This window comes from Blautia faecis, from assembly GCF_027662325.1.
GTDB lineage: Bacteria > Bacillota > Clostridia > Lachnospirales > Lachnospiraceae > Blautia_A > Blautia_A faecis.
Genome location: NZ_JAQDKY010000033.1, coordinates 1 through 52,795, shown reverse-complemented (window position 1 = coordinate 52,795; position 52,795 = coordinate 1). Strand labels below are relative to the sequence as shown.

Sequence of the window (52,795 nt, the reverse complement as noted above, 5' to 3'; positions counted from 1 at the left end):
CAAATTATAACATTTATGAAGAAATGGGATTTAACAGGGAATAGGTGCGAAAGGAAGATGAAATGAAAAGAAAATGCCCGAAATGTGGAAAGAGTGACATGAGAGTTTGGGATGAAATGAATGGGAAAATGTTTCTTGAATGCAAATCGTGTCATTGGACAAGTAAGGATTTGCCCTGGACCAAGAAAGCAAAGAAAGAATGGAATCGTTTAAACCCAGGATGGGAGAGACCACCGAAAAAGCCAATACCGGATAGCAGTACAGGAACAACTGATATATACCGTTGTCCATCCTGTGGGCAGCTTTTTACTGGAAAAGAGATTACAAAGTATTGCTTCAGCTGTGGACAGAAGTTCGACTGGGAAGAAAAGATAGAAGACAAGAGAGACTTGTAGGAGGTGAAAGAGTGTAATGAACAATGAAAAATATAAAGATCCTACAGCTGAATATGCAATAGCAGAAGCGGAAAAGTGGGAGAAACGGCAGCAGGAGTTAGAAGAGAAACATGGAATCAAAAGAGGGGATGTTATTCAAATCATACAAACCAGCTATGCTTCTGGTGACGGGAAGATCATCACCAAAAAGGTGAAAGCCAGAGTAAAAGCATTATATCCACATGTGATAGAGCTACAGTTATCAAATGGATTAACCAGATCACCTACATATTGGGAACTGGAACGACTGAAAGCAGGAGGTGGTACCGATGGACAAGGACATTCTGGAACAATACCTGGAGATAAAAGGGGAAATCCGTGATCTGAAAGAACGGATAGACCGGGATCAGCACAGGCTGGAAAGAATCAAAGCAGAAGGTGTTGTATCAGACACCGTCAGAGGTACAAGAAAAGATGGAACCATAGGGCCAATTAAGATAACCGGTTATCCCCTTCCGGAAGCAGACCAGGTGAAGAACATGATAAAAAAGAGGGTGTTAAAGTTACATATCCTGGAAGATGAGCTGCAGGAAGCCGTAAATGCAGTGGATGATTTTATTGAGAAAATTCCAAAGAGTGATTTAAGAATGATGTTTCGCTTTTACTATCTGGATGATATGACCTGGGCAGCAGTAGCCATTAATATGAATTACCGTTTTCCGAAGCGGCGGATCAAATATACAGAAGATAATTGCAGAATCCGTCATGACAGATATTTGAAAGATAATTTAGGAAAATTATAAAATGTTCGGTCATGTTCGCTTTTTCCATGGTAGTATATAAACTGGGTTTGGTGAAAAGATTTCATAATAGCTCCTTATTAAATGATTGACAAGTGCCGCAACGCTGTCTGTGTACTTCGAGGGTAGGAAAACAGAAAAATGTTGCAGACGTAAATAAAAATGTGGTTCAGAGAAAAGAACACAGAAACCTCCAAGTGATTGATACAGCGGCACGTATGGATCACAAATTCGGAACACCTCCCCGATCGGGAGGGAGCATGAGCCGTTAAGCCGAGCCGTAGGTTCGAGTCCTGGTGTTCCGATTGGCTTCGCGAGAAGCTATCCAAACTACATACATTTTTTGCAAACGTCCTGTAGAAATACGGGGCGTTTTGTAGTATGATGAAAGAAAATGTATGTGGGAGGTTGACGTGTTATGGCTTATGAGAATGGAAGTAATATATTTAATTACAGTCCAGAAATATTTTTGAGATATCGGAAGGACAAAATGATATTTGCGAAAGCACTTCAGATTATTCAGATATTTCAGACTAGAGTAGATTATCCGTTTTGTTTTGATGAAATGGATCAAGCAATAAGCTTAATCTTAGGAGCTCCTTTTCAGTCCTTTTTCTTTTGCGGATATGTATACATTAATGCGGTAAACGAGGATGATTATGATCCAACCCAAGTATTTGATCCGGAAAGTGAAAAGAATGTAAATCTTGTAGAGGGATTAAGTGAGGATGAAATTAAAAATATTGCTGAGGAATATCGGGATGCAATAAAGAGTTTTACTATTTCTATACAGCATTTATCGGCGGATGTTTTTCCACCAGAAAATGGCGGTCTAGGATTGAAATCTGTAGCGTATAATAGAACTAATGATCAATACAAAAAAATCCGAGTGATACGTAACGACAATGAATCATTAGATCTGTCATTGAGTAAAGATGAATTAGAATTTTTGATAAGACAATTATCTGAAATTTACAGTGACGGAGAGCAAAGCGATGAGAAATAGTACAGTGACGAATTTTCGTGATCGTGTAAGAGAAAATAGTTCTGACAAAATTTTATCCGGAAAAATCGGAGAATATAAAAAGCCGGAGGATGATTCTATGGACGATTTGTTGCAGAAATATATTGAAAAAGTTGATCGTGATCAATCTGATTTAAGGAAAGATATAAAAGATTCTGAAGATAGAGTAAACAGAGTAGTTGAAAACTCGGAACAGCGCATGGATAAGCGGCTAGATCGTATCGAGCAGATGATTAATGACCAGAACAATAGAATTGATGCTTTGTCAGAAAAGATAACAACTAAGCTTGAAGAAGATAGGAAGTATAGACATACAAATAATATTGCTATTGTTTTGGGAGTGATTGCAACGGTAGCGGCTATGGTTGGCATTTATTATGCAACAGTATCGACAATAGCTTCGATTGTTCACTAAAGAAAATTTGGAGGTATGTAGAATGGGATTTAATTTGGAAAATAATGAGTGTACTGAATGTATTTTAATGAGAGAAAAGCATATTATACAAATAAAAAGTATAGAGTTTACTGCGGCGACATTAAACAGTATTGTTGAAATAATGAATAAGGGACCATTAAAAGGTCAAAAAGAACTTGCGATAACAAAAATAAAATTGTCCCTTGATCAATTTAAAAATTTGAAACAGGGAAATTACAAAGTTTTGCAGGCTAAAGCATACTGGGAGAAAGAGAAAGAAATAATTCTAGGAACACTTACATTTGAGGATGTTATAATAGAATTAGGCAATAATGTAAATATGAATTGTGATAATGACGTAGAAATATATGGGTCTAAGATCATTATTTATAAGGGAGGTAAGTGTACATGGAATTAATTAAATAATTATTAATTTAATATTGTACACTACCAACAGGGCAGCTCTCCGGGGCTGCTTTTTCTATGCCAATTTTCGTACAGCGTGCACAGCACCAGCCGTTATTTCTTGCATACGGTCACCTCCTTTCATGATTGACGGCGGCAATCGGTTGTCGTGGATGGTGCTGGCAGGACTGTATTTTATTATATTTTTGAAAGAAGGTGAGCCTGAGTGACAAAAAAACAGAAGAGATTTGTGGAAGAGTATCTGATTGACCTGAATGCTACCCAGGCCGCCATAAGAGCCGGATACAAGGCGAAAAATGGTCAGAGAGCCTCTGAAATCGGACATGAGTTACTCCAGAAAACCCAAGTTTCAGAAGCAATTTCAGAGGCAATCGCAGAAAGATCCAAAAGAACCGGAATCAATGCTGACCGTGTTCTTCTGGAACTGGCCAGAATTGCATTTGTAAATGCAGATGATGTGATCAATGCAAAAGACGCAACGTTAAAAGAAGATGCCTCCAGGGACGATCTGGCAGCTATACAGTCCGTGAAAGTAAAATCATTTGGAGAAGATGGCGTGGAAAGAGAAATCAAGCTTGCAGACAAACTGAAAGCCCTGGATATGCTTGGACGCCATCTGGCAATGTGGAATGACAAGCTTCAGCTCAGCGGTATGGAAGAAGAAAAATCAAAACTGGACAGCTTGATCAAGCAGATCAGCGGAGGCGGATAATGAGCAGCATGGATCTTGTGCTGTCTGAAAAATACAAAGCATTTTTGAAATGCCAGACACCGGTGGAGTTCCTGGAAGGTACCACGGCAGCAGGAAAGACTACAGTAGGAATTTTTAAGTTTATGCTGAAGGTAGCCCAGAGCCCGAAAAAACTTCATATCCTGGCAGCAGACGACACTGGAACAGCAGAGAAAAACATTATTAACAAAGACCTTGGAATCCTGGACGATTTCGGAAGCCTGGTAGAGTACAACGGATCCGGCACCAAGGATGACAAGATCCCGCATATTCTTTTTCATACTTCATCCGGGGACAAAACCATATACGTTTTGGGATATGGAAACAAGAAGAAATGGAAGAAAGCCCTTGGCGGTCAGTATGGATGCCTGTATATCGATGAGATCAACACAGCAGATATTGACTTTGTCCGTGAGGCTTCCATGCGCTGTGATTACCTCATGGCAACCTTAAACCCGGATGATCCGAGCCTGGATGTGTATAAAGAGTATATCAACTGCAGCCGCCCGCTTCCTGAATGGGAAGAGGACACGCCACAGGAGATCAAAGACGAATTAAAAGAAGAACCAAAGCCCGGCTGGGTTCACTGGTTCTTTTCTTTTGACGATAATGCAGGGCTTCCGGAAGAAAAGAAAGACCAGATCATCCGGAACACCCCGAAAGGAACAAAGATCTATAAGAACAAGATCTTAGGCCTCAGAGGAAAAGCAACCGGACTGATCTTCCCGAACTTCAGCCGAAAGAAACATGTAGTATCTGAGAAATGGGTAAAAGCCCAGATGGCAGCAGGCAAAATAAAATTCAAAAAATTTACCTGCGGTCTGGATACTTCGTACTCTTCAAAATCCCCGGATACAATTGCAATGATATTTCAGGGCATTACGACAGATAGAAGGCTGATCACCCTGGCTGAGAAAGTTTACAGTAACAAAGATCTGGATCAGCCTCTTGCTCCATCCGATACAGCAGTAAAATTTGTTGAATTCTTGGAAAAATGCCGTAAGGACTGGGGCTTTGCAAGGGAAACCTTTATTGACTGCGCAGATGCGGCTACGATCACAGAACTGCGGAAATACAAGCGCCTGAACGGATGCCTGTACAACTTTGTGGAATCCTACAAAAAAGTAGAAATTCTGGACAGAATCAAGCTTCAACTTGGCTGGATCCAGCAGGGCTGCTATCTGGTAGTGGATACCTGTACAAATCATATTTCAGAGATGGAGAAATATTCCTGGGATGAAGATAAAGACATTCCGGAAGATAGAAATGACCATACGATCAACTCCCAGCAGTACGGATGGATTCCATACCGTGACTTGATTGGATTTGAGGAGGAACAGAAAAGGTGAAATGGATGGAAAGATTAAATGAAAACATAAAAAAGACGGTCCGGAGCTGGCTGAATGTTCTTCCGGCGAACCCTTTTAACTTTCAGATCAATGAGATGATGGATTTCGAAGGACACGCAATTCTGAACCGTATCTGGTACAGGGGTGACGGAAACGAGCTGGAACAGATCTATCAGCAGAATGCAGAATTTGCAGACAGACACAAGTTCTGGGCAAGCAGATCAACCCCTGGAATGGACATGCGGAAGATTCATACTGGTCTCCCGGGGCTGACTGTTAAAGTTCTTTCTTTCACTGTTCTGCCGGACATGAACGAATTTGAATTTGAACAGCCGGCGCAGGAACAGCTGTGGAAAGAAATTGAGAAAGATAATAAATTTTATAAAAAGATTGAAAGCGCCCTCAAAGAAACACTGTTTATCGGAGATGGCGCTTTTAAAGTGGCAATAGATACAACAATCAGTGATTATCCGATACTGGAGTGGTATCCGGGGGAAAGGGTTGAATTTGTCTACCAGAGAGACCGAATCAGGGAAATCGTATTCAAGACACCATACAAAGAAAAAGGAAAAGTGTATGTCCTGAATGAGCGTTATGGCTATGGCTATATTATCAATGAGCTGTATCTTGACGGCAGACTGGTCGATATTAAATCTATAAAAGCCACTGAGAATCTGACAGACATTAAATTTGATGATTCGGTCATGCTGGCTGAACCATTTATGATTTATGAGTCTACCAGATATGAAGGCAGAGGCGGCAGCATATTCGATGGAAAGCTCGACAGCTATGATTCACTGGATGAGACATGGTCCCAGTGGATGGATGCCCTGCGGGCAGGAAGGGCAAAAACCTATGTTCCAGACTGCCTGGTTCCACATGATCCTGAAACAGGGATGCTGATAAAACCGAATCCGTTCGACAACCGCTATTTTGCAGCAGAAGGAGATATGCGAGAAAGTCAGAAGAATCAGGTCGTTACGGACCAGCCGGTTATTCCTCATGACAGTTATATGGCATCATACATTACAGCCCTAGATCTGTGCCTGCAGGGAGTGATCAGTCCATCTACACTGGGGATTGACACAAAGAAGCTGGATAATGCAGAAGCACAGAGGGAAAAAGAAAAGACAACCCTGTACACCAGGAACGCAATTGTAAAGGCATTGCAGGAAGTTCTTCCGGGAGTTGTTTCAATGTGTATCAATGCAGACAATATCCTGCATAACAAGAGCATTGAAGAAGTAAAGGTCAACATTCCGTTTGGAGAATATGCAAACCCGTCATTCGAAAGCCAGGTAGAGACAGTTGCCAAAGCGAAACAGGGTGGCATTATGAGCATTGAACGATGTGTTGAAGAACTGTATGGAGATACACTGGACGATCACTGCAAAGAAGAAGAAATAGCCAGATTGAAGGCAGAGCAGGGCATCCAGGACGTGGATGAACCAGGAGTGAACCTGGAGGCTGGAAGCTGGAAGCTTTAAGATTGACCTGGAAGGCGGTGGAGATAATGAAAGTAAAGGTGGCAAACAGAATATACCGGATGAACCGAAAGGAGTACCAGGGGCTTCTGGAAGTGGCAAAGGAGCAGGTGCCGATGGGCGTGTACGCTCTGGAAAAGAATGATTATGCTGAGCTTAGAAATGATGCCTGTACCAGCAAAACAAAGCTGAAAGACATGATCCGAATATTCAAAAGCCAGGGCTTTAGGGTATATGCAAACGGGAGGTAACCGCAGATGCCGAAGCTTAACACCGTCTACGACATTGGAGCTGCCTTTGAAGCCATAGAAAATGAGCTTATATCTTCCATGATCCGTAATATGCGCCGGCACAAGCTGGAAGAGATCGATGAAGATAAACAATGGGCTATGTGGCAGGCACTGCAGCTGAAATCCCTGGAAAAGTACAAGAAGGACAACCGGAAGAAGTATGGCAAGCAGTTTAAGGATATCAATGCACAGATCAAAACACTGATATCCCTGTCCAGATCTGAAGGCGAGATGGCACAGGAGATTGCAATCCTGGAAGCTATCAGAAATGGATTTCCTGCTAAACGTATTTCCAAAGGGGCAACAGCTGAGTTCTTCAAGGTGAATGACAGAAAGCTGGAAACCTTGATTAACGCTACCATGAACGATATGCAGAAGGCTGAGATTGCTGTCCTTCGAATGGCAAATGACCAGTACCGCAAAGTGATTTACAATGCTCAGGTATATGCAAACACAGGAGCTGGTACCTATGAGAAAGCTGTGGATATGGCTACAGAGGATTTTGTAAAGGCTGGCTTGAATTGCGTGCAGTATGCCAACGGTGCAAGACACACGCTTGCTGATTATGCGGATATGGCAATCAGAACAGCCAGCAAGAGGGCATACCTGCAGGGAGAAGGCCAGAAGCGCCAGGAATGGGGGATATCTACAGTGATTATGAATAAGCGCGGGAATCCCTGTCTGAAATGCTTGCCTTTTGTGGGAAAGGTGCTGGTTGATGATGTGTGGAGCAATGGTCCGAAAGACGGAAGGTCCCCAGTTACCGGAATCAAGTATCCACTCATGAGCAGTGCCATAGCTGCAGGCCTGTACCATCCGCGCTGCAAGGATAGCCACACTACATACTTTGAAGGTATCAGCACCCCGCCAGAGAAGAGCAGGTATACCAAAGCGGAGTTAAATGAACTGGTACGGAAGCAGGAACAGGAAAGCCGGCAGCAGTACGCAAAGAGGCAGGAAAAGAAGTTTGGTAGGCTGGCAGATTTTTCCCTGGATCCGGAGAACAAAAAGAAGTATGAGCAGAAACAAAATGAGTGGAAATCCGTTGCAAATGATGCGGACTCTGCTATAATGATATCAGGAGCCAGAATCACAGATATATTCAGTGAAGAGGCAGAAAACTTTGCAGAGATGTACTACAAAGAGGTCAGGAGTTTTTCTACTGATGCAAAGAAGATTGCTGAAAATCTAGGAAAAGAAAAATCTGATATAGTAAAGATAAAGGCATATCTGTTTGAAGATGAATCGTTGTTTGATTCGGATTTAAAGACATACCGCAGATTTGATCCCGATTGCGCCATAGCTCAGAGCTGGCAACGGCTTATGACAGGGAAAGACATTAAACAGCATGACCGCACTTTGATAGAGCATGAGCTTCTTGAAATGAAAATAAAAAGAGAAAATCCTGATATGGAGCACTGGAAAGCACATGAGCTTGCCACTGAAAAATTTGATTACCCGAAGGAGGCGTTAGAATATTATGGTAATCTTGAAAAACATAAAAAAGACAAATAATATGATTTCTGCCGACTATTACCCAGAGGGGAAAGAACCCAAAGGTTTTATGAGAATTGAGGATGGAAAAGTTACAGAACATGAAAATGCAAGCTCTTTTGCGGCACCGCATGTTCGGAATGAACTGAAACGTTTGGCAAAAATGGAGAACCCACCAACAGAGAAAACGGTTTTATGGTACTAAATACCACCAGTCAGAAACGGCTAGTGGTATTTTTATACTCAAAAATATCAATACAGTTATAAAAACAATGATAGCACGCCGAAAGACGTGTTATTTTTGTGCTTATTTTTAAGAAAGAGAGGATAAAGAACATGAAATTTTCAGAAGCATTCAAAATGATGAAGCAAGGTATAGGAATGAAGCTTCCATCATGGGGGGGATATTGGTGGTGGGATGAGGAGTCAAAAACAATTCTCATGTACACAAAAGACGGAAATTGTATGGATATCCGGGAAACCCAGGTTGTTGAGTATACGCTTCAAAACATCATGTCAGATGAATGGATTCCAGCGAATGGGCAGAATTGTCCAATTCTGGGAGGAAAGGCAACCTTTAGTTTTAGTGAAGCTATCAAGTACCTGAAACGTGGCATGAAAGTAGCACGTGAAGGGTGGAACGGAAAGAAACAGTACATTCAGCTTGCAACCAGAATTTCTTATATGACAGCAGATGACAAAGTCGTGAACTGCGAGCATGATGCAATTGGAAATAAAGCAGTAGCTTTTGTCGGAACATCTGGTGTACAGATGGGATGGCTTGCATCACAGGCGGATATGCTGGCAGATGATTGGATAATTGTGGAGGAATAACAACATGGAGAATGAAGAATTTCTGAGATTATGTAAAGCAAAAGTTGCGGAGTACACCAATAGTCACATGGATGTCACAGATCGGCAGCAGGTGACTGTACATGATGTGTATGTGGTATGGAGCTGTAAGACCTTGCAGAACAACAAGGCACTGCTTAGCACTACGGTACCAGATGGCATGTACTATGAGCTGACATATAACGGTGATAAGAACGAACTGTATATGGATGCCTATAAGAAGTTTGAAAACAGATGCTTCAAAATGTAGGAGGAAGAAAATGAAAAGAAGAGCAACCAAAAGAATTGCAGTATTAATGGCACTGGTAATCCTGGTGTGTTTTGTAGCTACGGGTTGCACAGAAGCTGATCAGGTGAGTGCGAATATTTCACAGGAGGCAGATAACTTCAATGTAACCAGAAAACTTACTGTTTTGAATGCCAGAACAGATACAATCCTGTTGGAATTGACTGGAACATTTGCACTGAAGAATAACTCTTCAAATGAACTGGAAGTAATTATTGAGACCGCAGAAGGGAAGTACCAGAAAGACTATGTTTATTTGAATGACTATACCATGTATGTAGTTGAAGACATTTCTGGATCAGATGTGGACAAGTACCATTATGAGATTAATTTTCTTCCACAGTGGGGATTTAAAGTCACACATAATGATTAAATTTGCGCCGGCGCAAGAGGAGGTAAAGACAATGAAAACTGTAGTAATTGAAGGTAAGGATCTGTTGTTCACACTTTTTAAACTTGCATTTTATATTTGGATAGGGATGTGGAATGTGAGGATTTTGCTGGTAGCAGTTAAGATGGTGATTGCGGTAGGTGTATATTCAACTTACTTTGCGGTAATTTTAGTTTCGGTTTATGGGATTTATTCTGCTTTCAGAGGGCTTAAGAAGACAGTTGCCAAAACAATAAGGAGGTGGTTATTTGAAGGTGATAGTGCAGCACAACTTCCGTGACAAAGAAAATGACTTGGTTCTTCGTACAGTCGGGGAAGAACTGGAAGTGTCACGGAAAAGAGCAGAGTATCTAGTAAATCTGCAGCTGGTAAAGACCGTTGAAGATCAGAAAGGCGGTGATCCAAAATCTCCCATTGAGGCGCAGGGTTAAGCGTCTTATTTTTACGTCCAAACACGATATGACGCAAAAAGGTGCGTGACCAGTGACACTGATGACAATGGAAGACATAAGAGCGACACTCTCAAAACGGAAAGGAGTCCAGAAATGGAAAATAACAATACAGCAACTCAGACCCCTGATACTCAGCAGACTGCGGCTCAGAGTAATCAGCAGGCAGCTCCAGCTATTGACTACGGAAAAATCCAGCAGATGCTGGATGGAACCCTTGCGGCAAAAGAAGATACTGCCCTGAAAGCTTATTTTAAACAGCAGGGCTTATCACAGCAGGAAGTGGAGCAAGCAATCACAGCATTCAAGGAACAGAAAGCAGCAAATCAGCCAGACGTTGTCGGAATGCAGAACCAGATCACGGAGACACAGGCGCAGCTTGCAGCATCTCAGAAAGCTGTTCAGGCAGCACAGGTAGAAAATGCAGCAACAATGATGGCTGTATCTCTGGGAATCGAAGCAAAGACAATTCCATATATCCTTAAAATGGCTGATTTAAGCCAGGTTGTGGGAGAAGATGGAAACATCAATGAGGAAACATTGAAAACAGCTGTAAACAAGGTGCTGGAAGACGTTCCGGCACTGAAACCACAGGCTGATGGAAAGACCGGATTTACCCAGGTAGGAACCGGCGGTAATCCGGCACAGCATCCGCAGCAGACTACTACAAACCAGACAGCAGTGCCAACAAAGCGTTGGAACCGTTGGAACTAAAAAAGAAAGAAGGTATAAGATATGGCATTGAATTATGCAGAACAGTGGAGCCCGGAACTTCTTGAAATCCTGATGCAGGGAACCCTGACCTCTCCATTTGTAACCAGTAATGTTAGATGGCTTGACGCCAAAACTTTTCATTTTACCCAGATGAGTACATCCGGATATAAAAACCACAACAGAAAAGGCGGTTGGAATGTCGGTTCTTATGAACAGAAAGACGTACCGTACACACTGACACATGACCGTGATGTTGAGTTCATGGTAGATAAGGCAGATGTTGATGAGACAAATGCTACAGCTTCTATCCAGAACATTTCCAGAGTGTTCGAACAGACATGGGTGGTTCCGGAAACAGATGCACTGTTTTTCTCCAAAGTTGCCCAGGCAGCCCAGAAGACAGAAGGCTATCACGGATCCACAGCAATTTCCACATATACTAAGGCAAAAGTCTTTGGAATGCTGAAAGATATCCTTGCAAAAGGAAAACTCAGAAGATACAAAGCGAACGGATCTCTGCTCATGTATGTTCGCAGTGAGATCATGGATGCCCTGGAGCAGTCCACAGAGTTCACTCGTAAGATCGAAATGACTCAGATCGCAGAAGGCGGTCTTGGCATTGAGACCAGAGTAACAGACATTGATGGGGTGCCGATCATGGAAGTAATCGATGATGAGCGATTCTATGATGCATTTAACTGGGAGCCGGAAAACGGTGGATTTGAACCGCAGAAAAAGGTAACTGCTGGAAGCGGTGTTGAAGCAGTGACAGGTGCGCACAAGATCAACGTACTTGTTGCTTGTGGACAGACCTGTAAGACTGTACCGAAGATCAGCAGCATCTATTACTTTGCACCTGGCGCACATACAAAAGGCGATGGATATCTGTATCAGAACAGATCTTTCTCCGATGTATTTGTATTTCCGAATGGCCGTGATGGCAAAATCGACAGCATTTATGTGGATGTTGATACTGCAGAGGTTGGTGCCTGATAAGGGGTGAAAAAATGTCTTATGAACCATATGCAACCCCAGAATACTATACGGATACTTACGGCGGAACCCTGATTTTAGAAAATGACATTGGGAGAGCTCTGCAGATTGCGTCTCGGCACATTGATTCCCTGACCTACAACCGGATTGTAGGCCGGGGATTTTCCAACCTGACACGATTCCAACAGGATATCATTCAGGATGTTGTCTGCCAGCAGGCAGATTTTGAAACCGAGAATGCAGATGAGATCAATTCGATACTTTCAAGCTACAGCATTAACGGTGTATCAGCCCAGTTCGGCAGCAGCTGGAACATATTCACAGACAAAGGCGTGGCAATGAAAAGAGATCTGTATGCACTGCTGTGCCAGACTGGGCTGTGCTGCAGATTAGCGAGGTGAGCTATGAAATATCCATGTTTAGTACCCAAAAGGCTTTGCAGGACGGATATCAGCTTAGTGATGGAACAGGAAGGGCGGGATAAATACGGGGAGCCTCTTCCGTGTTTTGAATATTCCGGGAAATGCAATTACCAGGACAAAGCAAAGACGATCTTCACAGCTGACAAGAAAATGGTTCAGATTACTGGATCCGCATTATTTCCGGGAGATATCTGCCCAGAGCTTCCGGTAATATCTGGCGGTACAGCAACCATATTTGGTGGTAAGAGAAAGATCCAGGAAGCCAGGAAAGCCAGAAATCCGGACGGTACCGTAAATTACACGGAGGTGCTTCTGATATGATCAAGGTCAATTCGACTGTTAAACTTAACTTTCCGAAGATCAATCAGCTGACACAGGCACAGGTGGCAGCCCTGGAGCAGACTGCAGAAGATTTACATGAAGAAGTTAAGCAGGCACAGGTGTTTCCAAGAGATACCGGTGTTTTACAGAATGAGAGTACTTTTGTAGATACATCTGAAAGCAGTCATGGAAAAGTAAGCATTATATCCAGTACACCTTATGTCAGACGATTGTATTTCCATCCGGAATTTCATTTTAAGAAGGATGAAAACCCGAATGCAAAAGGCAAATGGTACGAGGACTGGCTTCCAGGTGGAAAAAATGCTGATGTTGCAGTGGAAGCATTTAAAGAAAACTACAGGAGGCTGACAGGGTTATGATGTTATCAGATATCAGGGATTATATTGAGACGCTCACACAGGGGACTGTGTATGTGGGACCAATTCCGGACAAACCGGAAAAAATGGTTGGAGTTTATAACAGTAAACACCAGCATGAATATAAGGTGGCAATCGGTGGACCTCAGCTGGAGTCCTATGGCACGAAATACGTCACTTTACTGGTACACTGGAATAAATCCCAGCGCGAGACCGAAAAAGCCGGAAAAGCCTTATTTGAAGCTGTCAGAGCCACCAGAAATGCAACTGTAAACAATGAAACTATTAAATTTATCCTGCCAGTCTATGATCTTCAGGATATCGGCGTAGATGATTCCGGTATCTATGAGATGGTTATAGAGCTGGCTGTGATTTTTGAAAAGAAAGGAAATAAGGATGAAGAATAAAATTGTGATGAACCTTCAGCTGTTCGCAGGTTCCAAGTCTGGCGTATATCCATGTTACGAGAACCAGTTCCAGGTAGACACAGCATCAGGCGGTACTGCTTCACTGAAAAATATTGCAGACTGTGTAACCTTTTCCGTATCTTTTGACAATGGAGTGGAAGAATGGAACCCATTTGATACAGAAGGATGGACCAGACGTTTAATGACATCCAAGAGCGTTACAATTTCAGTAACTGCAAAACGTAATGTCGGGGATGCCGGAAATGATTTTGTTGCAGGACTGGCATGGAAGAACGGAAGAAATGCGGAAGCTGATACGCAGTGGACTTTCCCGGATGGTACTGTTGTGAAGTTTACAAAATCAGTTATCAATGTGAAGAATGTTGGATCCGGAGATTCCACAGCTGTAGCACCTCTTGAATTTGATATCATGAGCAATGGAAAACCGGAGATTACACCAGCTGCATAGTAAATACGGTTTTTTAGCAAGAAAAAAGGAGAAAACAAATGGCGAAATGTATTGATATTACAGATAAATTGAGCTTCGACAAAAATCCTACCCTCATCATTAAAGGGAGAAAATTTGTGGTAAATGCAGATGCAGGCACCATGCTTGAAATCATGGGTCTGTTCAAAGAAGACTCTTCTGATACAGAAGCAACAATTGCGGCTTATGAAAAGCTGTTCAGCGAAAAAGACCGTAATGAGATTAAAAAAATGCGTCTGCCTTTCAAAGATCTTATGATCGTTATCCAGACTGCAATGGAACTGATTCAGGGAGAAGAAGACCAGGGAGAGCAGTGACCCGTACTATGATCTGATAGATGATTTTGATCTGATCGCATCATCGTTTCAATCACAGTACGGGTTACGTCTTTCTAAGGAAATTCCAGCAGGGATGTCCTGGGACGAGTTTTCGGATCTTCTATCCGGAATAGGCCCGGATACAGCCCTTGGCAGGATTGTAGCAATTCGTGCAGAAGAGAATGAAGAGATCCTGAAGCATTTCACTCCGGAACAGCGCCGGATTCGCCGCGAATGGAGAACTAAACAGGCTATGAAGGTTTCAGAGGAAGACAGAGATAAATTCCTGGAGGCTATGAAACAGGCATTTATTGATATGGCAGGAGGTGTGAATGGATAAAGAAAAGGTAAAATGCCCCTTCTGCGGACACGAACAGAAAGTACAGTACACCCCGGACGCAAAATGCCGGGGCGTTTTCATCCGGTGCCAGGGGCGCCATTGTAAAAAAGAATTTGAAATAAAGATTAACCAGGACAAGTAGTGCCATGTGTCGATGTCCTCATGATAGAGGCAGGTGGCATATATGGCAACAAGCATCGCTGGAATTTCATTTGATTTATCATTTGATGGTAGCAAAATGCTTGCAAGCATCAATGATTCTTGTAAAAAAGTAAAAGATAGATTTAATCAGAGCTTTTCACAGGCTGCAAAGAAATCAACAGAAGCGATCAAAACTGGGAACACGGAAATTGATAAAATTCTCAGCCAAACGGCGCGTTCTGCTAAGTCTAAGGCTGCAGCTATTGCATCTGTTTATAAAAAAGAAGGTGAGTCTGCCAGTGAGGCGTTTCGAAAAGCTTGGCTCTTAATTGAAAGAGATAGCAAAAGCGGTTCGGGAGAAGTAAAGAAACACATAAAGGGAATTGGAAGCCAATTCAAAAAAACATCTTCTGAAATTGAGGATGATGCTTCATCATTAAAGACTCGGGTAAGCGGGATAGGAACGCTCACAAGAAAACTAGGGAGCTTGTTAGTTGGTGCATTTGCAGTTAAGAAGCTGACTGACTTCGGAAGGTCGTGCCTGGAGTTTGGATCAGACCTGGCGGAGGTTCAGAACGTTGTAGACGTTACATTCCCGAATATGACCGCACAGGTTGATAAATTTGCCAAGAGCGCAGCCCAGAGCTTTGGACTTTCCGAGACCATGGCAAAGCAGTTCACCGGTACCTTCGGGGCAATGGCGAAAGCCTTTGGATTTTCCGAGGAACAGGCTTATGACATGGGATCCAGTCTTACCAAGCTGGCAGGTGATGTAGCGTCTTTCTATAATCTGTCACAGGATGAAGCTTACACCAAGCTGAAATCCGTTTTCACAGGTGAAACGGAATCTCTGAAAGATCTTGGCGTAGTCATGACTCAGACTGCCCTTGACAGTTATGCTCTGGCGAATGGCTTCGGCAAAACAACGGCGAAGATGTCAGAAGCAGAAAAGGTTGCGTTAAGGTATTCCTTCGTACAAAACCAGCTGGCAGCAGCTCAGGGGGATTTTGCAAGGACCTCAGGATCCTGGGCAAACCAGGTAAGGATACTCACTCTGCAGTTTGATTCCCTGAAGGCTACGATTGGCCAGGGACTGATAAACCTTTTCACTCCGGTTATCAGAGTGATCAACACGGTAATCGGAAAACTAATTACTCTGGCAAACGCCTTTAAATCGTTTACAGAGCTGATCACCGGTCAGAAATCCAGTAACAGTGCTTCCGGGCAGATTTCAGCTATTGGGAGTGCGGCAGCAGGCGCAAGCACCGGAATGGACAATGCGGCCAGCTCTGCAGATAATCTTTCCAGTGCCAATAATGGCGTTGCCAAATCCGCCCAGAAAGCAGCTGAGAAAATGCGCACCCTCATGGGCTTCGACCAGATCAATAAACTGGACAGCAATACATCCAGTGACAGCTCAACACCAAGTTCTGGAAGCGGTGCAGGAACGTCTGGCGTCGGTGGAGCTGGAGTTGATTTTGGAAATCTGTCCCGGGGAGAAACTGTCATAGATAAAATAGACAAAAAGATGTCCGGGTTGTTAAAACGCTGCAAAGAGCTGGCAGCAGTATTCAAAAAAGGCTTTAAGATAGGATTTGGTGATTCTGAAAAGAGAATCAGTTCCATTACGGAAAATATTAAGAATATCGGGAAAACTCTGAAAGAAATATTTACAGATCCGGATGTTGTGAAAGCAGCAAATGATTGTGCCAATTCCTTTGCACTGTCGTTTGGAAAGATGATAGGTTCATTTGCCAGTATTGGAATAACGATTGCGTCCAATCTTACTGGCGGGATTGAAGGATATCTTTCTAAAAGCAGTAGCTATATACGAGGTAAATTAGTGTCTCTTTTCAATATTGCAGGAGACATTGCATCACTTGCGGGGGATTTCTGGACGGCATTTGCTGATATATTTTCTGTATTCGCTGGATCAGAAGGACAAGGGATTACCGCAGATATCATTGGCATTTTTACAGATGGATTTCTTGGTGCGATAGAGATCGGAGCACAGTTCATAAAGGATATTGAAAGCGTTGTAGTTACTCCTGTAGTACAGAATGCGGAGAAAATTAAACAAACAATTGAGAATCTTCTCGTTCCGATTCAGACCGTGCTTGATACTTTACATCAGTCAGTGACAGATACCTTTTCAAAGATTTCAGAAGTATACGAAACGTATATTAGCCCGTTTATAACATCTGTTGCGCAGGGAATATCTGATATCGTACAGATTTTCCTGGATGGCTGGAATTCTAATATTTCACCTGTTCTTGATAATCTGGCCGAGAAGTTTTCAACAGTGTGGCAGGAACATGTACAGCCAGCCCTTGATGGAATCATTGTACTGGTTGGAAAAGTATTTGAGAACCTGCAGGCCCTCTGGGAAACATTGCTACAGCCATTGATTGAGTGGATTATTGAAAATATCATGCCAGTTATCGGACCGGTACTACAGGGAATTGGAGACCTTTTCCTGGATCTGTTGTCAGTAGCCGGGGACGTAATCAGTGGAATAACAGATGTGCTTAGTGGCTTTATTGATTTTTGCACAGGGGCATTTACAGGTGATTTTTCGAAATGTTTCCAGGGCTTAAAAGAAATCATGGAAGGCTTCAAAACGATTGCAGATTCTGTGATCGGTTTTCTACAGGAAAATGTATTTCGGCCGTTTGATGAGTATATTGCAAATATATTTGCAACAGACTGGTCGAAAAATTTCGGCATTCTGGGCGGTGTGCTTAACGGTTTCTTAAAGAGCGGGAAAGATACGATCAGAGATATCCAGAAAGTATTTGGCGGATTAAATGATTTTGTATCAGGAGTATTTTCAGGGAACTGGGAAAAGGCGTGGAAAGGAATAAAGGACATTTTCGAAGGAGTATTTGAAGGGCTGGCAGACCTTTCCAAGACACCGATTAATGCAATTATTGGTGGCTTCAATAGCGTACTTGGCACAGTGAATGGTCTCATTAATAAAGTAAATAATATCCGTTTCAAAATCACGGTACCAGACTGGATCCCTGGAATAGGCGGAAACTGGTGGGGGTTTAACGGATTTAACATTCCTACGATCGGAACCATTCCAATGTTGGCAAACGGAGGCTTCGTAAAAGCGAATACGCCACAGCTCGCCATGATCGGTGATAACCGCCACCAGGGCGAGATTGTTTCTCCAGAGGACAAGCTTCAGGAGATGGCGTTAAAGGCAGCTTCTCTGGCAGCAGGCGGTGCGAATGATGCCGAACTGCTGGCAGTTCTGAAACAGATCCTGGCGTTTTTACAGAATATGCCGATTGTTGCGTTGGATCCGGAATCTCTAAGAAAATATTTTATCCGAAAAACCAACCAGAATACAAAAGCAACCGGAAAACCGGAACTGCTTGTGTAAGGAGGCATTATGGCAAAGAAAATATTGTGGTCAGGGAGCACCGTGCTCCCTTCTCCGGTATCGATATCTGTAAATGATCAGATTATCTGGAGCGCGAACACGGGCCGTAGTGCTTCCGGAAGCATGATCGGTGACGTGGTCGCAGAAAAGAAAGACATAGCTATAAAGTGGGGCATTCTTACGGAAACAGAGCTTGCAGCTATAAAAAAGATTATGGTTGCAGGCTTTTTTCCTATCTCTTTTCATGATGATGGAATAGATCTGACTATTACCACATACAGGGGAACATTGACAAAAGAGGTACTCGGATATATCGGAGATGGGATTTTTTACTATAAATCAGCATCAGTAAGTATCGTTCAAAAATAGGAGGAAACCAAAATGTTAAAAGGAACAAAATCAGTATCCATGAATTTTAATTCTATGATCAACGGCAGACCTGTGGTCTACATGTCTGCACAGATCCCTGAAGCTGGGAACGCGAGCACCAGCATTACCGTACAGGACCGTGACCTGTACGAGGCAAACAGGGCAGAATGCAGAAAGGATATTGAAGCATTTAACCAGATTGTCTATGCTGCTGAGGACGAACGTGTAACAGGAGGTACTGCAGATGAAACTGAAAAATAAAGACATATTAAATTTTGTCAATGGCTGCGCTTCCTTAAGGGAGAAGCGGCTGACGGTAAAGCTTGGCTATGCGATCAAGAAGAACCTGGCAGCAGTCAGTGATGCAGCCAATGCCTATGATGCAGAGCGTCAGGAACTGCTTGAGAAATACGCAGCAAAAGGCGAAGATGGAAAGTTCCTGGTTGAGAACGGGCAGTATTCCATCGAGGACAAAGAGGGCTTTGCAAAAGACCTGGATGAGCTTCTGGCGATTGAGACAGAGGTTGGCATCCATACTGTTTCTGAGGAAGAGATTGAGAAATGTGACGATCCACGTTATGATGCCCTGACAGTGGCTGACCTGGAAACACTTGAGATCATGACTGAGTAGGAGGTGGTCCTGTGTATCAGCAGTCTTCAGAAGCTTTTGGAAACCTGGTACTACAGGATTCCCGAACTTTTAAAGCACTCATCACATATGATGATGTATCCATAACAAATGCGAAAAGCATTAAGTTTACTGGCGGAGCAGAAGGGGAGGATGATTTTTCCCTTGGCTCCACAGTGAGCCAGTACGTTACCATCACAATTCCGGATCCGGGAAAAGCCATTGAGGGGCATGAGCTCCTGGTCCAGATCGGAATGGAAGTGAACGGTCTGGTGGAATACATCCCCATGGGATATTTCACGCCTGGAAAACCATCCAGAAATGAAGAACAGATTGAGTTTACAGCCTATGACCGGATGATGAAAACAGAGCGTACATTCTCTATGGACGGAGACAGTACGGATACGGCAGCTGTTCTGAAAAGGATCCAGGAAATCACAGGGGTGATGGTTGTAACAGATGGTCTTTCCGGCATTTCCATGAAAGTTCCGAAAGGTTACAGCTGCAGGGAGGTCCTTTCTTACGCAGCACAGCTTCATGGCTGTTTTGCGGTATGTAACAGAAACGGACAGATTGAACTGCACAGCTACGTGGACAGCGGTTATACGGCCAGCACCGGCAGATACTGGGATTCTTTTGAACACAACGATTATCTGTTCCAGGTGGAAAAGCTTACCTGCTACACTGGCCAGGATGAAGAGGGGAAAGATGTTTCTGTTTCATCCGGAGACGGACCAAGGGCAGTGATCTTTTCCAATCCGTTTATGACACAGGATATCCTGGACAAAGTGATGGATTCCCTGAAAGGTTTTTCCTATATGCCAGGCTCCCTACGGATGATGGGAGACCCACGGCTAGATCCGTGGGACGTCCTCACCGTGGAAGACAGAAAAGGGGGCTCCTATAAGGTTCCGCTGATGAAACTGGAAAGGGAGTATGATGGCGGTTTTACGGATTCTGTGGAGGCTGTGGGTTTATCAGAAGATGAAACAAATGCAAACTGGAAAGGTCCTGCCACAAAAGAAATGGAGCGGTATTATGCACAGCTGGTGATGATCGACCACGCAATGATCAATAAGCTGGATGTGGATACTGCCAATTTAAAATTTGCAACAATCCAGAATCTGAATGCGGTCAATGCGACGGTACAGAACCTGGATGCAGAGTTTGGAAGCTTTAGGGATCTGACTGCTACAAATTTTACTGCCGCCAATGCAAAGATCAATATCCTGGATTCCAGTTATGCCAATATCAAAACCCTGCTTGCAGGTGGTGCCGGTGTGGGGGATTTGCAGAACATCCACCTTACTTCCCAGAATGCTGTGATTGACTCTGCACTGATCAGAACTGCAGTTATGCAGACGGTCACGGTCGGGGATCTTTTAAGCGGCACTATTTCCACCAATAAATTTATGATTACATCTGACGATGGCGGGATTAAGATCCAGGGGGCAACCCAGCAGTGGAGGGACGCAGACGGAACTGTCCGGATGCAGGCTGGCAGGGATGCAAACGGTGATTTTACCTTTTCCCTGTTCGATAAGACCGGAAAAGGGATTCTGCTGGATGCCACAGGTGTGAAAGAAGGAGCTATTGCAGATGGTCTGATCGTCAATAAGATGGTAGCGGATAACGCATCCATTGCCGGCACTAAGCTGGATATCCCTTCGGTGGTGTCGGCTATCAACGGCAGCTCCCAGAGCATCAAGAGCAGCCGGATCTGGTTTGACGATCAGAACCAGAGCCTGAACCAGTTATACAGCCAGATGAATACCAACATTGTCAGTGCTTCTACGACTGCATCCAATGCCGCCAGTACCGCAAATGCCGCCAGCAACACAGCAAATGCAGCTTCTGACGCGGCGAAGAAAGCCCTGGACACTTTGTCCGGGATTTCCACCCTGGATGCAATCGGGGCTTCCCTGGACAATGATGCACATGTGGTCCATACCTATACGGATGGTTCCGGTGGAGATTACAGCAGCTGTCATACCACTTTTTCCGTGTATCTGGGTGATACGGATGTTTCTGATCACATTGACCAGATTACGGTGAAAGCTTCTGAAGGTGTAAGCGGTACCTGGAACCCGAAAACCAGAACGTATCAGGTCACAGCAATGACTTCTGACAACGGCTACGTGGATATTTCGGGGCTTTACGGACTGGAAGGGAAAGTTCTTCTGGTCGGTGGAAAAGGGCTTGTTGTAGGCGGTAAAACGCTTGTTGTAAAGTCAATGGGCTCCTGGATCACCAAGAGATTTTCCATCAGCAAGGCAAAGGACGGAAAGATTGGTCTCAGTTATGACCTTCGCGTCAGCAGCCAGGTGATCCGGAAACAAAAGGACGGAAAGACTCTGGTTCCGGAAAGTGTGACTTTCTCAGCATTTAAGAATGACAATGGGATCATCAGCAGCTATTCCGGAATTTTTCAGATCGAGGAATCAAAAGACAATGGAAAGACCTATGTTTTGAAGTATGGTTCTTCATCTGCTGAGATCATGAAGATATATGCTCCCTCCGGAGCTGACGTGAACATGATCCGCTGTACCCTATATGATGCGTCCGGAGCCCAGAACCTGGATATCCAGACCGTCATGCTCCTTGCGGATGCGGAAGGCCTGGCTGATGATATCAAAGCCGCTCAGAAGACCGCAGACCAGGCAAAAGCTGCCATTGTCACGACAAACCAGAAAGTAGCCAACATTGAGACAAGCGTGGATGGTTTAAAGATGAATCTGTCCGAGACGACTACAGACCTCCACGGTCTGGTGGGAAATTCACTTCTGTACAATGTCCGCTATCATGACAACGAAGACGGCACCACAACTGTGACTGCAGTTGTGTACCAGAATGGAAGCGAGGTCACAAAGAATTATCCGGCAGCATGGTTTTCTTGGAGAAAAAAGACTGAAAGCGGTGAGAGCTTCCTGGGTTACGGCTACAGTATCAAAGTAAAGAATGAAGATTACATGTTTGGCGGTGTGGTGATCGGACGATTTACCACATACAAGACCGCAGCGCTCATAGTAGGCGGCAAACTCCTTGTGATCGGAGGGAAAGCTGTCAATCTGAATGTAGATGCGGTATGAAGAAAGGAGATTAAGCTATGGCATTACCACAAGACGGCCAGGACGCAAACGGCCTCACAAAAGTAACACAGATTCCCGCAGGGAAAGAATTGATGTTCATCGATCCCACCACGAATGAGGGTGGGATTATTACGTTGGAGGATTTGACAAAGCAGATTTTGAATGGATTGCTTTCCCAGACCTTCGCTCTGGATGCAGGGCAGAAGACGATAATACAGGCATTGAACACACTAAATAGTGATAAAATTTCGAATGATAGATTTACAGTTCAACACATTTATTATGAAGACACCAAAGTATCCGAACTGGGTGGTCTGGATGCTTGCGTAAGAGATGCTCTTAACAATACCATTTTAAAAGATGGAGCATTTTATGGTACTTTTGTCGCAGGCATACAGTATCTTATGATTGGATATCGATATTCAAATGCCGCATATGGTGCTGTAATATTGTTCGGATATAATAATAGTACTGAAAGATGGAATATAAATAATGGCGAAGTTATAAAGGCTTGATTTCATTTATATACAATTGTTCTAGTCAGCAAGATATATGTATTTTTCTTTTGCTATTGTAATATTTACCAGCTATTATTTAATAATGAATAATTGTCCACTCTTGCCAAGTCCCAGCAAGTTTATGACGTTTTCTAACAGTTCCAGAATAATATATTGCTATTTGTACGCCATAATCGTCCATCGAATACATGTACCCGAATATGACCGTAAAACCTCCTCCGAAAAGAGAACTGCCAATTCTGTCGTTGAACATAATAATATATGGTCTTGTTCTGCCAGTACCAAATAATAATGAAGGGGTATCAATTTTCTCCAAGGCATTTGCGTGATCTGGATAAATAACATCTTTCCAAAGAACGGAGTCACATTTAAAAGCAAATCTCTTGAATGGCTTCATGGAATGGTATTATCATCAGGCGACAATCTGACGATTACTTTACTAAAATAATAATTATACAAGGTTATTTAAAAACACTAATAAAAATAGGATTGGAATATATATCACATTCAAAAATTATACTTTTTCTATTCTCACCAATTTGAATTTTGGCATCATTTCCACCTTCATATATTTTTTTTACTGATGCATTATTAAATACTCCACCAGTTTGTCCGAGAGTTATAAGATAAAGCCCAGTTCTATTAATGCACAATACGCTAATATCTGAAACGATTGGTGCAATACGATATAGAGTACGATTATTTTCGGTTTTTATATATTCAGCTCTGCTAATGTATTTTTTGGTCTCACTATTTTGTTTGCTGGAGCTTATAGGAAAAAGTAGCTTCCTTACCATGATACCGATTATACTTGTGGTAAGGAGGTGATACTTTTATGACAGAAAATTTTATAAAAAATGTGGTAGCAGCTATGCAGGACAGTTTGACAGATGAACAATTACAGAAATTGGAAAACGTATTGGCAATTAATCTACACGGATTGGAAGTAAAAGAGGAATGTACGCAATTAGTAACATCAGAGAGGCATTGGGAAAGAATTCTGAAAATGTACATAGCCAGTAAGCGCTTGGAAAATTGTGCGGAATCTACTATGATTGCTTACAAACGGTGTATTTCAATGTTGTTTATAGGACTGAATAAGAAAATCCATGAGATAACTACTAACGATTTGAGATATTATCTTGCCATGTACCAGGAACAAAGAAAGATTTCTCTGTCATATTTGGAGACTCTTAGGCACTATATAAGCAGTTTCTTTACATGGGCTACGGATGAAGGCTACATCAATCGGGATCCTTCCAGGAGACTGCGAAAGGTGAAAGTACCTCAGAAGCTTAAGAAACCATATACTGCAGAAGAAAGGGAACATCTTAAAGATATAGCCAAGACAGAACGAGACGTAGCCATCATGGAGCTACTTTACAGTACTGCTGGGCGTATTGGAGAGGTAGTATCAATCAATCGCGAAGATGTTGATTTTCCTAACCGTGAAATTGTGATATATGGACAGAAGGGAAAGAAAGAGCGCAAAGTGTATCTTACGGAGGGGTGCATATATCATTTGAAGAAATACCTGGCAAGCCGAACAGATGACAATCCAGCTTTATTTGTTGTAGATCGGAAACCTTATAGCCGACTGCAAAGGGAAGCGATTCAAACAATGTTACGCAAGCTTGGAACAGAAGCCGGAATACATGCACATCCGCATAAGTTCCGGCGAACACTGCTTACTGATGCAGGAACCAGAGGTGTACCGTTGCAGGAGATCCAAGCTTATGCCGGTCATGCCAAACCTGATACGACCATGTTATACGTATCAGTTAAAGATGAAACAGTGAAAGCTTCATTTATGCGATTAATGGCATAAAGTAACTTGCAATAGGCGAAGAAAAAAGCCGGCTGAAAAGGTGGCTTGGGTAAACACGGCCTGTTGAGGATTGGATGGACATTTATAGCAAAAAGGAAGACGACATATAAAATAGTGATAAAATTTCAAATAATAAATTTGCAGTTCAACACATTCGTTACGAAGACTCCGAGGTAATCGAACTAGGAGGTCTTGATGCTTGTATGAGGGATGCGCTTAACAATACTATTCAAAAAGATGGAGCATTTTATGGCACTTTCACTGCAAATATACAGTATCTCATGCTTGGCTATCGTTACGCAAACGGAACATACGGTGTCGTAATATTATTTGGTTACAACAATAGCACAGAACGATGGAATATAAATGACGGAAAAATCACAAAGGTTTAATAGTGTTTATATGTACCGCCAATCAGAATATTTCCCTACATTATCACTATTAAAATTGCAGTTTCGAATTGCAATCTTACTTGAGCCAAAGCTAAATGCAAATTGAACACCGTATTGCAATCCAGTATCTGTTAATAGTGTATCACCAATAATAATATATCTGTTTCCGACAAGTTCAGTAGGTAAACTCCCTTTGGAATCTGCAGTTGAAGCGACGATATATTGATCACTTAACAAATCAATATTTCCATTAAATTCGTGAAAGCTCTCACTATTTTGTATGCAGAAAAGAAGAATTCATGCTAAAGGGCACCCATGTGGTGTCTTTTATTATGAATTTTTTCAAAAAAAGAAAAGGAGGGAGGTAGTGTGCGCTTTGAAAAAGAAGTATCCATATTTGCCAAGAATGCCATCCTAAAAAGATTTCAGGCAAATGAAACAAATTTATCCATAGTGCAGGGAAAGATATCCGCTATAATATCCGAGGACGAAATTACAGAACTGCAGTCTGGTCGCGTTACGATGTATTCCAAACTGGGAGAAGTAGAGCAGACGGCCAGCGGTGTAAGCTCTAAGTTTTCAGAGTTTAAAACAGATTATGATAAGGCTCAGGAAGAGTATAAAAAATTCAAGACAAATACATCTGAATACATTCAAACTGCCGGGCAGTTCCAAAGTACAGTTGAATCCTATATAGGCACCAATGATGAAAAGGTGAACAATATAAAAACCACAGCCAGTCAAACCGCGGAAAAATTCACCTGGCTTGTTGAGTCAGGTGAATCCAGTACAAATTTTATTCTGACTGATCGCGTTACGGAATTGATTACCGAAAGTCTTGTGATTAAGAACAAAGATGGTAAAAAAACAATTATATCCGGCGGCAGGATGGATATAGATGAAATCTTTGCGCAGGACATTACAGCATCCGGTTCAATTACAGGAGCTACGCTGAAAGGTGGAAAAATATCCGGATCTGATATTGTGGCAAACACAATGACAGCAAATGAATCCTATTCTATTTACAATGGTAATAGCAGCCAGAAAATATTATACTTTGACGGAACATCCATAAAACTTGGAAAAATGGGAACCGGAACATCTATACAAAGTGGTGCCGGGTTCGAGTTTTTCGATAAAACAATCACGATGTATGGTAGTCTGAGTTTATACAGTGGAGATATTACCACTCCTGGCAAAGTACAGGGAAAAACAATAACTGCGACTGCAGATATAAATACCGATACCATATATGCATCTAATTGGTTTAGATCGCGTGGTAATACAGGATGGTATAGCGAGAATTATGGTGGTGGCTGGTATATGGCTGATTCCGATTGGATTCGGGCATATAACGGGAAAGGTATAACCACCACTGGCAATATGTCCATTGGCGGTTTTATTCAGAGTAATAACATAATAAATACAACTTACGAGTATCAGTCCAATAGAGGATCAGTAGACTGGCGCTTTGGCGCTGCAACAAGTACAGGTGATGAAAATTTCTTCAGCTTTTATAACGCTAACAATGGAATAATCCCACTAGCAGTTGACGGAAATTTTGGAAACATTTACGTTGGGTATAATGTGGGCGGTTCTGGTTCGAATACTGCGGTAGGAATATATCTCGGCGAGAAAGTAGCCGGAAACAGAGCTTTTATTTATCACGGAGATTCGTACGCCGGATCAATTTGGATTCAAACCAGACTTGATGGATCGTGGAAATGGTTTAGTCTCGGAAGGGTATGCAGTACAGCTCTTTCTGATATTCGACTAAAAGGTGACATAAAAGACACCGAAGTAGAAGACGCCACAAAAGTAATAGAATCAATGAAAATTCGTTCATTCGAGCGAAAAGATTCCCATAAGAAATACAAGATTGGCTTTATAGCAGATGAGCTTGAACAGCTTGATCCTAATCTTGTCGATGGTGGCGGAGTACTTGACGGACACCCATATTATAAATCTGTCAATAATTTACAGATGATTGCGTATGTTGTAAAAGCAATGCAAGAACTTAATCTCAGAGTGGATAAAATGGAGAAAATGCAAAATTTCAAAGAAAACTAAATGGAGGAATATAAAATGGAGATTAGAGCGAGACCGTAACCGGTCTTATTTTTATACCATAAAATAATATAATAAGAAGGAGAACACATAATTATGAAGGTGATTGATACGTATAATGCCATTGTTGGCGCAGCTGTTGCTGTATTGAGCTATATCTTTGGAGAGCACTGGATCCTGTTTGCATTGTTCCTGGCATTTAATGTTGCCGACTGGATCACAGGCTGGATGAAAGCCAGACTGACACACAAGGAAAATTCCAAAGCCGGATGGAAAGGGGTACTGAAAAAACTGGCTTACTGGATCATGATTGCGGTAGCCTTTGGGGCATCTGCAGTGTTTGTGGAGATTGGAAAGACGCTTGGCGTTGATTTGGGAATTACCACATTACTTGGCTTCTTTGTCCTGGCATCCCTGTTAGTAAATGAGATCAGATCTATTTGTGAGAATCTGGTGGAGATGGGAGGGGAGGTTCCGAAGATTTTAATCAGGGGGCTGGAAGTGGCAGACAAGGCAATCAATAAAGATGGAGAAGATTTTGACGAGGGCGAGTGATCGCCCTCATTTTTTGTGGAGGAAGACTATGGATATTATTAAAATGATCACCAAAAAGAAATGCTATGTAGGTCAGAACAAACCGGCTTACGTGGTAATCCATGAGACAGATAACTGGGGAAAAGATGCGGATGCAAACGCTCACGCAAGAGCCATGAGTAATGGAAACCTGGATACCACTGTGCATTACTATGTGGATTCTAAAAGTATTTACCAGACCCTGGAGCATTCAGACGGAGCCTGGGCGGTAGGAGATGGAAAAGGCAAGTATGGAATCACAAATCGAAACAGCATCAATATTGAAATCTGTGTAAATCCGGAGACGGATTATTACGTGGCTGTAGACAAGGCAGAACAACTGGCTGCTTTTCTGCTGAAACAGTATGGTTGGGGAACGGATCGGTTGAAACGTCACTATGATGCATCACGTAAACATTGCCCGCGCAGGATCCTGGATGAAGGACTGTGGACATCTTTTGTAGAAAAGACCGCATATTATATGGGTATACCAGAAAAACGAAATTATCTTCGAAAGGGAGATTCTGGAGACGAAGTTAAACAGCTTCAGCAGAATCTTATAAAACTGGGATATAACTGCGGAGCAGCAGGTGCAGATGGAATCTTCGGTAACGCTACCGAAAAAGCAGTTAAGGCATTCCAGAAGGATAACGGCCTGACTGAGGATGCCCTTGCCGGAGAAAAGACACAAAATCAGATTAAAAATCTTTTGCAGAAGAAAAGTAGCGTCAAGTATTACATCCAGGCTGGAGCCTACGGAACAAAAGAAAATGCAGATGTAATGGTGAAAATGCTTAAGAAAAAAGGATTTTCAGCAAGTATCCGCAAAGTATCCGGTTCTGTCCCATACCGTGTCCAGGTTGGCACCTACAGAACAAAGAAGGCTGCCAACAAAGTGGTGAAGAAGCTGAAGGCAGCAGGATTCACAGTCCTGGTGAAGAACCTGTGATGTCGAAATCTGTCGCATTATCTCGCACGATAAAACTCGACAGATGAGAAAGAATCTGGTACATTAAATATATCCCTTAGATATGAGAAAAGCCCTTGCTTTCCTGCAGCTGCCCGCAGAAAAGCAAGGGCTTTTCTTCTTATTTTAATATAGCGAAAACAGAGTGAGGTAACATACGAAGAGATATGTAACATATGAGTAACTAACAAAAGCTATAATAATGCTGTAAAATAAAGGCTTACAGTTTCCGTTGAGGAAGCTGCTAAGGCTGGTAAGTTCTAATAATTGAATAAACTATAATTGCTATATAGCAATAAAATTGGGCACTCTGTACAAAATACAGGGTGCTCATTTTTTATCCACAAAGTTAACATGCAGGCTCTGCCTGCGTCATGCCCACACAAACAATTTCGCGTGGGCAAAATGAGAGTGGAATTCTGAATGCATATATATAATGATACCAGTGTCAAAAGGTCAAAAAGCTGTTCGTGCTTGCACGATAAGGCTTTTGAGCTTGGGACACGCCAAATATGAGAAAGTAGCGATTTACGCAGTAAATCAGCGGATTTCGAATATTTGGAGGATTGCGGGAGCAGCGTAGCTGCGTAGCAATCCGGGTATCAAATGAGTGTCAAAAGACCTTTTGACACTCATATCATATAATGTGGGTGCTAAAATTTGACTTCTACTCACAGAAATTTTCACAAACCCATCAAATCTCCCTCACAATTTCATCACAGATTCCAGGTATATTAATAATCAAACAAAGGCGATAACCTTTTTAATCGTATAGATCATATTTTCTTTTTCATACTTGCCAGGACTTTTTGATAAGTCCTGGCCCTCCTTTTTTTTCTGGGACAAAATCAGCCCGACAGATTCCATTGACGAAAACATAATTCTATGGTAAAACTTTACTATGCCAATACATTACAGGAGGTTGACCCGAAATGGCAAAAGAAGCAAAGACAAATGCAATGCGAATGCTGGACAGACAGAAGGTAAAGTATGAAACACTTGCTTATGAATGTGATGAATTTATTGATGGAATCCATTGTGCGGATATTACAGGAGCACCTTATGAGCAGTCCTTTAAAACGCTTGTGATGGAAGGGAAAAGCGGCGGATATTATGTATTTGTAGTTCCGATTGAGAAAGAAGTGGATCGTAAGGCAGCTGCCAAAGCAGTAGGAGAGAAGGCAGTTGATATGATCCATGTGAAAGATATTACGAAGATCACAGGCTATGTTCGCGGTGGCTGCAGCCCTATTGGAATGAAGAAACCTTTTCCCACGGTTTTTGATGCTTCGGCAGGAAATTTTCAGGAAATTTATGTAAGCGGGGGGAGAATCGGCCTGACCTTGAAAGTGCCGGTAGCGGATCTTCTGAAAGTGACAGGCGGCAAACTGGCTGCAATCACAGCAGAAGAGTAAGAAACATATATTTTACAGAAAACAAAGCGAAATATGCTAAAATATTTATAAAGAAAACACTGCATGCTGCTATATGCCAAATGCCTTTTTCAAACACACTCTGGCACAGTCAGCAGTGCGAATCAGAAACAAATGATAAAGTGTTCCTGATAAGGGTTCGGTAAGCAAAAGCCACCAGCAAATGTATTATATTAAGCTCGCAAGACGAGCAGCAAGGAGGATTTATGAGAGAAGGAAAGAAGTTTAAGAAACTATTGATCGGGGTCGCAGCGGCTGCTATGACCATGCTTTGTACCTTGCCGGTATCAGCGGCAACCAAATCGTTTAAACCAATCACAGTAAAAGCAGGCAGATGTATTCATTTATTGAATACCAATATTCAGTCAAATGCGATTACGAATTACAGTTACCGCATTCAGCCGCAGAGTTCCGGCACCAGATATGATATTGTATATGCATATGGCGGAGAAGCAGAAGCTTTGAAGGGCGCCAGAACAGATTCTGGCCAGATTATTAACAACACATACATTAAGAGCAGCACCTCTTCCAATCAAGGAATGATCGCCTGCCTTAAGGTTACATCAGGTTCTGTGAAACTTAGCGTGAAAATCACCTCACCGAATGCCAAGAGCAAGATTACAGCAGCATACCAGAGCTCCAGCCATAGTCCACTGAAGAACACAAGGACCATCAAGAAAGGTCAGTGGATCAAGATGACAAGAACCGGAAGCAATCTTTCTACTTTACCATTAATTGTTGCAGCTAAGAAGGGCGCTAACATTAATCGCAGATTAAACACAACCTCTTATGAAAATTACAGCTTCAAGTCCAAGTATGTGGCATTCAGACGCTACACCAATAAGAAGGGCGGCAAACTCTATAAGAGAAAATATCTGACTACCAATGGAAGAACCAAGTATCATTTTATGCTGATTCCACAGAGCTCTGCCGGAAGATCCTATACAGGTGTTCTGACCACGAAGAAAGGCAATGTAACTTATTACTATCCGTCTGATTATATTACGGTAAGCGGATATGCAGGAAACAGTAAATAAACCCTGAACTCTTTTTTAAACACGCTCTGGAAAAGTAAACAACAATATCTGCGAAAAGCTCCTCCTGTCAGTTGATTTGGCAGGAGGAGCTTTTTAAGAATGTGTTTGGAAAATCTGTGTCGTACATCTTGCGGAAAGACTTTTCAAACGCGTTTTAATTATCCTGAGCGTCTTCTTCAGTAATCTCAAAGACATGGCGCTTTTTAGCCATCTCATCACTTGCAAGATATTCGTCATAAGTAGTGATCTTGTCAATCATAGTACCATTTGGAAGAATTTCCATAATGCGGTTTGCAGTTGTCTGAACAAACTGATGATCATGAGAGGTGAAAAGAATTACCCCTGGGAACTTGATCAGACCATTGTTCAATGCAGTGATGGACTCCATGTCCAGATGGTTGGTAGGCTCATCCAGAATCAGGATGTTGGCACCGGAAATCATCATTTTGGAAAGAAGGCAGCGAACCTTCTCACCACCGGAAAGTACGCGGACACGTTTCACACCATCCTCACCAGGGAAGAGCATACGTCCAAGGAAACCACGTACATAAGTGGCATCCTTGATCTCAGAATACTGTGTCAGCCAGTCTGTGATCGTAAGATCGTTATCGAATTCCTGAGTATTGTCTTTGGGGAAATAAGCCTGGGTGGTAGTGATTCCCCATTTATAATTACCTTCATCCGGTTCCATTTCTCCAGTGATGATCTTGAAGAAAGTAGTAATCGCCTGCTCATTGGCACCAACGAAAGCAACCTTGTCCTCACGTCCAAGAGTGAAAGAAATGTTATCCAGAACCTTCACGCCATCAATGGTTTTGGAAAGATTTTCAACCATGAGAACTTCATTTCCAATTTCACGGTTCGGGCGGAAGTCGATGTAGGGATATTTACGGCTGGAAGGACGCATGTCATCCAGCTGGATCTTCTCAAGGGCTCTCTTACGGGAGGTTGCCTGCTTGGACTTGGAAGCGTTAGCACTGAATCGGGAAATAAATTCCTGGAGCTCTTTAATTTTCTCTTCTTTTTTCTTGTTTGCTTCTTTCATCTGCTTGATCAGAAGCTGGCTGGATTCATACCAGAAATCATAGTTACCAGCGTACAGCTGAATTTTACCATAATCAATATCAGCAGTCTGTGTACAAACCTTGTTCAGGAAGTAACGGTCATGGGATACCACGATAACAGTATTATCAAAATTGATCAGGAATTCTTCAAGCCACTCAATCGCGGGAAGATCCAGATGGTTGGTAGGCTCATCCAGCAGCAGAATGTCAGGATTTCCGAAAAGTGCCTGTGCAAGAAGAACCTTGACCTTCATGCTACCGGTCAGGTCAGCCATCTGTGCATAGTGGAATTCAGTGTCAATTCCAAGACCGTTCAGAAGAGTAGCAGCATCGGATTCTGCTTCCCATCCGTTCATCTCTGCGAATTCACCTTCAAGCTCGCTGGCACGGATTCCGTCTTCGTCGGTAAAATCCTCCTTGGCGTAAATGGCTTCCTTCTCTTTCATGATCTCATAGAGACGAAGGTTACCCATAATTACAGTGTCGAGAACTGTATAGGCATCATATTTGAAGTGATCCTGCTGTAAAAAAGAGAGACGTTGTCCTGGTGTGATCACAATGTCGCCCTTGGTAGGCTCCAGCTGACCGGAAAGAATCTTCAGAAATGTAGATTTTCCTGCACCGTTGGCGCCAATAAGTCCGTAGCAGTTTCCTTCTGTAAATTTGATATTAACATCTTCGAAAAGAGCTTTCTTTCCAACTCGCAAAGTAATATTGTTTGCTGAAATCATATTTTCCTCCTATATTAAAACGTTATCCTTATAAATACACATATAATGATAAGTATAGCCGATTTTCATTTTATCGTAAACTGGCAAATTTGCAACAATTATTTCTTGTTTAAAGGCTGTTTTACAGCAGAAACATGGAGAAAACTTACAAAATCCAAAAACCTTAGACTTTACAAAAAAAAAAGCCGCTGTTATAATGGCTGAATATAATGCCAGAATGAATAAAAGCTCCGGAAGTTTTTTCTAAAAGGTGGTGTACGGTGCTGCTTCCCTGGCATTCAACTGGAGGAAAAATTATGCCGAAGAAACAGATATATCTTACCGGTTTTATGGGAACCGGTAAAAGTATGATCCTGAATTGCCTGCATGAGGTATGCGGTTTTGACAAAATTGAGATGGATGAGCAGATTGTTCAGGAACAGGGAATGAGCATTCCAGAAATTTTTGAAAAAAAAGGGGAAGAATATTTTCGGAATCTGGAGACCGAACTTGTAAAAAAAATTTCTGCCATGGATAATATCGTAGTATCGTGTGGCGGAGGAACTGTAATGCGTCAGTGCAATGTAGATGAGATGAAGAAGAATGGAACGATTGTTCTTTTGACAGCAGAACCAGAGACTGTTTACGAAAGAGTGAAAGGCAGCCACAACAGACCTCTTCTGGAAAAAAATATGAATCCGGAATACATAAAAGAATTGATGGAGGCAAGGCGTCCCAAGTATGAAGCTGCTGCAGACTTTGTTATAAAAACAGACAATCGGACAGCGGAAGAAATCTGCCTGGAAATAAATAAACGTCTAAAAACAGTCGATAACTAAAAATAGTGTGAAATTAATGTTAAAAAAATTAAAAAACTATTGAAATAGAAGTTGAAAATTGCTATAATTTGAACATACTGGGAGGAGAAGAGAAGAAAAGGGACATAATATAAGAATCAGTATGATTTGTGTCCAGTAAGGAGAAGGTACAGACATGTTTATTACAAGAGAGTGCGATTACGCAGCAAGAGTTCTTCGGGCACTGTCAGGGGAAACTCGCCTTAGCGTTAATGAAATCTGCGAGAAGGAATCCATTACCGCTCCCTTTGCCTATAAGATACTAAAGAAACTTCAGAAAGCCGGTATTGTGAAAGGATATCGCGGAGTCCATGGTGGATATGCCATGAATAAATCACTTGGTGAACTGACTCTGTTTGACGTATATAAGGCTATTGACCCGGATTTGTTCATTATAGAATGTATGGCTTCAGGTTATGAGTGTCCAACAGATGGAAAAGGAGATCATCTTCCTTGCTACATGCACAGAGAACTCTGTGAGATTCAGCAGGGGGTGTGGGAAATGCTTAAGAGAAAATCCCTTCAGGAAGTTCTCATGCCGGAAATGTAATATGCTAAAAAGCTGGTCAGACTCCATAAAGGAGTATCTGGCTGGCTTTTTTTATGCTTACTGGTAATCTTTGTATGTGATAATATACAAAAATCAAAATAGACATCATTGGAAGATTATGCTATAATGTCATATGGACTTTTAGACACATTGTGTCTAGAAATATTATTTTCATCATACCTTTAAGGAGGAAAAACAAACTATGGCAAGAAAGATGAAAACCATGGATGGTAACCATGCAGCCGCTCATGCATCATACGCTTTTTCTGATGTAGCTGCAATTTACCCGATCACCCCTTCATCTGTTATGGCTGAGGCTACAGACGAGTGGGCAACCCAGGGAAGAAAGAACATCTTTGGACAGGAAGTACAGGTAACAGAGATGCAGTCTGAGGCTGGTGCTGCTGGTGCAGTACACGGATCTCTTGCAGCTGGTGCCCTTACTACTACCTATACAGCATCCCAGGGTCTGTTACTGATGATCCCGAACCTTTACAAGATTGCTGGTGAGCAGCTTCCGGGTGTATTCAACGTATCCGCTCGTGCACTTGCTTCCCACGCACTTTCCATTTTCGGAGATCATTCCGATGTTATGGCCTGTCGTCAGACTGGTTGTGCAATGCTGTGTGAGTCTTCCGTACAGGAAGTTATGGACCTTACTCCGGTAGCACACCTTGCAGCAATCAAGGGAAAAGTTCCGTTCATCAACTTCTTCGACGGATTCCGTACATCTCACGAGATCCAGAAGATTGAGACATGGGACTATGAAGACCTGAAAGATATGGCAGATATGGACGCTATCCAGGCATTTCGTGATCACGCACTGAATCCGAACCATCCATGTCAGAGAGGTTCCGCTCAGAACCCGGATATCTTCTTCCAGGCAAGAGAGGCATGTAACCCATACTACGATGCTCTTCCGGCAGTCGTACAGGAGTACATGGACAAAGTTAACGCTAAGATCGGTACTGATTACAAGCTGTTCAACTACTATGGAGCAGCAGACGCAGAGCACGTTATCGTAGCTATGGGTTCTGTAAATGATACCATCGAGGAGACAATCGACTACTTAATGGCAGCTGGCAGAAAAGTTGGTGTTGTTAAAGTTCGTCTTTACAGACCATTCTGTGCACAGGCTCTTATCGATGCTATTCCTGAGACAGTTAAACAGATCACAGTTCTTGACAGAACGAAAGAGCCAGGAGCTCAGGGCGAGCCTCTGTATCTTGATGTTGTTGCTGCACTTAAGAACAGCAAATTTGACGGCGTTAAGATCTTCTCCGGACGTTACGGACTTGGTTCCAAGGACACAACACCGGCTCAGATCGTAGCTGTTTATGACAATACTGAGAAAGAGAAATTTACTCTTGGTATCGTTGATGATGTTACAAACCTTTCCCTTGAGACAGGCGCTCCGCTTGTAACCACTCCAGAGGGAACAACAAACTGTAAGTTCTGGGGACTTGGTGCTGATGGTACTGTAGGTGCTAACAAGAACTCCATCAAGATCATCGGTGACAATACAGATATGTACGCTCAGGCATACTTTGATTATGACTCCAAGAAGTCAGGTGGTGTTACAATGTCCCACCTTCGTTTTGGTAAGAAACCGATCAAATCTACCTACCTGATCCACAAAGCAAACTTTGTAGCATGCCACAATCCGTCCTATGTGAACAAATATAACATGGTACAGGAGCTGGTTGACGGCGGTACATTCCTTCTGAACTGTGCATGGGATATGGAAGGTCTTGAGAAACATCTTCCAGGACAGGTTAAGGCATTTATCGCTAACCACGGTATCAAATTCTACACCATCGACGGTGTTAAGATCGGTATTGAGACCGGCATGGGACCAACACGTATCAACACAATCCTTCAGTCCGCATTCTTCAAACTTACCGGAATCATTCCGGAGGAGCAGGCTATCGAGCTTATGAAGGCTGCTGCGAAAGCAACATACGGACGTAAAGGTGATGATGTTGTTCAGAAGAACTGGGCAGCTATCGATGCTGGTGCTAAGCAGGTTGTTGAGATTCAGGTTCCAGAGAGCTGGAAAGATGCTGCAGACGAGGGTCTTCATATGACTCACGCTACAGAAGGACGTCAGGAAGTTGTTGATTTCGTTAACAACATCCAGGCTAAGGTTAATGCTCAGGAAGGTAATACACTGCCTGTATCTGCATTTAAAGATTATGTTGACGGTACTACACCATCCGGTGCTGCTGCATACGAGAAACGTGGTATCGCTGTAAATATCCCTGTATGGAATCCGGAGAACTGTATCCAGTGTAACAGATGTGCTTATGTCTGCCCACACGCAGTTATCCGTCCGGTAGCTCTTACAGCTGAAGAGGCTGCAAATGCTCCAGAGGGAATCAAGACATTACCAATGACTGGTATGAAAGATGAATATCAGTTTACAATGACTGTATCCGCTCTTGACTGTACAGGATGTGGTTCCTGTGCGAACGTCTGCCCAGGCAAGAAAGGTGCTAAGGCACTTGCTATGGAAAACCTTGAAGCAAACATGGGCGAGCAGAAATACTTCGATTACGGTGTAACCCTTCCGGTTAAAGAAGACGTTATCGCTAAATTCAAAGAGACAACTGTTAAGGGAAGCCAGTTCAAACAGCCGCTTCTTGAGTTCTCAGGAGCTTGTGCTGGATGTGGTGAGACACCTTACGCAAAACTGATCACCCAGCTGTTTGGTGACAGAATGTACATTGCAAACGCTACAGGATGCTCCTCTATCTGGGGTAACTCCTCACCTTCTACACCATATACCGTAAATGCTAAGGGACAGGGTCCTGCATGGGGCAACTCCTTATTTGAGGATAATGCTGAGTTCGGTTATGGTATGCTTCTTGCTCAGAAAGCTATCCGTGATGGCCTGAAAGCAAAAATTGAAGATGTTGTAGCTAACGGTGACAATGCAGATGTTAAAGCTGCTGGTCAGGAATGGCTGGATACTTTTGCATGCGGTGCTACCAACGGTGCAGCAACAGAGAAACTGGTTGCAGCTCTTGAGGCTTGCGGATGCGACAAGGCAAAAGACATTCTTACACAGAAAGACTTCCTTGCTAAGAAATCCCAGTGGATCTTCGGTGGTGACGGATGGGCTTACGATATCGGATTCGGTGGTGTTGACCATGTTCTCGCAAGCGGACGTGACATCAACGTTATGGTATTCGATACAGAGGTTTACTCCAACACAGGCGGACAGTCTTCCAAGTCTACACCTACAGGTGCGATCGCACAGTTCGCAGCTGGCGGTAAAGAGACCAAGAAGAAAGATATGGCTTCTATCGCAATGAGCTATGGTTATGTATATGTTGCTCAGATATCTATGGGAGCTGACTTCAACCAGGCTATCAAAGCAATTGCAGAGGCAGAGGCTTATCCGGGACCATCACTTATCATTGCATACGCTCCATGTATCAACCATGGTATCAAGAAAGGTATGTCAAAAGCTCAGACAGAGGAAGAGCTTGCTGTTAAGTGTGGATACTGGCACAACTTCCGCTTCAATCCAGCTGCTGAGGGAAGCAAGTTCAGCCTTGATTCCAAAGCACCGGATATGACAGATTATCAGGAATTCCTGAACGGTGAGGTTCGTTACAACTCCTTACAGCGTCAGAATCCTGAGAAAGCTGCCAGACTGTTCGCTAAGAACCAGTCCGAGGCTAAGGCAAGATACGAGTATCTGCAGAAGCTGATCACTCTGTACGGAACAGAGGAATAAGAATTACCCGCGGCAAGTCCGCATTATAAATATATAATATAAACATGTAATGTTTATTATGTCGTAGCGTAAAGTGAGCCTGCGATACTGCCTGAAAAGGGTGGTATCACAGGCTTTTCTTGTGTGGATTAAATTCTGGGTGGCTACGGTGACTGACGTAGGCGCAGCAGATGAAAAATCAGACAAGTCAATATGGCGGTTGCTTAATATTCGATGTACCCGATCAGTTCAGTTACTGTCAGAAGTGCTAGTGCAAATAGGAAAGCATTCACGTATAATGAAAATAACAAAAAACACGATAATAACAAGAAGGGAGATGTTTTTATGAACAAAAAAATGAGACTGTGGGTGGCTGGAACAGTTGGAGTCTTAATGACAGGCCTGATGAGCGTGAATGCTTATGCACTTGAAGAAAAGGATGTTATTGGAACCTGGTATGTAAATGAGCTTTCCATGGGTGGAGACATTTTGTTTCATTCAGGAGTAATGGGAATGGAAGTGACCGTGGATATTAAAGAAGGCGGTCAGATGGAAACCATAACGTCCTACAGTGGGGAAGAACCAGAGGCAGATCAATCAGAGTGGAAAATAGAAAATGATAAATTGTTGATGACTTATAGCGATCAAACGGTAGAATGTGAGTATGCTGATGGCAAAATAACGATAACTGCAGATGGAACGACAATGATCCTAAGCCAGGAAAAGGAAGAGTATGAGCCATATGTACCAGGCAAACCGGTGGAAAACCCGACCATGGAGGATTTCAAAGGAGAATGGATCTGCACTTTGATGGATGCATTTGGAATGCAGATGCCTGTCAATTCTGAACTGACCGGATTTGAGATGATGTTGTCTATTCAGGAAGATAAGTCTGAGCTTATCGTAATTGAAAGCGGAGAAGAGGGCAGAGCTGAACTCCAGGGAGAAATGGATGGAAATATTCTGGTATTGAAAACTGCAGCGGGAGATGAGGCTGGAACTATGCTTTTCAGTTGTGATACTATGAGGCTCAGTTTATTAGATGATGGAAAACTGTGTTTTGAACCGGAGTCTGATGGCAGTGAAGAAGAAACTTCTGAAACAGATGGGGAGGACTTCTCCGTAAAGACATATTTTGACAAAATAGATGTTGTAGAATAGTGTAAAATACTGCCGCACCAGAATTGCATGATTCTGGTGCGGCAGAAAAGAAAGGAAAGCTATGGGATTATTTGATAAGAAAATCTGTGATATCTGCGGAGAAAAAATAGGTTTACTGGGGAATCGAAAATTAGATGACGGAAATCTATGTAAAAACTGTGCCAAAAAATTATCACCATGGTTTGAGGAACGGCGGCACAGTACGGTAGAGGATATAAAACGTCAATTGGAATATCGTGAAAATAACAAAAAGGCAGTAATGGATTTTGGCATAACCCGTCAGATCAGTACCAGAAATTATACTGTTTTCATTGATGATCATAAGAGAAATTTTACTGTTGCACGAAAACTGGATGTCAATGAAAATCCGGATATAGTTCCTTTATCCGCTATTGTACAGTGTAGAGTAGAGGTGGATCGACAACAGATTGAGAAAACCTATACAAAGGATGGAAAGACAGTAAGCTATCAGCCGCCAATATATGACTATGAGTTTGATTATACTATGCGCATTAAGGTTAACACTCCCTGGTTTGACGATATGGATTTTCGTCTGAATACTTTTTCCATAAGCAGTGAAAAGGGAGGCGAATTGATGGAAGTGGAGCAGACTGGACATCAGATCATTGCGGCTTTGACACAAAATGATGCCGGAATACAGCCTGGAAAGAGCATGAACACAGGGATGCAGCCTGGAATGAGCATGAACGCAGGAATGCGTCCTGGAATGAACATGAACCCAGGAATGCAACCTGATAGCGGATCGTGGAGATGCCAGTGTGGTGCAGAGAATGTGGGAAGGTTCTGCGAATATTGTGGTCAGCCAAGACCGTTTTAAGTAATGAAAAACAGAGTGGACATGATTGTTCACTCTGTTCGTGATAATAGGGTTATTGTTCATTCTAAACCAGTGACCAATAATCGGAAAACTCTGAAAATTGACAATTTCTCTAAAAACTATATAATAAAACAGAGTTTTATAGTATACTTGTTATAAAAGTATACAATGAGAGAGGAATTTTCATGACATATAATAAAAAGAGGATGTTGTCGTATGGAGTAATTCTGATAAGCGTGCTTCTGGCTTATTTCTGCAGGCTGGTAAGACCGAAAAATACTTTTGCAAGAAATTTTGCCGACCAGTGCCGCAATTGTATTTACCTGGGGCTGTACTGTGCCTGGGTAATCTATCTGGAAAAGCATGTAGTATATAAAAAAATGCGCAGATGTCTGACTGCAATTGGTTGTCTGATGGTATTCTGGTTCTTTGTAAGAACAGTGAAATTTCATATTTTTCATGAACCTCTTGGAGAACATATATGTTGGTATCTGTATTATATTCCGATGATCTTGATCCCTGTTTTAGGTCTGTCAGCAGCATTGTTTTTTGTTGAAAAAGATGAAGAAAAAACGGTCAGACAAATCATAATTCTTTTGACTGTGGCGGCAGTATTGATCATAAGTGTTTTTACAAATGATTTGCATCAGCTGGTGTTTCGGTTTTCTAAACAGCCTCCATTTTCGGATAGGGATTATAGTTATGGTATTCTTTTTGCAGTGATTCAGGGGTGGATGCTGAGTTGTCTGACAGGAATGGAAATTATTCTGATCAGAAAAAGCAGGATTCCGGGAAAGAAACAGTTTTGGCTGCCAGTCATTCCAGGAATATTGCTTCTGGGATGGAATGTTGGAAATATATTTCATTTGTCTTTCATCAAAACCCTTGCAGGGGATATGACAGCAGTGTGTTGTCTTTTAATGGCAGCAATTTATCAGGGCTGTATAGTATGCGGATTGATACAGACAAACAATCGATATTTTGAATTATTCCAGACTTCAGGAGGGCTAGACGCAGAGATTACAGATGATTCTTTTCAGCGTTATTATCATTCTGGTGATTTTCCCAAGCTTTCTCCTGAAATGCGTACAATGATCATTCACAGATCATCTGTGCAGGAACAGGGAATCCGGATCAACCATATTCCCATAAGGGGAGGACATCTGTTTTGGTCAGAAGATATTTCAATATTGCTGGATCAATATCAGGATATTCGGGAACAGCAGGAAGAACTGACTGCCAGAAACAGACTGCTGCAGAAAACCTATGAGAAAGAAGCGGAGCGAAGAAAAACAGAAGAACAGAATCGGCTGTTAAACATGATACAGAATCAGACTGCCGGACAGCTGGAATTGCTGTCGCAGTTGATGGATGAACTGGAAAGGACGGAATCAAGGGAACGATATGATCTGCTTCTCGGTAAAATTGTAGTTATTGGTACATATTTGAAGCGGAGAAAAAATCTGGTATTGACACAATATACATCAGATGGAAATGTGCTTACTATGGAAGATCTCAGGCAAAGTCTTGCAGAATCCTGTGACAGTTTAAAATTATGCAGGATCCGGGCTGCTTATTATGTGGAAAATGGAGATATTCAGCTGAATGCAGAGGATATACTAAAATGCTATGATACCTTTGAATGGCTTGCAGAACGGCTATCTGATGTGATGCAGTCTATGTTTTACCGTGTGTCGCAGATTGATGATGATCTTCGGATTTCCGTTCACATTGCATCAGAGGCAGATCTGTGCGGCTTAATGTCAGAAAGACCGGACCTTAAAGTGCAGCAGGAAGATGAAAAAGAATGGTTTGTTGGGTGCAGCATATTCAGAAAGAGAGGCGGCAGATGAATAGTTTTGTAGAATGCAGCATAGCAATGCAGAATTTTCTGATGATTCTTCTGGAAATCTGCCTGATTTTGGAACTTATTCTCTTTCTGCTAAGAATCACCTGTTTTTCCGGGAAAAAGAAAGTGATAACGACAATAACTGTTTTTGCAGTTTCTTTTGCTCTTATGGTTTCTTTGATGAATGAGCATAGATATAGTATTGGAGAAAGTGCATATCAGCCAATGCTCCAGGATTATCCGGCCAGTATTTTAGCAGCAGGGATTGTTGCATTGACATTTTATCTTTGTTGGGCAATCTGGAAGGAGAGATACAAATATAATCATTCCTTGTCGTACTGGTCTGTGAATGAAGCTGTGGATGACGTTCCGTGTGGAGTATGCTTTTCGGATTCGCTTGGAAGGATTGTTTTGTGTAATACTAAGATGCAGGAATTGTGCAGAATGATGACGGGGGCTTATCTGCAGGATTATGATACATTGCGAAAAGCAATGGACAATGAAATTATATCAAAAGGACTTATCCGATTAAGCAGCGACAGTAACGTGTTTTATTTTCCAGATGATTCTGTCTGGATGTTTCAGGAATATCGTCTGCAGGAGCCGGATTGTGCAGGATATCTGCAGACAGTAGCAGTTAATGTATCAGAAATTTACTATAATAGTGAAAAGATCAGGGCAAACAATGAAAAGCTGGAAATCCTGAATCATAAGCTGGAGGAAATGTACGAAAAAATCGGTGATAAAATCAGAGAGCAGGAAACACTTGCTATGAAAATGCAAGTCCATGATAATTTTGGGCGAAGTCTTCTGTCAATACGCAGAATATTGGAGAGAAAAGAAAATCAGGACAAAATGGATAAACAATTGTCTGCATTGAAGCATCTGGTTTATATTCTTACCGGCTCTGCCGTAGAGAGTATGGAAAAGCTGTATGAGGATACGATTAAACATGCAGAGGAGCTTGGGATTTCGGTTCAGATCAGCGGAAACTTTCCTTTATATCCATCTTACAGAGTTCTGGCAGACAGAGCAATCCGTGAATGTGTGACAAACTGTGCCAGACATGCCCACGGCAATGTTGTTTTTGTGAAGATAGACAAATATGCAAATGAATACAACATCCGGATCACCAATGATGGAGATGCGCCTGAAAAAAATGCGGAAGAAGGCGGTGGTTTGTCTGCACTGAGAAAAGCAGCCGAATCAATGAACTGCACAATGCAAATTTTATTTGTCCCTGAGTTTTGTCTGATATTGAAGATGCCGCTGACAGAAAGGATGAGTTTGGATGGTACGTGTACTGATAGTAGAAGATCAGAAGATCATGCAGAAGTATTTTGAATATATTCTTATGCAGGATCCGGAATTTCGACATGTTCAGACAATTTCGGATGCCCGTGAAGCTGTAAAAATCTGTGATTATTCAGTAATAGATCTTGTAATCATGGATGTTCAGACATTTCATAATCACGATGGGCTGAGCGCCGGAAAAATGATCAGGGAAAAGTACCCATATACAAAGGTATTGGTTGTTACGTCTTTGATCGATCCCAAGGTGCTGGAAAGAGCAAAAAGCGGATGTGCGGACAGTCTCTGGTATAAAGATCACGGTGAAGAGGATATACGGAGTGTGATTTACAGAACCTTAAATGGTGAGCGTGTATTTCCGGATATAACGCCAAAGGTGGAACTTAACTGGATCACAAGCGGTGATATCAGTCCAAGACAACTGGAGATGCTGCGTTTGTATATTCATGGGATGTCCTATTCGGAGATTGCAAGGAAAATGGATTGTTCGACTTCCGGGGTAAGATGGAATTTTCAGGAAATGATTGACAAGGCAGGATATAGCTGTAAGGAAGATCTGATAGCAGCTGCGTTGGAAAGTAAATTGATTGTAACCACACTGAAATAGAAAGGCATAGGCATATTCTGACAGGAAGGAGCTGAAAGTATGAAAAAATTTTCTATTACTGTATGTGTTTGCGCAGTACTGTTTTCTTTTAGTAACTACGGTGAATGTGTGAGAGAAGTATCTGCCCAAACTTCTGGGGCAGAAGAGAATCTGGCAATTTTGCAAGACATTATCAGAGAAAATGAATGCCAGGCTGGAATGGCATTTCTGGGCTACACTTATGAAAATGCAGATACATCAGAGATACTTGAATATACCAGGCAGGAAGAATTGGCTGCGGCTTATCCTTTTTTGCAGGATGGAACTGTTGTTGATGCAGGAGGTTATGAAATCTATGCTATTGTTCCAGGACTTGATTGTAAGATCAGTATTTATCCGACTCAGGTTACGGAAGAAGGGGAATATTTGGAAGATCTGAACAATCCATGGTATATGGGGCAGGAAAATGAAGTCATTATCCTGCGCTGCAATATGAGCGAGATTTTTTCCAATGTAATGGTTTCTGTGCAGAAGCAGAATATGAGTGTGCAATACCATCCTATGGTATCGCTAAAGGATGGACACCTTGCAGCGGAAGCCTACTGCTATGATTTTTCAATATATTATGATTGGGATGAGTATCAATCAGAGTATGATTATTCATTGGATATAAATATTGCCAGGGACTTGATTGCGCAAATAGACGAAGTTAGTTATTACCTTGGTCTTGGAATGTCCCTGTGGTATACCGGTACGGAGGAGTATATTGAGGGAAGAAACTGTCCGGTATTTGTTATAGGGACAGATCATGAGGAACATTTTACAAAAGAAAAATATTATGCGGCAGGAGATAATGTGGTTTATTATTACGATCCGTTAGGCGATGCGTGGCTTTTGCTGGGAGCTGGCTGACAGACGGATTTTGGTATATGCTGACAGAAGATTCATCAGGGTGTGCAGATTGCAGGAATGATTTTTTAAACAGGCTTTCGTATATAACAGAGATTGATTAATTGGGGAAAGAGGAAACAGACATGAATGATTTTTTAACAGAAAAGAATAAAAAAACAGGAGTGTTAGGAAAACTGAAATGGGTTCTTTGTGGCTTCTGTATACTTTTTACTCTGGGAGCTATTGGCGCAGCAGAGAAATATATTGGTGAAGGATGCTGGGGAATGGCAGCAACGGAGATTATACTGGGATTGTTATTTTTGTATCCCACCTTCCGGGAAATCCAGAAAGCATTGAAGAAGAAAAAAGCCAGAGAAATAGCCTGTTGGTTTGAATCTTATGCCCAGAGCACGCTCTCATTTGAGAAGTTTGAGACTGAGATGGGAAAAGATGCTGTAAGGAAACTGGAAAAAATGATTGCCAAAGGGTATATTCGAAATATTCAGATAGACAGAGAAGAAAATTATATATTGATTACTGCACCAAACAGACGTGTGAATGAGAAGATTTATATTACAGTTACCTGTCCCAGCTGCGGTGCAAAGAATCAGATAATAAAAGGCCGCCTGTGCAACTGTGAATATTGCGGACAGCGTCTCACTTCCTGACAGCAGATGCGAATTATTACACAAGGGGCTGCCTGTTTTCCGGCAGCCCCAATGTTAGATTGTCACTTGTTAAGTTGGTTGAACCGCTGTATACGGAACCGTACGGTGGCGTGATAGCACGGATTACGAATGCGGTCGGCAGCTGTGGGAGTGCTATAGGCGCGGAACAGCTGACTTTCATATGTGATGTAGCCGGTAGGCGACATGTTCGTTTAGCGGCAAAGAAGAATATTTAAAAGCTGTGAAATTGTCTGATTTAGTACAGGATGCCTGAGGTAAGGGGCAATCTGGTTCATAGGAGCCAGCACAAAGTCACGATTCTGCATATCCGGATGGGGGATGTGAAGATCTGCAGTATCAATGATTTCCTGATCATAAAAGAGAATATCCAGATCCAGAGTACGAGGACCCCAGTGAATAATACGTTCCCGGTTTGCCTCCTGTTCCAGCTGATGAAGACGTTCCAGCAATTCTTCCGGTGAAAGAAGGGTACGCATTTTCAAAACTCCATTCAGAAATTCATCCTGATCGGTAACACCATAAGGTTCTGTTACAAGATAATCAGAAACGGCCTCTATCCGGCATCCTTTTGTTTTTTTCAAACCACGTATCCCATTGTCGATGAACAGCTTTTTATCTCCCATATTAGAGCCAAAAGCAATGTATGCAGTATGCCATTTTCTTGTGATTTCCACAGATACGGTTTTCAGTGGAAGACCAACAGGAGCCCAGGGCTTTTCAATTTTCAGTGTGATCTGTTCCAGATCGGAAAGAGAGTCGAGCAGCATCTCTGCAAGATTTTCTGCAAGTGCTTCCAGAAGCTTAAAAGTATGTTTTCTGGTGAAATCTGTAATCATGTGGCTGACTTCTCCGTAATTGATAGAAGCAGACAGATCATCCGTTAACCCGGCCTGACGTGTGTGGGTAAAGAGGGTGGCAGAAATAACAAATTTTTGTCCAAGTACATTTTCTTCCGGATAGACACCATGGTTGGCAAAAATTTCCAGTTCTTTAATTTCTATTTTATCAAATCTGGTTTCATCCATAACAGTTGTTCCTTTCTGTTGGCTATTTACAATTTTGAGGAATTTGAACGCAGTCGCTTCGCGACTGCGTTCATGAGCAAGTAGCAAAGCGGATTGCGAATGTCCTCTTTACTCTCAATTACAACCCAAAATTGCTTCTGTCATCTGGATCACGCGTCTGTTTTCCTTGACATCATGAACACGCACAAAAGAACAGCCCTTCATCACACCAATTACACTGGTAGCCAGTGTTCCCTCTACACGCTGGTCTACAGGCAGATCAAGTGCCAGTCCGATCATCGACTTGCGTGAGGTGCCAAGAAGAACCGGAAAGCCCAGATTCTTAAAAAGCTCCAGATGATTCATAGTTTCCAGATTCATCTCAAATGTTTTTCCAAATCCAACCCCTGGATCGAGAATGATTTTCTCATCTTTGATTCCTGCTTTTCTTGCAAGATTGACACATTCCTGTGTCTCAGAAAGCATATCAATGAGAAAATTGTTATATTCTGTATTGGACTTATTGTGCATGAGACAGCATGCAGCATCATATTTGGCAATTACAGCGCCCATTTCAGAATCATATTTTAATCCCCAGATATCGTTGACCAGATCTGCACCGGCCTGAATCGCACTTTCTGCCACGCTGCTTTTGAAGGTATCTACAGAAATGGGAATGTCAAAACGTTTTCTGACCGCTTCGATAACGGGCAAAACTCTCTGAGCTTCTTCCTCTGCACTGACCGGCGTGTGTCCGGGACGCGTAGACTCCCCGCCAATATCGATAATATCCGCACCATCCGCGATCATGGCTTCTGTATGCCGCAAAGCTTCATCTAAATGATTCCATTTCCCGCCATCGGAAAAAGAATCAGGAGTAATATTTAAAATTCCCATTATATAAGTGTGATTTTGTGTATCAAAAAAACGATTTCCAATTTTCATAAATAGAAACCATCCTTTCTGTTAGATTTTTTAGAAGGCTTAATATTCAATTGTCAGATTTTTTTTCTCAGAAGGCCAGTAACATTCTGAAGCTGCTGAACAGGAAAAACAATTTCTGGACTTTTTATCAGCCTTATATAGCAGCATAGCCAACACATTATCAGATCCATCCGTCCTGTGCTGACTGATCGCAGATAATATTTCCTCTTTTTCCTGCTCTGTAAAATGCAGATCTGCCAGAATCTTTCCGGCTATTTCAGCTCCTGCAATGTCATGAGAAATACCCGACAGATATTGCTGCGCACGGCCAATGTCATGAAGAAGAGCAGTGGCATAAATGATTTCTCTGGACAGATTAAGCTTGTTTTCCAGAGAATAAATATACATCAGCCTGGCAACATCCAGAAAGTGTTCCGGCGTATGTCTGCAGAAAATACGATCTTTTTCAAGCTCCTGTATTTTCTTACAGTGCTTTTGATAAAGGGGATGCCGCCAGATTAAAGAAATACGGTTTGTTTCAGAAAAAGAACTGCTCATTTTCCGACCATGGAAAGGAACATTTTCTGCAGCTCCTTATCTTCTTTGAAGGCTCCGCGGGTTACAGTCGTAATTGTTTTGCTTCCTGGCTTTTTAACGCCTCGCATGGTCATGCAGGTGTGTTCTGCTTCCAGCATAACCATAATTCCCTTCGGAGAGAGGGCACGCTCCAGAGCGTCCGCAATCTGTACTGTGAGGCGTTCCTGGATCTGCGGTCTTCTGGCATAAACCTCTACCGTACGTGCCAGCTTGCTTAATCCTGTGACTTTTCCATCGGGAATATAAGCCAGGTGCGCCTTACCATAAAAAGGCATCAGATGATGCTCGCACATAGAGTAAAAAGTAATATCTTTTTCCAATACGATCTCATTATTTTCTACTGGAAACTGCTTCAGTAAATGGGGATCTGCTTCCTGATCGAGACCACCGTAAATTTCCTCGCACATACGTGCAATTCTGTCGGGAGTATCAATCAGTCCCTCCCGGGTAATATCCTCACCGATTCCTTCCAGAAGCAGGCGGATGGCCTGTTCTACTTTTTGTTTGTCAACCATTAAAAATAACCTCCTTTGTATTTGATTGCGGAGACTATCCTTTTTTGATAAAACCGGGGAAGGATTTTCGAATTCGAATATCTGCCTGCTTAATACGCAAAAAAGGATATCTCCAATTGTGATAGAATGTATGTCGAAAACATTCCCTTGAGTCTGTTAAAAAACGTTTCCACAAATCGCAACGTGCGTCTTGTAGAAAATCCCTTTCAGGCAGGCTCTGACACAATATGAGATATCCCTCTTATAGTGCTTGCAACGGGTGCGGATAATATACCGTAAGACGTGCTTTTCGTTTCAGTGACAACTCCCCATTCACCGAACACTTGACGCATAAAATCCTATTTTGCATATCATTCATTTCGAAAGTTAGTATATCACGTCTTTTGGGAATAGAAAAGTGTTTTTTCTTAAACAGGTTGCGAAAAGGTAACGTGGATATTATAATAGGAATAGACAAAATTCACTGGAAGGAGTCAGTTTTATGACAGTTAAAGAACGAATCACCGCACTTCGGGAAGTAATGGCAGAGAAGAAAATAGATGCTTATCTTGTTCCCACAGATGATTTTCATGCATCTGAATATGTAGGAGAATACTTTAAGTGCAGAAAATATATTACAGGTTTTACCGGATCTGCCGGCAGAGCAGTCATCATGCAGGATATGGCTGGATTGTGGACAGATGGAAGATATTTCATCCAGGCGGCCGCACAGCTGGAGGGAACGGGTGTAGAGCTTTTTAAAATGGGAGAACCAGATGTTCCCACTGTGCACCAGTTTCTGGAAGAAAAATTAGGCGAGGGAATGTGCCTTGGTTTTGACGGAAGAACCGTCAGCGCCGAAGAAGCAGATGAACTGGCCGAACTTCTTGCAAAAAAAGGAGCCACTCTTCAGACGGATTCTGATCTGGTAGGAGAAATCTGGGAAGATCGTCCGGCACTTTCCTGCGAACCGGTTATGGAACTGGATGTAAAATGGGCAGGCGAATCCCGTGCTGACAAATGTGGAAGAATCCGTAAATCAATGGAAGAGAAAGGTGCAGATGGATTTGTACTGACTTCTCTGGATGACATTGCATGGCTGCTGAATATTCGTGGCGGCGATGTACATTGCTGTCCGGTTGTTCTCTCTTATTTGGTCATGACCAAAACAGAAATCAGGCTGTTTGCAAATGAAAAAGCATTTTCGGCTTCAATTCTGGACGCATTATCTAAGGATGGCGTAACCATTTTGCCCTATGACAGCATTTATGAATATGTAAAAACATTTGAGAAAGACATGACAGTTCTTCTTTGTAAAAAGAAAGCCAACTGTCGTCTGGTAAACAGTATTCCGAAGGAAGTAACGATTCTGGATGAAGCCAACCTGACTTTTCTTCCAAAATCAATTAAAAATCCAGTAGAAGTAGAAAATGAACGTATCGCTCATATCAAAGACGGAGTTGCGCTTACCAAATTCATCTGCTGGCTAAAGAAAAATGTTGGCAAAATTCCAATAACAGAGTTAAGTGCAGGAGAGAAGCTGTACAGCTTCCGTGCCCAGCAGGAGAACTTTATCGACAACAGCTTTGACCCCATTATTTCTTATGGCATTCATGCTGCAATCAACCATTATTCTGCAACACCAGAGACAGATATTGCCATTGAGCCTGGCAATTTCCTTCTGGCAGATACAGGCGGACACTATTACGAAGGTACTACAGATACCACCCGCACAATTGTTATGGGCTCTGTGAATGACGAGCAGAAGAAATATTTTACCGCTGTTTTACGTGGCATGCTGAACCTTGGAAATGCCAAATTCCGTTATGGCTGTACTGGTGTAAATCTGGATTATCTGGCGCGTGGTCCGTTATGGGAAATGGGACAGGATTTTAATCATGGAACAGGACATGGAGTTGGTTATCTTCTGAATGTTCATGAAGGACCAAACAGCTTCCGCTGGAGAATTATTCAGGGAGATAATGCAGTACTGGAAGAGGGTATGATCACATCAGATGAGCCTGGATACTATGTGGAAAACCAATATGGAATCCGCCACGAAAACCTGCTTGTATGCAAAAAAGCAGAGAAAACCTCATTTGGCCAGTTTATGTGCTTTGAACATCTGACTATGGTACCGTTTGATCTGGATGCTGTTGTTCCCGAGCTGATGACTGTGCAGGAACGGGCACTTCTTAATAATTATCATGCACAGGTATATAAAAAGATTTCTCCATATCTGGAAGAAGAGGAAAAAGAATGGCTGAAAGAAGCTACACGCGAAATCTGAAGCTAATCATTTAAAACAGTAAACAGGGGCATGTATAAAACTGATATGCATCGCCCTTGTTTTATATTTTACAGAAAAAGCAGTGCCTGCGGGAAGGAGAATAAATGACAATAACTACTTTATGCTATATCGAAAACGATGGCAAATATTTGATGCTTCACAGAGTAAAAAAGCAAAATGACATAAATAAAGGCAAATGGATCGGTGTAGGTGGACATACAGAAGATCAGGAATCCCCTGAAGAATGTCTTCTGCGTGAAGTAAAAGAAGAAACAGGACTCACACTTACTTCCTACAAATTTCGTGGCCTGGTAACCTTTATAAACAGCGAATGTGAATCTGAGCTTATGTGTGTATTTACAGCCGATGGATATACCGGGGAACTGATTGAATGCAATGAAGGCGAACTATGCTGGGTTGATAAGAAAATAGTGCCAGAGCTTCCTACATGGGAAGGTGATAAAGTTTTTCTGAACCTGCTTCTTTCAGAGGAAAAACTTTTTTTCTCTGTTAAACTACAATATGAGGGAGAGCTGCTTGTAAATACGGAAATTCGCTTATACTAAATGAAAATTAATATAACAGAAAGAAGAAACAAATATGTTAAAATAAAACAAAAACTTGCAGAAAACCTTTGCTAAAAGGACTTTATCGACCGTACAAGGAGGTTATACATGAATAAAATAAAACTTTTTGCTGGGGCACTGACGTTCATGACAACCATGGCTCCTCCAATCCATGCATATGCTGCCACAGCCAGTCACGCAGAATTAAATGCAGCTGAAAAGAACATTGATCTTGATAAATCAGTTAATCTGCAGAATTCTATTAACCTTACAGATGAAATAGCCAAAGAAAATCAGGATTCCAATATAATGTTCAGCCCCACAAGCCTTAACTTCGCCCTTGGCATGATTGCAGAAGGTGCCAAGGGCGAAACGAAAAACGCATTAAATGAATATTTAGGAACCGATGATTTTGCAGCATATGCCAGAAAGTATATGAATGTAATTAAAAGCTATAATACAGAAGATGAAAATTATGGTTATACATCGAAATTAAAAATTGCAGATGCTTTATGGGTAAATCGGGGACTGACTCTGCAGGACCAATTTCAAAAAAATGCAGAAGATAATTTTGAAGCAGAGGCGGAAATTCTTGATTTTTCTGATAAAGAAAACACATGCAATACTATTAATGCATGGTGCAATGAAAATACAGATGGGCTGATTCCGGAAATTATGAAACCTGATATGCTTAATGAAAACAGTGAATTGTGTCTCACCAATTCATTGTATTTTGAATCCGGATGGTCCCAGGATCCATGGGATGTTTCTGATGAAAAAGAAAAATTCGGCGATAACGAAGAAACAAAGTACATGACAAGCATCGGTGATAATTACTATGAAAATGACGCGGCAATAGCATTTGAAAAATACTATGCAAATAATCTGAGCTTCATTGGAATTTTGCCGAAAGCAGAAGGAGATTTTACTCTTGATGAGCTGGATATTGAAGGTCTTCTGAAATCAGAACCGGAATACGATGAAGTTAACTGTAAAATGCCTAAGTTGAATTTTGAAACAACCGCTGAGTTAAGTGATATCCTCAGTAGAATAGGACTTGAGAATGTTTTTTCGGACGATGCTGATTTTTCAGGCATTGCAGATAAAGCGGTCCATGTCAGTTCTGTTTTACAGAAAACAAAGCTGGAACTAGACGAAAATGGAACTAAAGCTGCCGCTGTGACTGCAGTAACAATGGAGTGCATGTCTGCAATGGATACGGATCCGATTATAAAAGATGTTGAGCTGACACGGCCATTTGCATTTCTGATCTACGACAGTGCAAATGAGGAAGTGCTGTTTATGGGAAAAGTTCTAACGGTACAGTGACAGAAATTCTTCCATTATGAAAATAATTTAATTAAAAAATGAAAGAAAATATATTTGATGTATATTATAGCGTACTTGTTATGATAGGACTTTTCAGATTGAGTTTTTTATTGGGCTGCAATATGGAGATTGTTGCGAAAAAATCTAAAAGATTTTTGTAAGATTTTGTAAAAAGTGCTTGACGAT

The 52,795-nt window shown here is 42.1% G+C and carries 59 protein-coding genes, 1 pseudogene and 1 riboswitch; of the genes and pseudogenes, 53 read left to right on the top strand and 7 right to left on the bottom strand.

What is annotated here, in order from left to right; genetic code table 11:
* The first annotated feature begins 62 nt into the window (after positions 1-62).
* The 33 genes and pseudogenes from PGQ38_RS14425 (at position 63) to PGQ38_RS14265 (ending at position 22,875) form a co-directional block, all read left to right on the top strand.
* Positions 63-395 carry a hypothetical protein gene (locus PGQ38_RS14425; protein ID WP_270432381.1) on the top strand — a complete coding sequence of 111 codons (333 nt, stop codon included), beginning with the start codon at positions 63-65 and terminating at the stop codon, positions 393-395.
* Positions 396-411: 16 nt separating this feature from the next.
* Positions 412-756, top strand: coding sequence for a hypothetical protein (locus PGQ38_RS14420; protein WP_270432379.1), 345 nt, complete (start codon positions 412-414; stop codon positions 754-756).
* Positions 704-1,177 carry a hypothetical protein gene (locus PGQ38_RS14415; protein WP_270432377.1) on the top strand — a complete coding sequence of 158 codons (474 nt, stop codon included), beginning with the start codon at positions 704-706 and terminating at the stop codon, positions 1,175-1,177. The genes PGQ38_RS14420 and PGQ38_RS14415 overlap by 53 nt, the downstream gene beginning before the upstream one ends.
* Positions 1,178-1,592: 415 nt before the next feature.
* A complete protein-coding gene (locus PGQ38_RS14410; protein WP_270432374.1) occupies positions 1,593-2,180 on the top strand; it encodes a hypothetical protein in 588 nt (195 codons plus the stop codon).
* Complete coding sequence (locus PGQ38_RS14405) at positions 2,170-2,613, top strand: DUF1515 family protein (RefSeq protein ID WP_118581656.1); 444 nt, start codon at positions 2,170-2,172, stop codon at positions 2,611-2,613. Before PGQ38_RS14410 ends, PGQ38_RS14405 begins: the two co-directional genes overlap by 11 nt.
* Before the next feature lie 22 nt (positions 2,614-2,635).
* Positions 2,636-3,031 carry a hypothetical protein gene (locus PGQ38_RS14400; RefSeq protein ID WP_270432372.1) on the top strand — a complete coding sequence of 132 codons (396 nt, stop codon included), beginning with the start codon at positions 2,636-2,638 and terminating at the stop codon, positions 3,029-3,031.
* A 213-nt stretch (positions 3,032-3,244) separates the two neighbouring features.
* Positions 3,245-3,751 carry a terminase small subunit gene (locus PGQ38_RS14395; protein ID WP_118581662.1) on the top strand — a complete coding sequence of 169 codons (507 nt, stop codon included), beginning with the start codon at positions 3,245-3,247 and terminating at the stop codon, positions 3,749-3,751.
* Entirely contained in the window at positions 3,751-5,118 is a 1,368-nt protein-coding gene (locus tag PGQ38_RS14390) for a terminase (protein WP_270432369.1), read from the top strand. Before PGQ38_RS14395 ends, PGQ38_RS14390 begins: the two co-directional genes overlap by 1 nt.
* 5 nt (positions 5,119-5,123) lie before the next feature.
* Complete coding sequence (locus PGQ38_RS14385; protein WP_270432387.1) at positions 5,124-6,605, top strand: capsid protein; 1,482 nt, start codon at positions 5,124-5,126, stop codon at positions 6,603-6,605.
* A 26-nt stretch (positions 6,606-6,631) separates the two neighbouring features.
* Entirely contained in the window at positions 6,632-6,853 is a 222-nt protein-coding gene (locus PGQ38_RS14380; RefSeq protein ID WP_118581671.1) for a hypothetical protein, read from the top strand.
* Positions 6,854-6,859: 6 nt separating this feature from the next.
* A complete protein-coding gene (locus tag PGQ38_RS14375; RefSeq protein ID WP_270432367.1) occupies positions 6,860-8,407 on the top strand; it encodes a phage minor capsid protein in 1,548 nt (515 codons plus the stop codon).
* Positions 8,373-8,591 (top strand): hypothetical protein, encoded by a 219-nt coding sequence (locus PGQ38_RS14370; protein ID WP_118581677.1) that lies wholly within the window; start codon positions 8,373-8,375, stop codon positions 8,589-8,591. Before PGQ38_RS14375 ends, PGQ38_RS14370 begins: the two co-directional genes overlap by 35 nt.
* Positions 8,592-8,722: 131 nt before the next feature.
* Positions 8,723-9,220, top strand: a complete 498-nt coding sequence (locus PGQ38_RS14365; RefSeq protein WP_118581680.1) for a DUF2829 domain-containing protein — start codon at positions 8,723-8,725, stop codon at positions 9,218-9,220.
* A 4-nt stretch (positions 9,221-9,224) separates the two neighbouring features.
* Positions 9,225-9,488, top strand: coding sequence for a DUF6275 family protein (locus PGQ38_RS14360; RefSeq protein WP_270414068.1), 264 nt, complete (start codon positions 9,225-9,227; stop codon positions 9,486-9,488).
* A gap of 10 nt (positions 9,489-9,498) precedes the next feature.
* Positions 9,499-9,897: a beta-sandwich lipoprotein gene (locus PGQ38_RS14355; RefSeq protein ID WP_118581686.1), complete on the top strand. Its 399-nt coding sequence runs from the start codon at positions 9,499-9,501 to the stop codon at positions 9,895-9,897.
* A 31-nt stretch (positions 9,898-9,928) separates the two neighbouring features.
* Entirely contained in the window at positions 9,929-10,195 is a 267-nt protein-coding gene (locus tag PGQ38_RS14350; RefSeq protein ID WP_270414070.1) for a hypothetical protein, read from the top strand.
* Entirely contained in the window at positions 10,164-10,346 is a 183-nt protein-coding gene (locus PGQ38_RS14345; RefSeq protein WP_270432363.1) for a hypothetical protein, read from the top strand. Before PGQ38_RS14350 ends, PGQ38_RS14345 begins: the two co-directional genes overlap by 32 nt.
* Positions 10,347-10,460: 114 nt before the next feature.
* On the top strand, positions 10,461-11,078 hold the full coding sequence (locus PGQ38_RS14340; protein WP_270432361.1) for a hypothetical protein: 618 nt from the start codon (positions 10,461-10,463) through the stop codon (positions 11,076-11,078).
* A 21-nt stretch (positions 11,079-11,099) separates the two neighbouring features.
* Positions 11,100-12,071, top strand: a complete 972-nt coding sequence (locus tag PGQ38_RS14335) for a phage capsid protein (protein ID WP_118581695.1) — start codon at positions 11,100-11,102, stop codon at positions 12,069-12,071.
* A 14-nt stretch (positions 12,072-12,085) separates the two neighbouring features.
* On the top strand, positions 12,086-12,472 hold the full coding sequence (locus PGQ38_RS14330) for a head-tail connector protein (protein ID WP_270432358.1): 387 nt from the start codon (positions 12,086-12,088) through the stop codon (positions 12,470-12,472).
* Positions 12,473-12,475: 3 nt separating this feature from the next.
* The gene (locus tag PGQ38_RS14325) at positions 12,476-12,814 is read left to right on the top strand and encodes a hypothetical protein (protein WP_118581698.1); all 339 of its coding nucleotides are present in this window, start codon (positions 12,476-12,478) and stop codon (positions 12,812-12,814) included.
* Entirely contained in the window at positions 12,811-13,194 is a 384-nt protein-coding gene (locus PGQ38_RS14320; protein ID WP_270432355.1) for a hypothetical protein, read from the top strand. Before PGQ38_RS14325 ends, PGQ38_RS14320 begins: the two co-directional genes overlap by 4 nt.
* Positions 13,191-13,598: a phage tail terminator protein gene (locus tag PGQ38_RS14315; protein ID WP_270432353.1), complete on the top strand. Its 408-nt coding sequence runs from the start codon at positions 13,191-13,193 to the stop codon at positions 13,596-13,598. The genes PGQ38_RS14320 and PGQ38_RS14315 overlap by 4 nt, the downstream gene beginning before the upstream one ends.
* Positions 13,588-14,067 (top strand): phage tail tube protein, encoded by a 480-nt coding sequence (locus tag PGQ38_RS14310; RefSeq protein WP_270432350.1) that lies wholly within the window; start codon positions 13,588-13,590, stop codon positions 14,065-14,067. Before PGQ38_RS14315 ends, PGQ38_RS14310 begins: the two co-directional genes overlap by 11 nt.
* Positions 14,068-14,105: 38 nt before the next feature.
* A complete protein-coding gene (locus tag PGQ38_RS14305; protein ID WP_270432347.1) occupies positions 14,106-14,402 on the top strand; it encodes a hypothetical protein in 297 nt (98 codons plus the stop codon).
* Positions 14,403-14,412: 10 nt separating this feature from the next.
* A pseudogene (locus PGQ38_RS14300) lies at positions 14,413-14,742 on the top strand (Gp15 family bacteriophage protein); the annotation flags it as partial.
* On the top strand, positions 14,735-14,884 hold the full coding sequence (locus PGQ38_RS14295) for a hypothetical protein (protein ID WP_202187727.1): 150 nt from the start codon (positions 14,735-14,737) through the stop codon (positions 14,882-14,884). The pseudogene PGQ38_RS14300 and the gene PGQ38_RS14295, both read left to right, overlap by 8 nt.
* A gap of 42 nt (positions 14,885-14,926) precedes the next feature.
* Entirely contained in the window at positions 14,927-18,274 is a 3,348-nt protein-coding gene (locus PGQ38_RS14290; RefSeq protein WP_270432346.1) for a phage tail family protein, read from the top strand.
* Between the two features lie 9 nt (positions 18,275-18,283).
* Positions 18,284-18,643, top strand: coding sequence for a hypothetical protein (locus PGQ38_RS14285; protein WP_118581716.1), 360 nt, complete (start codon positions 18,284-18,286; stop codon positions 18,641-18,643).
* A 12-nt stretch (positions 18,644-18,655) separates the two neighbouring features.
* Positions 18,656-18,904: a hypothetical protein gene (locus tag PGQ38_RS14280; protein ID WP_118581719.1), complete on the top strand. Its 249-nt coding sequence runs from the start codon at positions 18,656-18,658 to the stop codon at positions 18,902-18,904.
* Entirely contained in the window at positions 18,888-19,274 is a 387-nt protein-coding gene (locus tag PGQ38_RS14275; RefSeq protein ID WP_118581722.1) for a hypothetical protein, read from the top strand. Before PGQ38_RS14280 ends, PGQ38_RS14275 begins: the two co-directional genes overlap by 17 nt.
* Before the next feature lie 11 nt (positions 19,275-19,285).
* Positions 19,286-22,360 carry a hypothetical protein gene (locus tag PGQ38_RS14270; protein WP_270432344.1) on the top strand — a complete coding sequence of 1,025 codons (3,075 nt, stop codon included), beginning with the start codon at positions 19,286-19,288 and terminating at the stop codon, positions 22,358-22,360.
* A gap of 17 nt (positions 22,361-22,377) precedes the next feature.
* The gene (locus PGQ38_RS14265) at positions 22,378-22,875 is read left to right on the top strand and encodes a hypothetical protein (protein ID WP_270432341.1); all 498 of its coding nucleotides are present in this window, start codon (positions 22,378-22,380) and stop codon (positions 22,873-22,875) included.
* A 79-nt stretch (positions 22,876-22,954) separates the two neighbouring features.
* On the opposite strand, the gene PGQ38_RS14260 is transcribed toward PGQ38_RS14265, so the two are convergent.
* Entirely contained in the window at positions 22,955-23,275 is a 321-nt protein-coding gene (locus PGQ38_RS14260; protein WP_270432338.1) for a hypothetical protein, read from the bottom strand.
* A gap of 64 nt (positions 23,276-23,339) precedes the next feature.
* On the bottom strand, positions 23,340-23,675 hold the full coding sequence (locus PGQ38_RS14255) for a hypothetical protein (protein ID WP_270432335.1): 336 nt from the start codon (positions 23,673-23,675) through the stop codon (positions 23,340-23,342).
* Positions 23,676-23,713: 38 nt separating this feature from the next.
* Between PGQ38_RS14255 and PGQ38_RS14250 the strand changes: the two genes are divergently transcribed.
* From PGQ38_RS14250 to PGQ38_RS14220, 7 genes are all read left to right on the top strand, one after another.
* Positions 23,714-24,706, top strand: a complete 993-nt coding sequence (locus PGQ38_RS14250; protein ID WP_270432332.1) for a tyrosine-type recombinase/integrase — start codon at positions 23,714-23,716, stop codon at positions 24,704-24,706.
* 203 nt (positions 24,707-24,909) lie between these two features.
* Positions 24,910-25,098 (top strand): hypothetical protein, encoded by a 189-nt coding sequence (locus tag PGQ38_RS14245; RefSeq protein WP_270432329.1) that lies wholly within the window; start codon positions 24,910-24,912, stop codon positions 25,096-25,098.
* Positions 25,099-25,467: 369 nt separating this feature from the next.
* Complete coding sequence (locus PGQ38_RS14240) at positions 25,468-27,168, top strand: shufflon system plasmid conjugative transfer pilus tip adhesin PilV (RefSeq protein WP_270432326.1); 1,701 nt, start codon at positions 25,468-25,470, stop codon at positions 27,166-27,168.
* A 93-nt stretch (positions 27,169-27,261) separates the two neighbouring features.
* Positions 27,262-27,720 carry a phage holin family protein gene (locus PGQ38_RS14235; RefSeq protein WP_270432323.1) on the top strand — a complete coding sequence of 153 codons (459 nt, stop codon included), beginning with the start codon at positions 27,262-27,264 and terminating at the stop codon, positions 27,718-27,720.
* 28 nt (positions 27,721-27,748) lie between these two features.
* Positions 27,749-28,687 carry an N-acetylmuramoyl-L-alanine amidase gene (locus tag PGQ38_RS14230; RefSeq protein WP_270432321.1) on the top strand — a complete coding sequence of 313 codons (939 nt, stop codon included), beginning with the start codon at positions 27,749-27,751 and terminating at the stop codon, positions 28,685-28,687.
* Positions 28,688-29,637: 950 nt separating this feature from the next.
* On the top strand, positions 29,638-30,120 hold the full coding sequence (gene ybaK, locus PGQ38_RS14225) for a Cys-tRNA(Pro) deacylase (protein WP_118581456.1): 483 nt from the start codon (positions 29,638-29,640) through the stop codon (positions 30,118-30,120).
* A 224-nt stretch (positions 30,121-30,344) separates the two neighbouring features.
* Positions 30,345-31,175 carry a hypothetical protein gene (locus PGQ38_RS14220; RefSeq protein ID WP_270432318.1) on the top strand — a complete coding sequence of 277 codons (831 nt, stop codon included), beginning with the start codon at positions 30,345-30,347 and terminating at the stop codon, positions 31,173-31,175.
* 154 nt (positions 31,176-31,329) lie between these two features.
* Here PGQ38_RS14220 and PGQ38_RS14215 read toward each other — a convergent pair whose 3' ends face one another.
* A complete protein-coding gene (locus PGQ38_RS14215; protein ID WP_118581462.1) occupies positions 31,330-32,970 on the bottom strand; it encodes an ABC-F family ATP-binding cassette domain-containing protein in 1,641 nt (546 codons plus the stop codon).
* Between the two features lie 296 nt (positions 32,971-33,266).
* Between PGQ38_RS14215 and PGQ38_RS14210 the strand changes: the two genes are divergently transcribed.
* The 10 genes from PGQ38_RS14210 (at position 33,267) to PGQ38_RS14165 (ending at position 45,384) form a co-directional block, all read left to right on the top strand.
* Positions 33,267-33,788 (top strand): shikimate kinase, encoded by a 522-nt coding sequence (locus PGQ38_RS14210; RefSeq protein WP_148462237.1) that lies wholly within the window; start codon positions 33,267-33,269, stop codon positions 33,786-33,788.
* 154 nt (positions 33,789-33,942) lie between these two features.
* Entirely contained in the window at positions 33,943-34,356 is a 414-nt protein-coding gene (locus PGQ38_RS14205; RefSeq protein ID WP_118581465.1) for an RrF2 family transcriptional regulator, read from the top strand.
* 202 nt (positions 34,357-34,558) lie between these two features.
* Positions 34,559-38,101, top strand: a complete 3,543-nt coding sequence (nifJ, locus tag PGQ38_RS14200; RefSeq protein ID WP_118581468.1) for a pyruvate:ferredoxin (flavodoxin) oxidoreductase — start codon at positions 34,559-34,561, stop codon at positions 38,099-38,101.
* A gap of 324 nt (positions 38,102-38,425) precedes the next feature.
* Positions 38,426-39,241 (top strand): hypothetical protein, encoded by an 816-nt coding sequence (locus PGQ38_RS14195; RefSeq protein WP_270432315.1) that lies wholly within the window; start codon positions 38,426-38,428, stop codon positions 39,239-39,241.
* 61 nt (positions 39,242-39,302) lie between these two features.
* Entirely contained in the window at positions 39,303-40,079 is a 777-nt protein-coding gene (locus PGQ38_RS14190; protein WP_270432312.1) for a DUF4428 domain-containing protein, read from the top strand.
* Positions 40,080-40,264: 185 nt separating this feature from the next.
* The gene (locus PGQ38_RS14185) at positions 40,265-41,932 is read left to right on the top strand and encodes a histidine kinase N-terminal 7TM domain-containing protein (RefSeq protein ID WP_195589005.1); all 1,668 of its coding nucleotides are present in this window, start codon (positions 40,265-40,267) and stop codon (positions 41,930-41,932) included.
* Positions 41,929-43,272 carry a sensor histidine kinase gene (locus tag PGQ38_RS14180; protein ID WP_270432310.1) on the top strand — a complete coding sequence of 448 codons (1,344 nt, stop codon included), beginning with the start codon at positions 41,929-41,931 and terminating at the stop codon, positions 43,270-43,272. Before PGQ38_RS14185 ends, PGQ38_RS14180 begins: the two co-directional genes overlap by 4 nt.
* Positions 43,220-43,846 carry a response regulator transcription factor gene (locus PGQ38_RS14175; RefSeq protein WP_173716186.1) on the top strand — a complete coding sequence of 209 codons (627 nt, stop codon included), beginning with the start codon at positions 43,220-43,222 and terminating at the stop codon, positions 43,844-43,846. Before PGQ38_RS14180 ends, PGQ38_RS14175 begins: the two co-directional genes overlap by 53 nt.
* Before the next feature lie 39 nt (positions 43,847-43,885).
* Positions 43,886-44,737, top strand: a complete 852-nt coding sequence (locus PGQ38_RS14170; protein WP_270432306.1) for a hypothetical protein — start codon at positions 43,886-43,888, stop codon at positions 44,735-44,737.
* 122 nt (positions 44,738-44,859) lie between these two features.
* Positions 44,860-45,384 carry a hypothetical protein gene (locus PGQ38_RS14165; protein WP_195379770.1) on the top strand — a complete coding sequence of 175 codons (525 nt, stop codon included), beginning with the start codon at positions 44,860-44,862 and terminating at the stop codon, positions 45,382-45,384.
* A gap of 212 nt (positions 45,385-45,596) precedes the next feature.
* On the opposite strand, the gene folK is transcribed toward PGQ38_RS14165, so the two are convergent.
* From folK to folE, 4 genes are all read right to left on the bottom strand, one after another.
* Positions 45,597-46,430: a 2-amino-4-hydroxy-6-hydroxymethyldihydropteridine diphosphokinase gene (gene folK, locus PGQ38_RS14160; RefSeq protein ID WP_173716184.1), complete on the bottom strand. Its 834-nt coding sequence runs from the start codon at positions 46,428-46,430 to the stop codon at positions 45,597-45,599.
* 114 nt (positions 46,431-46,544) lie between these two features.
* The gene (folP, locus tag PGQ38_RS14155; protein ID WP_270432302.1) at positions 46,545-47,354 is read right to left on the bottom strand and encodes a dihydropteroate synthase; all 810 of its coding nucleotides are present in this window, start codon (positions 47,352-47,354) and stop codon (positions 46,545-46,547) included.
* Positions 47,355-47,393: 39 nt separating this feature from the next.
* On the bottom strand, positions 47,394-47,891 hold the full coding sequence (locus PGQ38_RS14150; protein WP_195700139.1) for an HD domain-containing protein: 498 nt from the start codon (positions 47,889-47,891) through the stop codon (positions 47,394-47,396).
* The gene (folE, locus tag PGQ38_RS14145) at positions 47,888-48,445 is read right to left on the bottom strand and encodes a GTP cyclohydrolase I FolE (protein ID WP_187565518.1); all 558 of its coding nucleotides are present in this window, start codon (positions 48,443-48,445) and stop codon (positions 47,888-47,890) included. The genes PGQ38_RS14150 and folE overlap by 4 nt, the downstream gene beginning before the upstream one ends.
* 251 nt (positions 48,446-48,696) lie before the next feature.
* Positions 48,697-48,793, bottom strand: a riboswitch (THF riboswitch).
* A 133-nt stretch (positions 48,794-48,926) separates the two neighbouring features.
* Between folE and PGQ38_RS14140 the strand changes: the two genes are divergently transcribed.
* The 3 genes from PGQ38_RS14140 to PGQ38_RS14130 all read left to right on the top strand — a co-directional run bounded on the left by PGQ38_RS14140 (position 48,927) and on the right by PGQ38_RS14130 (position 52,609).
* The gene (locus tag PGQ38_RS14140) at positions 48,927-50,714 is read left to right on the top strand and encodes an aminopeptidase P family protein (protein WP_195993099.1); all 1,788 of its coding nucleotides are present in this window, start codon (positions 48,927-48,929) and stop codon (positions 50,712-50,714) included.
* Between the two features lie 104 nt (positions 50,715-50,818).
* Positions 50,819-51,280, top strand: coding sequence for an NUDIX hydrolase (locus PGQ38_RS14135; RefSeq protein WP_270432297.1), 462 nt, complete (start codon positions 50,819-50,821; stop codon positions 51,278-51,280).
* A gap of 108 nt (positions 51,281-51,388) precedes the next feature.
* Positions 51,389-52,609 carry a serpin family protein gene (locus tag PGQ38_RS14130; RefSeq protein ID WP_270432295.1) on the top strand — a complete coding sequence of 407 codons (1,221 nt, stop codon included), beginning with the start codon at positions 51,389-51,391 and terminating at the stop codon, positions 52,607-52,609.
* Positions 52,610-52,795 lie beyond the last annotated feature (186 nt).

Excerpts from the sequence above, each read along its gene's own strand:
- PGQ38_RS14235 (WP_270432323.1), top strand. The coding sequence starts at position 27,262 with ATGAAGGTGATTGATACGTATAATGCCATTGTTGGCGCAGCTGTTGCT.
- PGQ38_RS14245 (WP_270432329.1), top strand. The coding sequence starts at position 24,910 with ATGAGGGATGCGCTTAACAATACTATTCAAAAAGATGGAGCATTTTAT.
- PGQ38_RS14140 (WP_195993099.1), top strand. The coding sequence starts at position 48,927 with ATGACAGTTAAAGAACGAATCACCGCACTTCGGGAAGTAATGGCAGAG.
- PGQ38_RS14355 (WP_118581686.1), top strand. The coding sequence starts at position 9,499 with ATGAAAAGAAGAGCAACCAAAAGAATTGCAGTATTAATGGCACTGGTA.
- PGQ38_RS14310 (WP_270432350.1), top strand. The coding sequence starts at position 13,588 with ATGAAGAATAAAATTGTGATGAACCTTCAGCTGTTCGCAGGTTCCAAG.
- ybaK (WP_118581456.1), top strand. The coding sequence starts at position 29,638 with ATGGCAAAAGAAGCAAAGACAAATGCAATGCGAATGCTGGACAGACAG.
- PGQ38_RS14175 (WP_173716186.1), top strand. The coding sequence starts at position 43,220 with ATGGTACGTGTACTGATAGTAGAAGATCAGAAGATCATGCAGAAGTAT.
- PGQ38_RS14260 (WP_270432338.1), bottom strand. The coding sequence starts at position 23,275 with ATGAAGCCATTCAAGAGATTTGCTTTTAAATGTGACTCCGTTCTTTGG.
- PGQ38_RS14320 (WP_270432355.1), top strand. The coding sequence starts at position 12,811 with ATGATCAAGGTCAATTCGACTGTTAAACTTAACTTTCCGAAGATCAAT.
- PGQ38_RS14325 (WP_118581698.1), top strand. The coding sequence starts at position 12,476 with ATGAAATATCCATGTTTAGTACCCAAAAGGCTTTGCAGGACGGATATC.
- PGQ38_RS14375 (WP_270432367.1), top strand. The coding sequence starts at position 6,860 with ATGCCGAAGCTTAACACCGTCTACGACATTGGAGCTGCCTTTGAAGCC.
- PGQ38_RS14185 (WP_195589005.1), top strand. The coding sequence starts at position 40,265 with ATGACATATAATAAAAAGAGGATGTTGTCGTATGGAGTAATTCTGATA.
- PGQ38_RS14425 (WP_270432381.1), top strand. The coding sequence starts at position 63 with ATGAAAAGAAAATGCCCGAAATGTGGAAAGAGTGACATGAGAGTTTGG.
- PGQ38_RS14315 (WP_270432353.1), top strand. The coding sequence starts at position 13,191 with ATGATGTTATCAGATATCAGGGATTATATTGAGACGCTCACACAGGGG.
- PGQ38_RS14230 (WP_270432321.1), top strand. The coding sequence starts at position 27,749 with ATGGATATTATTAAAATGATCACCAAAAAGAAATGCTATGTAGGTCAG.
- PGQ38_RS14335 (WP_118581695.1), top strand. The coding sequence starts at position 11,100 with ATGGCATTGAATTATGCAGAACAGTGGAGCCCGGAACTTCTTGAAATC.
- PGQ38_RS14410 (WP_270432374.1), top strand. The coding sequence starts at position 1,593 with ATGGCTTATGAGAATGGAAGTAATATATTTAATTACAGTCCAGAAATA.
- PGQ38_RS14350 (WP_270414070.1), top strand. The coding sequence starts at position 9,929 with ATGAAAACTGTAGTAATTGAAGGTAAGGATCTGTTGTTCACACTTTTT.
- folK (WP_173716184.1), bottom strand. The coding sequence starts at position 46,430 with ATGGATGAAACCAGATTTGATAAAATAGAAATTAAAGAACTGGAAATT.
- PGQ38_RS14255 (WP_270432335.1), bottom strand. The coding sequence starts at position 23,675 with ATGGTAAGGAAGCTACTTTTTCCTATAAGCTCCAGCAAACAAAATAGT.
- PGQ38_RS14250 (WP_270432332.1), top strand. The coding sequence starts at position 23,714 with ATGACAGAAAATTTTATAAAAAATGTGGTAGCAGCTATGCAGGACAGT.
- PGQ38_RS14170 (WP_270432306.1), top strand. The coding sequence starts at position 43,886 with ATGAAAAAATTTTCTATTACTGTATGTGTTTGCGCAGTACTGTTTTCT.
- PGQ38_RS14385 (WP_270432387.1), top strand. The coding sequence starts at position 5,124 with ATGGAAAGATTAAATGAAAACATAAAAAAGACGGTCCGGAGCTGGCTG.
- PGQ38_RS14210 (WP_148462237.1), top strand. The coding sequence starts at position 33,267 with ATGCCGAAGAAACAGATATATCTTACCGGTTTTATGGGAACCGGTAAA.
- PGQ38_RS14420 (WP_270432379.1), top strand. The coding sequence starts at position 412 with ATGAACAATGAAAAATATAAAGATCCTACAGCTGAATATGCAATAGCA.
- PGQ38_RS14340 (WP_270432361.1), top strand. The coding sequence starts at position 10,461 with ATGGAAAATAACAATACAGCAACTCAGACCCCTGATACTCAGCAGACT.
- PGQ38_RS14195 (WP_270432315.1), top strand. The coding sequence starts at position 38,426 with ATGAACAAAAAAATGAGACTGTGGGTGGCTGGAACAGTTGGAGTCTTA.
- PGQ38_RS14405 (WP_118581656.1), top strand. The coding sequence starts at position 2,170 with ATGAGAAATAGTACAGTGACGAATTTTCGTGATCGTGTAAGAGAAAAT.
- nifJ (WP_118581468.1), top strand. The coding sequence starts at position 34,559 with ATGGCAAGAAAGATGAAAACCATGGATGGTAACCATGCAGCCGCTCAT.
- PGQ38_RS14180 (WP_270432310.1), top strand. The coding sequence starts at position 41,929 with ATGAATAGTTTTGTAGAATGCAGCATAGCAATGCAGAATTTTCTGATG.
- PGQ38_RS14415 (WP_270432377.1), top strand. The coding sequence starts at position 704 with ATGGACAAGGACATTCTGGAACAATACCTGGAGATAAAAGGGGAAATC.
- PGQ38_RS14220 (WP_270432318.1), top strand. The coding sequence starts at position 30,345 with ATGAGAGAAGGAAAGAAGTTTAAGAAACTATTGATCGGGGTCGCAGCG.
- PGQ38_RS14275 (WP_118581722.1), top strand. The coding sequence starts at position 18,888 with ATGAAACTGAAAAATAAAGACATATTAAATTTTGTCAATGGCTGCGCT.
- PGQ38_RS14135 (WP_270432297.1), top strand. The coding sequence starts at position 50,819 with ATGACAATAACTACTTTATGCTATATCGAAAACGATGGCAAATATTTG.
- PGQ38_RS14165 (WP_195379770.1), top strand. The coding sequence starts at position 44,860 with ATGAATGATTTTTTAACAGAAAAGAATAAAAAAACAGGAGTGTTAGGA.
- PGQ38_RS14370 (WP_118581677.1), top strand. The coding sequence starts at position 8,373 with ATGGTAATCTTGAAAAACATAAAAAAGACAAATAATATGATTTCTGCC.
- PGQ38_RS14265 (WP_270432341.1), top strand. The coding sequence starts at position 22,378 with ATGGCATTACCACAAGACGGCCAGGACGCAAACGGCCTCACAAAAGTA.
- PGQ38_RS14400 (WP_270432372.1), top strand. The coding sequence starts at position 2,636 with ATGGGATTTAATTTGGAAAATAATGAGTGTACTGAATGTATTTTAATG.
- PGQ38_RS14190 (WP_270432312.1), top strand. The coding sequence starts at position 39,303 with ATGGGATTATTTGATAAGAAAATCTGTGATATCTGCGGAGAAAAAATA.
- PGQ38_RS14360 (WP_270414068.1), top strand. The coding sequence starts at position 9,225 with ATGGAGAATGAAGAATTTCTGAGATTATGTAAAGCAAAAGTTGCGGAG.
- PGQ38_RS14295 (WP_202187727.1), top strand. The coding sequence starts at position 14,735 with ATGGATAAAGAAAAGGTAAAATGCCCCTTCTGCGGACACGAACAGAAA.
- PGQ38_RS14130 (WP_270432295.1), top strand. The coding sequence starts at position 51,389 with ATGAATAAAATAAAACTTTTTGCTGGGGCACTGACGTTCATGACAACC.
- PGQ38_RS14285 (WP_118581716.1), top strand. The coding sequence starts at position 18,284 with ATGGCAAAGAAAATATTGTGGTCAGGGAGCACCGTGCTCCCTTCTCCG.
- folP (WP_270432302.1), bottom strand. The coding sequence starts at position 47,354 with ATGAAAATTGGAAATCGTTTTTTTGATACACAAAATCACACTTATATA.
- PGQ38_RS14390 (WP_270432369.1), top strand. The coding sequence starts at position 3,751 with ATGAGCAGCATGGATCTTGTGCTGTCTGAAAAATACAAAGCATTTTTG.
- folE (WP_187565518.1), bottom strand. The coding sequence starts at position 48,445 with ATGGTTGACAAACAAAAAGTAGAACAGGCCATCCGCCTGCTTCTGGAA.
- PGQ38_RS14305 (WP_270432347.1), top strand. The coding sequence starts at position 14,106 with ATGGCGAAATGTATTGATATTACAGATAAATTGAGCTTCGACAAAAAT.
- PGQ38_RS14205 (WP_118581465.1), top strand. The coding sequence starts at position 33,943 with ATGTTTATTACAAGAGAGTGCGATTACGCAGCAAGAGTTCTTCGGGCA.
- PGQ38_RS14280 (WP_118581719.1), top strand. The coding sequence starts at position 18,656 with ATGTTAAAAGGAACAAAATCAGTATCCATGAATTTTAATTCTATGATC.
- PGQ38_RS14150 (WP_195700139.1), bottom strand. The coding sequence starts at position 47,891 with ATGAGCAGTTCTTTTTCTGAAACAAACCGTATTTCTTTAATCTGGCGG.
- PGQ38_RS14215 (WP_118581462.1), bottom strand. The coding sequence starts at position 32,970 with ATGATTTCAGCAAACAATATTACTTTGCGAGTTGGAAAGAAAGCTCTT.
- PGQ38_RS14290 (WP_270432346.1), top strand. The coding sequence starts at position 14,927 with ATGGCAACAAGCATCGCTGGAATTTCATTTGATTTATCATTTGATGGT.
- PGQ38_RS14380 (WP_118581671.1), top strand. The coding sequence starts at position 6,632 with ATGAAAGTAAAGGTGGCAAACAGAATATACCGGATGAACCGAAAGGAG.
- PGQ38_RS14365 (WP_118581680.1), top strand. The coding sequence starts at position 8,723 with ATGAAATTTTCAGAAGCATTCAAAATGATGAAGCAAGGTATAGGAATG.
- PGQ38_RS14330 (WP_270432358.1), top strand. The coding sequence starts at position 12,086 with ATGTCTTATGAACCATATGCAACCCCAGAATACTATACGGATACTTAC.